Annotated in this window: 54 protein-coding genes, 1 tRNA gene and 1 other RNA gene (2 of these 56 cut by a window edge); 32 read left to right on the plus strand and 24 right to left on the minus strand. The window is 47.7% G+C overall.

Features of this window, described 5'->3' with window-relative positions; translation table 11 throughout:
• From NWE92_07025 to NWE92_07050, 6 genes are all read left to right on the plus strand, one after another.
• Positions 1-933, plus strand: partial view of an arylsulfatase gene (locus NWE92_07025; GenBank protein MCW4029383.1) — the end only. It extends 1,419 nt beyond the left edge of the window; only the last 933 of its 2,352 coding nucleotides appear in the window; its start codon lies beyond the left edge, outside the window; the stop codon is at positions 931-933.
• Between the two features lie 70 nt (positions 934-1,003).
• Positions 1,004-1,384, plus strand: coding sequence for a DUF1622 domain-containing protein (locus tag NWE92_07030; GenBank protein MCW4029384.1), 381 nt, complete (start codon positions 1,004-1,006; stop codon positions 1,382-1,384).
• 95 nt (positions 1,385-1,479) lie between these two features.
• Positions 1,480-1,995 carry a DUF6325 family protein gene (locus tag NWE92_07035; GenBank protein MCW4029385.1) on the plus strand — a complete coding sequence of 172 codons (516 nt, stop codon included), beginning with the start codon at positions 1,480-1,482 and terminating at the stop codon, positions 1,993-1,995.
• Positions 1,996-2,020: 25 nt separating this feature from the next.
• On the plus strand, positions 2,021-2,386 hold the full coding sequence (locus NWE92_07040; GenBank protein ID MCW4029386.1) for an SHOCT domain-containing protein: 366 nt from the start codon (positions 2,021-2,023) through the stop codon (positions 2,384-2,386).
• Positions 2,387-2,541: 155 nt separating this feature from the next.
• Positions 2,542-2,862 carry a PRC-barrel domain-containing protein gene (locus NWE92_07045; GenBank protein MCW4029387.1) on the plus strand — a complete coding sequence of 107 codons (321 nt, stop codon included), beginning with the start codon at positions 2,542-2,544 and terminating at the stop codon, positions 2,860-2,862.
• Between the two features lie 282 nt (positions 2,863-3,144).
• Complete coding sequence (locus NWE92_07050) at positions 3,145-4,020, plus strand: hypothetical protein (GenBank protein MCW4029388.1); 876 nt, start codon at positions 3,145-3,147, stop codon at positions 4,018-4,020.
• A 33-nt stretch (positions 4,021-4,053) separates the two neighbouring features.
• On the opposite strand, the gene NWE92_07055 is transcribed toward NWE92_07050, so the two are convergent.
• The 7 genes from NWE92_07055 to NWE92_07085 form a co-directional block, all read right to left on the minus strand.
• Positions 4,054-4,794 carry an ABC transporter permease subunit gene (locus NWE92_07055; protein ID MCW4029389.1) on the minus strand — a complete coding sequence of 247 codons (741 nt, stop codon included), beginning with the start codon at positions 4,792-4,794 and terminating at the stop codon, positions 4,054-4,056.
• A gap of 5 nt (positions 4,795-4,799) precedes the next feature.
• Positions 4,800-5,711: an ABC transporter ATP-binding protein gene (locus NWE92_07060; protein MCW4029390.1), complete on the minus strand. Its 912-nt coding sequence runs from the start codon at positions 5,709-5,711 to the stop codon at positions 4,800-4,802.
• A gap of 108 nt (positions 5,712-5,819) precedes the next feature.
• Positions 5,820-6,536: a PH domain-containing protein gene (locus tag NWE92_07065; protein MCW4029391.1), complete on the minus strand. Its 717-nt coding sequence runs from the start codon at positions 6,534-6,536 to the stop codon at positions 5,820-5,822.
• Position 6,537: 1 nt separating this feature from the next.
• Complete coding sequence (locus NWE92_07070) at positions 6,538-7,044, minus strand: hypothetical protein (protein ID MCW4029392.1); 507 nt, start codon at positions 7,042-7,044, stop codon at positions 6,538-6,540.
• 201 nt (positions 7,045-7,245) lie between these two features.
• On the minus strand, positions 7,246-7,533 hold the full coding sequence (locus tag NWE92_07075) for a hypothetical protein (GenBank protein ID MCW4029393.1): 288 nt from the start codon (positions 7,531-7,533) through the stop codon (positions 7,246-7,248).
• Between the two features lie 864 nt (positions 7,534-8,397).
• On the minus strand, positions 8,398-8,667 hold the full coding sequence (locus NWE92_07080) for a hypothetical protein (protein ID MCW4029394.1): 270 nt from the start codon (positions 8,665-8,667) through the stop codon (positions 8,398-8,400).
• Positions 8,668-8,704: 37 nt separating this feature from the next.
• A tRNA-Lys gene (locus tag NWE92_07085) sits at positions 8,705-8,782 on the minus strand.
• A 118-nt stretch (positions 8,783-8,900) separates the two neighbouring features.
• Here NWE92_07085 and NWE92_07090 point away from each other — a divergent pair.
• Together NWE92_07090 and tsaA are read left to right on the plus strand one after the other, a co-directional pair.
• Complete coding sequence (locus NWE92_07090) at positions 8,901-9,827, plus strand: DUF362 domain-containing protein (protein MCW4029395.1); 927 nt, start codon at positions 8,901-8,903, stop codon at positions 9,825-9,827.
• A gap of 52 nt (positions 9,828-9,879) precedes the next feature.
• Positions 9,880-10,344 (plus strand): tRNA (N6-threonylcarbamoyladenosine(37)-N6)-methyltransferase TrmO, encoded by a 465-nt coding sequence (gene tsaA, locus NWE92_07095; GenBank protein MCW4029396.1) that lies wholly within the window; start codon positions 9,880-9,882, stop codon positions 10,342-10,344.
• Here the strand turns inward: tsaA and NWE92_07100 are convergent.
• Positions 10,336-10,836 carry a DUF5752 family protein gene (locus tag NWE92_07100; protein MCW4029397.1) on the minus strand — a complete coding sequence of 167 codons (501 nt, stop codon included), beginning with the start codon at positions 10,834-10,836 and terminating at the stop codon, positions 10,336-10,338. The two genes, tsaA and NWE92_07100, sit on opposite strands and share 9 nt — an antisense overlap.
• Positions 10,837-11,027: 191 nt before the next feature.
• Between NWE92_07100 and NWE92_07105 the strand changes: the two genes are divergently transcribed.
• From NWE92_07105 to trpA, 7 genes are all read left to right on the plus strand, one after another.
• On the plus strand, positions 11,028-12,272 hold the full coding sequence (locus NWE92_07105) for a hypothetical protein (GenBank protein MCW4029398.1): 1,245 nt from the start codon (positions 11,028-11,030) through the stop codon (positions 12,270-12,272).
• A gap of 99 nt (positions 12,273-12,371) precedes the next feature.
• Entirely contained in the window at positions 12,372-12,689 is a 318-nt protein-coding gene (locus NWE92_07110; protein MCW4029399.1) for a divalent-cation tolerance protein CutA, read from the plus strand.
• A gap of 142 nt (positions 12,690-12,831) precedes the next feature.
• Positions 12,832-14,760, plus strand: coding sequence for an anthranilate synthase component I (gene trpE / locus NWE92_07115; GenBank protein ID MCW4029400.1), 1,929 nt, complete (start codon positions 12,832-12,834; stop codon positions 14,758-14,760).
• Positions 14,757-15,812, plus strand: a complete 1,056-nt coding sequence (gene trpD / locus NWE92_07120) for an anthranilate phosphoribosyltransferase (protein ID MCW4029401.1) — start codon at positions 14,757-14,759, stop codon at positions 15,810-15,812. The genes trpE and trpD overlap by 4 nt, the downstream gene beginning before the upstream one ends.
• Positions 15,805-16,581 (plus strand): indole-3-glycerol-phosphate synthase, encoded by a 777-nt coding sequence (locus NWE92_07125; GenBank protein ID MCW4029402.1) that lies wholly within the window; start codon positions 15,805-15,807, stop codon positions 16,579-16,581. The genes trpD and NWE92_07125 overlap by 8 nt, the downstream gene beginning before the upstream one ends.
• Positions 16,578-17,774: a tryptophan synthase subunit beta gene (trpB, locus tag NWE92_07130; protein MCW4029403.1), complete on the plus strand. Its 1,197-nt coding sequence runs from the start codon at positions 16,578-16,580 to the stop codon at positions 17,772-17,774. Before NWE92_07125 ends, trpB begins: the two co-directional genes overlap by 4 nt.
• On the plus strand, positions 17,771-18,577 hold the full coding sequence (gene trpA, locus NWE92_07135) for a tryptophan synthase subunit alpha (protein ID MCW4029404.1): 807 nt from the start codon (positions 17,771-17,773) through the stop codon (positions 18,575-18,577). The genes trpB and trpA overlap by 4 nt, the downstream gene beginning before the upstream one ends.
• 76 nt (positions 18,578-18,653) lie before the next feature.
• Here trpA and NWE92_07140 read toward each other — a convergent pair whose 3' ends face one another.
• A complete protein-coding gene (locus NWE92_07140; protein ID MCW4029405.1) occupies positions 18,654-22,559 on the minus strand; it encodes a hypothetical protein in 3,906 nt (1,301 codons plus the stop codon).
• Positions 22,560-22,871: 312 nt separating this feature from the next.
• On the opposite strand from NWE92_07140, the gene NWE92_07145 reads away from it, so the two are divergent.
• The 5 genes from NWE92_07145 (at position 22,872) to ffs (ending at position 27,593) form a co-directional block, all read left to right on the plus strand.
• Positions 22,872-23,132 (plus strand): hypothetical protein, encoded by a 261-nt coding sequence (locus NWE92_07145; protein MCW4029406.1) that lies wholly within the window; start codon positions 22,872-22,874, stop codon positions 23,130-23,132.
• A gap of 179 nt (positions 23,133-23,311) precedes the next feature.
• On the plus strand, positions 23,312-24,394 hold the full coding sequence (locus NWE92_07150; GenBank protein MCW4029407.1) for a radical SAM protein: 1,083 nt from the start codon (positions 23,312-23,314) through the stop codon (positions 24,392-24,394).
• Positions 24,384-25,580 (plus strand): SPASM domain-containing protein, encoded by a 1,197-nt coding sequence (locus NWE92_07155; protein ID MCW4029408.1) that lies wholly within the window; start codon positions 24,384-24,386, stop codon positions 25,578-25,580. The genes NWE92_07150 and NWE92_07155 overlap by 11 nt, the downstream gene beginning before the upstream one ends.
• 3 nt (positions 25,581-25,583) lie before the next feature.
• Positions 25,584-26,834, plus strand: coding sequence for a B12-binding domain-containing radical SAM protein (locus NWE92_07160; GenBank protein ID MCW4029409.1), 1,251 nt, complete (start codon positions 25,584-25,586; stop codon positions 26,832-26,834).
• A gap of 443 nt (positions 26,835-27,277) precedes the next feature.
• An RNA gene (ffs, locus tag NWE92_07165) (signal recognition particle sRNA) lies at positions 27,278-27,593 on the plus strand.
• Positions 27,594-27,873: 280 nt separating this feature from the next.
• Here the strand turns inward: ffs and NWE92_07170 are convergent.
• The gene (locus NWE92_07170) at positions 27,874-30,210 is read right to left on the minus strand and encodes a right-handed parallel beta-helix repeat-containing protein (protein ID MCW4029410.1); all 2,337 of its coding nucleotides are present in this window, start codon (positions 30,208-30,210) and stop codon (positions 27,874-27,876) included.
• Positions 30,211-30,343: 133 nt separating this feature from the next.
• The gene (ftsZ, locus tag NWE92_07175) at positions 30,344-31,375 is read right to left on the minus strand and encodes a cell division protein FtsZ (protein MCW4029411.1); all 1,032 of its coding nucleotides are present in this window, start codon (positions 31,373-31,375) and stop codon (positions 30,344-30,346) included.
• A 210-nt stretch (positions 31,376-31,585) separates the two neighbouring features.
• On the opposite strand from ftsZ, the gene NWE92_07180 reads away from it, so the two are divergent.
• Positions 31,586-31,984 carry a hypothetical protein gene (locus NWE92_07180; protein MCW4029412.1) on the plus strand — a complete coding sequence of 133 codons (399 nt, stop codon included), beginning with the start codon at positions 31,586-31,588 and terminating at the stop codon, positions 31,982-31,984.
• Between the two features lie 155 nt (positions 31,985-32,139).
• The gene (locus NWE92_07185) at positions 32,140-32,484 is read left to right on the plus strand and encodes a hypothetical protein (protein MCW4029413.1); all 345 of its coding nucleotides are present in this window, start codon (positions 32,140-32,142) and stop codon (positions 32,482-32,484) included.
• A 99-nt stretch (positions 32,485-32,583) separates the two neighbouring features.
• Here NWE92_07185 and NWE92_07190 read toward each other — a convergent pair whose 3' ends face one another.
• Positions 32,584-33,792: a cofactor-independent phosphoglycerate mutase gene (locus NWE92_07190; protein ID MCW4029414.1), complete on the minus strand. Its 1,209-nt coding sequence runs from the start codon at positions 33,790-33,792 to the stop codon at positions 32,584-32,586.
• A gap of 408 nt (positions 33,793-34,200) precedes the next feature.
• Here NWE92_07190 and NWE92_07195 point away from each other — a divergent pair, with 408 nt between their 5' ends.
• A complete protein-coding gene (locus NWE92_07195; GenBank protein ID MCW4029415.1) occupies positions 34,201-37,092 on the plus strand; it encodes a DEAD/DEAH box helicase in 2,892 nt (963 codons plus the stop codon).
• Between the two features lie 81 nt (positions 37,093-37,173).
• Positions 37,174-37,893, plus strand: coding sequence for an HAD family hydrolase (locus tag NWE92_07200; protein MCW4029416.1), 720 nt, complete (start codon positions 37,174-37,176; stop codon positions 37,891-37,893).
• Here the strand turns inward: NWE92_07200 and NWE92_07205 are convergent.
• Positions 37,858-38,217, minus strand: a complete 360-nt coding sequence (locus NWE92_07205; protein ID MCW4029417.1) for a winged helix-turn-helix domain-containing protein — start codon at positions 38,215-38,217, stop codon at positions 37,858-37,860. The two genes, NWE92_07200 and NWE92_07205, sit on opposite strands and share 36 nt — an antisense overlap.
• A gap of 106 nt (positions 38,218-38,323) precedes the next feature.
• Between NWE92_07205 and NWE92_07210 the strand changes: the two genes are divergently transcribed.
• Together NWE92_07210 and NWE92_07215 are read left to right on the plus strand one after the other, a co-directional pair.
• Positions 38,324-38,866 (plus strand): metallophosphoesterase, encoded by a 543-nt coding sequence (locus NWE92_07210; protein MCW4029418.1) that lies wholly within the window; start codon positions 38,324-38,326, stop codon positions 38,864-38,866.
• 178 nt (positions 38,867-39,044) lie between these two features.
• A complete protein-coding gene (locus NWE92_07215) occupies positions 39,045-39,794 on the plus strand; it encodes a tetratricopeptide repeat protein (GenBank protein MCW4029419.1) in 750 nt (249 codons plus the stop codon).
• Positions 39,795-39,804: 10 nt separating this feature from the next.
• Here NWE92_07215 and NWE92_07220 read toward each other — a convergent pair whose 3' ends face one another.
• The 5 genes from NWE92_07220 to moaC all read right to left on the minus strand — a co-directional run bounded on the left by NWE92_07220 (position 39,805) and on the right by moaC (position 43,731).
• A complete protein-coding gene (locus tag NWE92_07220; GenBank protein ID MCW4029420.1) occupies positions 39,805-40,101 on the minus strand; it encodes a GYD domain-containing protein in 297 nt (98 codons plus the stop codon).
• 97 nt (positions 40,102-40,198) lie between these two features.
• Entirely contained in the window at positions 40,199-41,632 is a 1,434-nt protein-coding gene (locus NWE92_07225) for a hypothetical protein (protein MCW4029421.1), read from the minus strand.
• Between the two features lie 154 nt (positions 41,633-41,786).
• Positions 41,787-42,716, minus strand: a complete 930-nt coding sequence (gene moaA, locus NWE92_07230) for a GTP 3',8-cyclase MoaA (protein ID MCW4029422.1) — start codon at positions 42,714-42,716, stop codon at positions 41,787-41,789.
• Positions 42,713-43,252, minus strand: coding sequence for a MogA/MoaB family molybdenum cofactor biosynthesis protein (locus tag NWE92_07235; protein ID MCW4029423.1), 540 nt, complete (start codon positions 43,250-43,252; stop codon positions 42,713-42,715). Before NWE92_07235 ends, moaA begins: the two co-directional genes overlap by 4 nt.
• Before the next feature lie 2 nt (positions 43,253-43,254).
• A complete protein-coding gene (gene moaC, locus NWE92_07240; protein MCW4029424.1) occupies positions 43,255-43,731 on the minus strand; it encodes a cyclic pyranopterin monophosphate synthase MoaC in 477 nt (158 codons plus the stop codon).
• 113 nt (positions 43,732-43,844) lie between these two features.
• On the opposite strand from moaC, the gene NWE92_07245 reads away from it, so the two are divergent.
• On the plus strand, positions 43,845-43,973 hold the full coding sequence (locus NWE92_07245) for a hypothetical protein (protein ID MCW4029425.1): 129 nt from the start codon (positions 43,845-43,847) through the stop codon (positions 43,971-43,973).
• A 52-nt stretch (positions 43,974-44,025) separates the two neighbouring features.
• On the opposite strand, the gene NWE92_07250 is transcribed toward NWE92_07245, so the two are convergent.
• From NWE92_07250 to NWE92_07265, 4 genes are all read right to left on the minus strand, one after another.
• Positions 44,026-44,193 (minus strand): hypothetical protein, encoded by a 168-nt coding sequence (locus tag NWE92_07250; protein ID MCW4029426.1) that lies wholly within the window; start codon positions 44,191-44,193, stop codon positions 44,026-44,028.
• A 37-nt stretch (positions 44,194-44,230) separates the two neighbouring features.
• On the minus strand, positions 44,231-48,205 hold the full coding sequence (locus NWE92_07255) for a tail fiber domain-containing protein (GenBank protein ID MCW4029427.1): 3,975 nt from the start codon (positions 48,203-48,205) through the stop codon (positions 44,231-44,233).
• A 544-nt stretch (positions 48,206-48,749) separates the two neighbouring features.
• Positions 48,750-49,013: a metalloregulator ArsR/SmtB family transcription factor gene (locus tag NWE92_07260; GenBank protein ID MCW4029428.1), complete on the minus strand. Its 264-nt coding sequence runs from the start codon at positions 49,011-49,013 to the stop codon at positions 48,750-48,752.
• A gap of 2 nt (positions 49,014-49,015) precedes the next feature.
• Positions 49,016-50,194: an ORC1-type DNA replication protein gene (locus NWE92_07265; protein MCW4029429.1), complete on the minus strand. Its 1,179-nt coding sequence runs from the start codon at positions 50,192-50,194 to the stop codon at positions 49,016-49,018.
• 138 nt (positions 50,195-50,332) lie between these two features.
• On the opposite strand from NWE92_07265, the gene NWE92_07270 reads away from it, so the two are divergent.
• The gene (locus tag NWE92_07270) at positions 50,333-51,811 is read left to right on the plus strand and encodes a terpene cyclase/mutase family protein (GenBank protein ID MCW4029430.1); all 1,479 of its coding nucleotides are present in this window, start codon (positions 50,333-50,335) and stop codon (positions 51,809-51,811) included.
• 127 nt (positions 51,812-51,938) lie between these two features.
• Positions 51,939-52,505 carry an arginine decarboxylase, pyruvoyl-dependent gene (locus NWE92_07275; GenBank protein ID MCW4029431.1) on the plus strand — a complete coding sequence of 189 codons (567 nt, stop codon included), beginning with the start codon at positions 51,939-51,941 and terminating at the stop codon, positions 52,503-52,505.
• Positions 52,506-53,009: 504 nt separating this feature from the next.
• Here NWE92_07275 and nucS read toward each other — a convergent pair.
• The gene (gene nucS / locus NWE92_07280) at positions 53,010-53,807 is read right to left on the minus strand and encodes an endonuclease NucS (protein ID MCW4029432.1); all 798 of its coding nucleotides are present in this window, start codon (positions 53,805-53,807) and stop codon (positions 53,010-53,012) included.
• Positions 53,808-53,858: 51 nt separating this feature from the next.
• Here nucS and NWE92_07285 point away from each other — a divergent pair, with 51 nt between their 5' ends.
• On the plus strand, positions 53,859-54,416 hold the full coding sequence (locus tag NWE92_07285; GenBank protein MCW4029433.1) for a methyltransferase domain-containing protein: 558 nt from the start codon (positions 53,859-53,861) through the stop codon (positions 54,414-54,416).
• On the opposite strand, the gene NWE92_07290 is transcribed toward NWE92_07285, so the two are convergent.
• Positions 54,383-55,678: a winged helix-turn-helix domain-containing protein gene (locus NWE92_07290; GenBank protein MCW4029434.1), complete on the minus strand. Its 1,296-nt coding sequence runs from the start codon at positions 55,676-55,678 to the stop codon at positions 54,383-54,385. The genes NWE92_07285 and NWE92_07290 overlap by 34 nt on opposite strands.
• A gap of 190 nt (positions 55,679-55,868) precedes the next feature.
• Here NWE92_07290 and NWE92_07295 point away from each other — a divergent pair, with 190 nt between their 5' ends.
• Positions 55,869-56,255 (plus strand): hypothetical protein, encoded by a 387-nt coding sequence (locus tag NWE92_07295; GenBank protein ID MCW4029435.1) that lies wholly within the window; start codon positions 55,869-55,871, stop codon positions 56,253-56,255.
• 16 nt (positions 56,256-56,271) lie between these two features.
• Positions 56,272-57,671: the 5' portion of a right-handed parallel beta-helix repeat-containing protein gene (locus NWE92_07300; GenBank protein MCW4029436.1), read on the plus strand. The gene runs 421 nt beyond the window's last position; the window shows 1,400 of its 1,821 coding nt (coding positions 1-1,400); it begins with the start codon at positions 56,272-56,274; the stop codon falls past the right edge of the window.

A 57,671-nucleotide genomic window follows, 5' to 3' on the forward strand; every position in this document is an offset into this window, starting at 1 on the left:
AACGACGCCAACGCAGAAACCAAACATCACACACAGTACTTCGAGATGCTGGGACATCGCTCTATTTATCAAGACGGCTGGCGCGCAGTCTGCCCCTGGCCTGGTCCCTCGTTTGCGGAGGCAGGAAAACCGTTCGGTATGCCTATTTCTGCAGAAGAACTCACCCAGTTGGACGCTAAAAGCTGGGAACTCTATCACATCAGCGAAGACATTGCGGAAAACCACAACATCGCAAACGAAAACCGACCGCTCCTTATCGAAATGATTGCCCAGTGGTATGTTGAAGCAGGTAAATACAACGTTTTGCCGGTCGATGGCAGGGGAACCCAACGTTTCGCTGAACAGCGACCACAGATAAGCACAGAACGCTCGACCTACGTGTACTATGCTGAAACGCAGCCAATCGGCTCGGAGGTGGCGGTTAATGTGCTCAACCGAACTCACAGCATAACGGCAGATGTAGAAATAACCGCTAACGCTACGGGGCTTCTATTGTCACAGGGTGCAAACGACGGCGGTTACGCGTTGTATGTGAGGGAGGGCAAACTAAATTACGCCTACAACTACTTAGGCAAAGCCATATACCACGTTGAATCCGAAAAACAAATCCCGATTGGACGCCACAAACTACGCTTTGCGTTTGAAGTAACAGGAAAGCCTGACCCGTCCGCAGGAAAAGGCGCCCCTGGGCAAGGAAAATTCTACATAGACAGCGAACTTGTTGGGCAAGGTGAGATACCTGTAACTATCCCCATCATAATGGGTTTGAGCGGCAAATTCACCGTCGGAGAAGCCCCCAGTGCACCCGTAACCCCCGATTACAGTGGAGCCTTCAAGTTTACTGGAAAAATCTACAGCATAACCGTGGATGTAAGCGGTGAAAGCGTCGAGGACGCTAATGCGAAGATGCGTCACGTCATGGCTCGACAATAACACGATTACTAAGACGGCAAGTTAGAGACCTACCGCAGACCCAGTGAAAAATACGTCTGGTTTTGGTATTTTGAGTGTCGAAGAGGTATTTTCAAACGTCGCTTCTGGAATTAAACTAATTGCTGAGATGTCTAGTGTTGCCCTAATTGCTGTAGGGTTAGTGGTTGCACTATATTTTTTGGTCAGAGCCCTGATTACGAAAGAAAAAAGGCAGTACATTAGACTTAGGTTGTCTTTGGGGCGATTTCTTGTTGTTGCCCTAGAGCTTCAATTAGCCGCTGACATCATTGAGACCGCTATTTTACCCAGCTGGGAACATATTGGTCAACTTGCAGCGATTGCCTTGATTAGAACGTTTCTAAATCACTTCCTTAACAAAGAAATCGAGGCAGAAGAAAAAGAGAAACGGGAAACCGAAATGACCCAAACCCAGAAGAACATGAAAATGTAGGAAAAATGGCGATGTGGGCACAGCTGCGCAGTCACAGACATTTAATATGCACTTCCCCAACAGTCACATGTTAAAAAATCAAGAAGTGAATAAAAATGGTTATGTCCAGTGAAACAGTCTTGTATGGTCCGATGCAAATTTTCGTTATTGGCTTTCCGGGCAACCAATTTAGCGGCGAGATTCTTCCAGCGTTAAACGAAGCAAGAGACAAGAACCTCATTCGCATGATTGACTATCTTTTCATCAGCAAAGATGAACAAGGCAACATTTCAACCCTTGCAGGCACAGATTTAGGCAGAAAAGAAATCAGGCAATTAGACTCTGTAATTGGTGCGTTGTTAGGTTTTGGGGCAGGCGGCAAAGAAGGCGCAAAGAAAGGAATGGAAGCAGGGTTGAAGTTTAGCGAAAACGACAGGGGTCTCTCAGAAAGTGAAATTAGGGAAATCGCAGAGAACATCCCTGACAACAGTTCAGCGTTAATGATGATTGTTGAGCATCTGTGGGCAAAGAAGGTCAAAGAAGCTTTAGTAAACTCCAACGGCGTCATGCTTGCTCAGGGTATGTTGACTCCCGAGTTAGTTGTCAGAATAGGCGAAGCACTCAAAGCTTAAACAGGAAATCAAGTTCTAAATTTTTTTGTTAGCCTTTGGCGTATTTTCTCTTTTTTTAGTTAACGGTTTTAACCTTCAAGAGGTGAAAAATTTGAGTTTTGGACCCTTAGGTCGTGGCGGAGCAAGAAGAAGAACCCGACGCAGAATGAATAGACGAACCGCTTTGATGATGATGTCTATGCAGCAGAAGCAGCAGATTCAGAAGCAAACGGGCAAGAACCCTGAGCAGATGAGTGAGGATGAGTTGAATGCTGCAATGGAGAAAACTGGCGTTGAGCCCAAGAGTGATACCGATATTGAACAGCTCGAGAAGTTGGCTGATTTGAAGGATAGAGGTATCATTAACGAGCAGGAGTTTGAGGCTAAGAAGAGCCAGATCCTCAAAATGTAGCTACCTATAGAAGTGTATGCATAGCAAAGTGCGCTAAGATGCAAGAGTTTACCGCTTTATTGTCTAATATTCAATTTTTTTAGTGCTAAATATTACTACAGAAAATTTATTACCTTGAACGAGAATTATTTTTTGATAATTTTCGGGGAATTTTTTTGGTTAGTGCAGATGAACTTTCTGGAAAAAAAATCGTCAGCCTAAAAGGAGACGAAATCGGCGAAGTTAGGGATGTAGAGGTTGATCCGCTAAAATGGCAAGTAACTCACCTCCAAATGAAACTAAGTAGCAGAGCAGCAGTTTCGCTGGGTTTCAAAAAAACCATCGGCAGTTACACTGTATGCATGCCAATTGAGTTAGTTTCATCCATCGGCGACGTGGTAACTATAAACAAAACCTTGCTCGACATCGCTGCAACCACAGATATAAAAGAATGCCCAACAAAAAGTGTACGACGACGCATAAACGTAAGCCTCTAAACCGATCGGATAACCCAAAAATCAGTCTAAACCCATCAGTCTACTCCCGACCCCTCAGGGAGGGCAAAGAACCGTCGATCCACTTCTTCTATGCCATGGCTAAACCTACAGGCTTAAAATGTAACCTTAGCGGCGCTTACATATTTTTAAAGCCTCTATCTCAACGCATTTTTTCAAAACAAAATAAGCCATGCTACAGACCAGCCGCTGATATAATAAAAAAATCGATGAGACAGCCGAATCTTATTTAGAGGAGAAACAAAAATACACGTGCGGTTCAGCATGTCTAAAAGCAGCGCCTTACAGGAAAAAGCCATCGCATATGACAAAAACGGTTTCATCAAACGTGAAGTCGACAACGCCGTAGTAACCCTAAAAGAGTTTAGACAAAAATACCCCTTCGCGGAAAACCGCGCCTCCATCGAGTGGCTTGACCCTGACAAACTCTTCAAACTTAACCCTGACGAAGTAGGTGAATTCTTCCGTTTCTTAGAAGCCTATTTTAAACCGCTGGGCTATGCAGTGCCCAACAGCACTAACGTCTACCGCAATGCAAGGCTCCAAATTAGCGACCTACGCAACCTTCTCCGCGTCGCGGTGGACGAAAGAAAAACCTTAGCGCAAAAAGTTGATGCGCCCTGGGAACGAATCGGCGGACTGGGGCAGGATAAACAGCTTGCGAAAAAAATCATATTTTGCTTCAACTACGAAAACGGCAACGTCTTGCCCATATTTAGCAACCACCATCTGAGGCATTTTGTAAACCGCGTCTCCGATGCTCCCAATGGTCAGACGAAGTATTTTTCACTGGGCCAAGAATATGAACACTTCACTGCTGAGCTGTTAACCGCCAAAAACAGTGTTTCACTAACGCGGGGGTGGGGTGTTTCATATTTTGCTCGCTTTCTGTACAACACTTTTCCGCCGCCGGACAGTGAACCCGTCGGAGTCAACGCCCATGAAGGCAGACGAGCGGGTATGGCAGTCACTAACGAACAACTGGACATGCAGGGTTTCATGAAGCTGCTCGGCGAATTACAAAAAAGACAAAAAATCACGGGGGAACAGTTCCGTGAGCACCGTGCGGTATGGATGCTGCAGCCCAGCGACCGCGACGCCCTCATTGTTCGTCTTAAGAAACTCTTAGAAGACGCCTAACCTTCTTTTGGCAAAAAGATAATGGAGGTAGGGTTATCTCCATTTTGTCAAGATTTCTTCTCGCTGGAAGGTAGCTTTGCTTAGGAAGAAGAGGAGCACGTCAACTACCAAGATTGCGGTTGAGATGAGCAGCAGGTTGGTTGTGTTTAGGTTTATGATGCCGGTTTCGCCTGCAACGTAGATGATTACGAATGGAAAGGCTAGGACGCCTCCGTATTGGTTTGCGGCTCGGACGTCGTTGATTTTGGCTGAAATTAGGACGGCAACTTCCACGCTGACGAGGCACACCAGAGGCACCACCGCAAAGAGGGTTACTGCCATACTGATGTTTGGGAAGTAGAGGTAGCCTAAGGTGGGGGCTGTTGTGACATCAATTAGTGTTGCGAAGATGGCTGCGCCTCCGTAGGTTGCAAGTAGGGCTGGAAGGAAGGCAGCGATGCTTTTTCCAAGCAAGATTTCGCTATCGGATATTGGGGTTGCCAGTAGGGGTTCGAGGCTTTTTTCGACTTTTTCGCCGATGATGCTGTAGGATGCGATGCCGCCCGAGATGAATATCACGCCTATTATGAAGAAGAACATGAAAGAGTTGATTACGCCTGGAAGCGCAAAGTCTGGAATGCCCCCCGAGATGGTTTGCCCCAGCACGCCTAGGAACAGAGGAAATCCTATGCCTACCAAGACGGGAAATAGGATGGTTGAATAGAGGAGGCTCTTTTTCTTTGAGTATGCCCCTAACTCTTTGCTTGCGATCGTCCAAACATTTTGAAAGTCCATGTTTTTCAACTCCGAACTAATTTTAGGTAAACATCCTCTAAGGTCGGGGTGGTTTGTGTGACGGATTGGATGCGACCGCCTGCTTTGCTGATTGCATCCAAAATCTCTGGGTTTTCCTTTTCGGGGAGGCTGACAGAGACGATTAGTTTGTTGCCGGATATCTCAATTTTCCACTGCCCCCGCTTGACTGCAGCGACAATAGTTTCGTTGATGTTTTCAAGCCCGATAACGGTTTTTGTGCCCCAAAGCGACATTCGCAGATCTTCAGGAGTGCCCTCAGAGAGCAGATTGGTTTTGAGCACACCGACGCGGTCACAGATGCGTTGGGCTTCATCAAGCAGATGAGTGTTTATGAATATGGTGCGTTTTTCTTTTTTGAGTTCTAAGATGAATTCGCGGACGGTTTTTGCTGCTTCGGGGTCGAGGTTGGCGGTGGGTTCGTCGAGGAAGATTACTTGGGGGTCATGGATGAGGGCGCGGGCGATGGCGAGTTTTTGCTTCATGCCTTTGCTGAAGCTGCCTGCGGGTCGGTCTTTTTTCTCCCAGAGTCCAAGCATTGTTAGGTAGCGTTGGATGCGTTCTTGGCGTTGGGTTTCGGGTAGTTTGTAGATTTTTCCGTAGAAGTCGAGGTTTTTGTAGGCGCTTAAGTCTTCGTATAGGCCGACGTTTTCGGGTAGGAGGCCTGTGATTTTTCTGATTTTTTGTGTGTCTGCTTTGTTTCCTATTTCGTAGTCGCCTATTCGGGCGTTGCCGCTGGTTTTGCTTATGAGGCAGCAGAGCATGCGTATTGTGGTTGTTTTGCCTGCGCCGTTGGGGCCTAGGAAGCCGAAGACTTCGCCTTCTTTTATTTTTAGGGTGAGGTTGTTTACGGCGGTGGTGGTTTCGAATGTTTTTGTTAGGTTTTCTGTTTCTATCACACACACTTCCTCCAAACATTTACCAAAATACAGTAAACATTTACTAGCTTAAATGCTTTGTGATAAAACAAAAAAATAGATAAAACAAAAACAACAAAAAAATAGAAACTACAACTTCTGACGAAGCAAATCCCGAATCTCCCGAAGAGTCACCAAAATATCATCATCCAACCCCTCCAACTTCGGAACAGGCTCCTCAGTAGGATAAACAACCTCCGTACCCGTAACATAAGGCTCCCTAAACTTCCTAAGCTCCCTCAAAATGAAATCCCGCACCTCTTCATAGAAAACAATGCCATTGAGGTTCTCCTCAGGACCCTTCTGCGCACCCGAGTACCCGGCAGTTTCAATATGAACTGACCCGATCCTGAAGAGCCTATCGAAGGGACCTGCTTGGCTGGAGATGTTGGTTATGGTTCGGAAGGGGACATGTCGTCGAGTAACGGTGAAGATGCCTCGTTTGGAGTAGATTTCGGGCATGGTGTCGCCGGATTCTGCTTTCACGGAATACTCGATGCTTTTAACGTAATAGGGTAGCAAGATTAGAGTTGGAATAAACCACGCAAGATTAGTTATCAGATTCCAGAGGTTAACAGGAGCCCAGTAGTCATTGATTAACTGCATCATGCTGGGGCTGGCAGGGTCTAAGGCAGCCATCGCAGCAACGAAGATGAAAGACAGAAGCACCACTACGAAAGAGAACAGGAAAACTATGACGCTTTTAATTATCAGCTTGTAGAGTAAGGCTTTTGAGGGTTTGAAGAGGGTTCCGCTTGTGATGGATTTAGTAGGTGGTCTAATGATTGTTTCAACGTTTTTTCCCAAACTATTCACCTCCCTTCCGCTTGTATCGGGGCGTCTCTTTAGCTGCAAGTTTGTTGAAAATGGCGATTGATTGTTTGGTCATGCATAGCTGCTTTTCGTCAGGCCTCAGGGTGAGGTCGTACTCTTGGATTATGGTGTCGAGGGTTTCTTGGCAGTCTTTTTCTTTGGGGCATTGTGGGCAGAGTTTTCCGCCGTAGGAGTCGTGGGCGTACCAGATTATGATTCCGAGTTTTTCGGTGTAGACTATGTAGACTTGGCTGCTGGTTTGGTAGTCGAAGCCTATTAGGAGTCCTTTGTAGTCGAGTAGGGTTTCGATGTCGAGGCGGTGGCTGTTGGCGTGTTCTTTGAGGGTTTTGGCGATTTTTTCTCGGGCGCGGTTTAGGACGCGGGATACGTAGGCGGGGGTCCATTGTTGGGTTTGGTGTTCTTCGGCGATTGTGCTTGTGTTTTTGCCTTTTTGGAATTCTTGCCACACTATTGATTCGTCGGTTGAGAGTAGTGTTGCCATTTCGCACACTTCAATTATTTACCAAAATATAGTAAAGATTTCGCTTTAAAGCTTTCGGAGTCACCGCAGCAAGCAACAGTTACTGATATATTGAGACTTAACATAACAGTTAATACAACGGAAAACAATACATTACATATCCTCAACCAAACAAGAGGCAGGAGGGTAAACAACGAACAGATTCATAAAATACAACAAATACTACCGCCTAGCCATAATCTGCTCAGTCATCGCCTTAGCCCCAATCATCTGGGCAATCATCGCCACAACCGCCTTTGCCGGATCAACCATAGCCACAATCAGCTTATTCTTCGTTCCAACCGCCATAGCCATAGCAGTCATCTTAGCGTTAAACTTCTGGTACGAAGGAGAAGACCGCCGAATAGGACTACGTAGAGCATAAAATAAATCGTTATGTGCTTCTTTTTGCAGCCAAAAGTTGTTGCGAAGATAGTCAAGAATCCTTGACGAAAAAGCACATAAACACATCACAGGCTATAGCACTTTGATAAGCATGAAGCGGGTACTTGTTGTTCAGCTTATTGCTTTGTTACTTTTACTAACAATAGCTGCGTCTTCAGCCCAAATCGCCGTCACAGCATCGTCGCCATCGTGGTCTAAAGAAAACAAGGCATTAGAGGCTAAAGCACTCCAATTTCTCAAGGACGTTGCAAACATTAACGTCTCAAGCTACCATAAATTTGTGCGAGTAAGCAATGAGGCACCCGTACCTCTACCGATGACGGGAAAAATGTTTCACTTTAACCTAACAACACGCGGCAGTCAAGTGGATGCAAGGGTATTTTTTAGAGGGGGCACACTTTTTTTGAGCGCAATCTATCCTGTAAAAGGGTCCATAATCCAATATGAACCGACACCTCAAGACAGCTCAGCGATTGTTAAAAAAACCTTAACACGATTACAGGAGTTTTCAGACAAGGATTATCTGTCAACTTTTCAAAGCATGCTTAGCCAAACAGCAACAATAGAACCTTCAGAGGTATCGAACGCTAATTGGACTCAAAAAATAGCGATGGAACACGATTCGATGGGTAATATTACTACAATAGCGTGGGAACCTTATGCAAATGGGCTCAGCTACCCCCAAAATCAACTCTATCTTGAATTTACGGAGGGGCAACTTACGCATTATGGCGATTTCTTGGGAGTTTATAAATTCGGTAACTTGGAGCTTAAAGTCTCAGAGGCACAGGCAATTCAAATAGCCTTTGAACGTACACGTAACTATTCCTATACTGACAAGGGAGTGACCGCGTCTAACTTTACTGTGCTATTACAATATGCCAAGGCAACTGCATACTTATCAGCCAGAGAAAACAACACACTCTACCCCTACTGGAATATCATGCTGCCCCTAGATAGAATGTATCCGGGCGGAGTAACTTTTTTCCATGTTTTAATGTGGGCGGACACTGGCGAGATAATGTTTTTCTCGCCTATGGGCTTTTTTGGCGAAACTGACGATGGCACTGTTCCTTCTGCGTCACCGCAGCAGACACCCACAGCCGACGCAGCCACACCCATTGCAGGTAGAGACGTAGGGAACCGCACGTTAATGACAACTGGCTTGATGATTTTCTCCGCAATACTAGCTGTAACCATAGTTGCGGGTTTGGTTTTCTATAAGCAGCGTAAAGGTTGGCGGGCCCGACGGGAATTGAACCCGCGACCTAAGGATTAAGAGTCCTCCGCTCTAGCCTGACTGAGCCACGGGCCCACATAGTGTGCTTTTAAAAAGGGTTCCATTGAGAAATATAGAGCTTACGGTAGTGTTGTTGCAGCCTGATGCAGCCAAACCATATAACCGCCCCCGCCTAAGGTGTTTTGGCGTTTTTATGGCTAATTTGTTAGGCGAAGTCTACATCACAAAAACCACCAACCGCGCCAAAGGCGTAGCAGCCCTCACAGGCAAGTTTGATTTAGCGGATTATCGAGGCAAAAAAGTCGCCCTAAAAGCCAACTTCAACAGCGCCGACCCCTTTCCCGCCTCAACCCACCTTGACACCCTCCGCACCCTCATCAACATCCTCAAAGCCGCTGGCGCAGAATCAATCACGCTGGCAGAACGCAGCGGCATGGGCAACACCCGAAACGTACTCGAACACATGGGCATCTTGGCGTTAGCCTCTGAGTTGGGCTTTGAAGTGGTTGTTTTAGATGAGTTGGAACGTGACGGCTGGATAAAATATGAACGAGACGACACCCATTGGCTTCGAGGCTTCTACCTTGCCCGAGTCTTTCATGATGCCGACAAAATCGTGCAAACCTGTTGCCTTAAAACTCACCGTTTCGGCGGCAACTTCACGCTCTCCTTGAAGAATTCGGTGGGGATGGTGGCTAAGAGGGTGCCGGGCGGCTTGTTTGATTACATGTGGGAGCTACATGGGTCGCCGTTTCAGCGGCAAATGATTACTGAAATCAACAACTACTACACCCTCGACTTCGCAATCATGGACGGCATTAAAGCCTTCATATCAGGCGGACCCGAAAGCGGCGGTCTTGTGGAGCCTGGCGTCATGTTGGCGAGTCGCGACAGGGTAGCGCTGGATGCTGTGGGGGTTGCGTTGCTCAAACTCTATGGTGCCAAAGGCAAAATAGGCGACGAAGGTGTGTTTGAGCAGGACCAGCTAAAGCGAGCCGCACAGTTGGGGTTTGGCGTGCAATCAGCCCAGCAAATCCATCTAACAGCGCTAAACGCTGAGGCAAAACCCGATGTTGAGCGCATCGAAGCCGTTTTGAAGGGTCAAGTTGCCATGCATTGAACAGCTCAGCGAAGGCTTATTAGCGTAGAATTTTACTCGAAGGTGGAAGCCTATGAATCCAGCTGAAAAAATTGTTTTTGAACCCATCGGCTACGTGAAAACCGCGGCAGTCGGCGACGAAGTCAAAGACCGAACAAACCGTGCCCAAATCATCCTCAAATCCGAATATGTCGAGGCTCTATCAGGCATAACTGAGTTCTCGCACATTTACGTCCTCTTCTTTCTAAACCAAGTCACACCCCAACAGCGCAAAACCCAAAAGGTCTATCCACGCGGCCGACGTGACATGCCCCTGACGGGCATCTTTGCAACCCGCACCATGATGCGCCCCAACCCCATCGGCATAACTGTTGTCGAACTCCAAAAAGTGGAAGGCACAACTTTGACGGTTAAGGGCTTAGACGCTTATGATGGCACGCCTGTTCTAGACATTAAGCCCTATGACACTTGGGACGATCTGCAAAATGTCCGTGTTGCGGGGTGGTGGAAAAAACTCGCAGAAGAAAACCTAAAGTAACTCTGCCACGCCGTAACGGTCGTCGAGTGCTTTAAGGAGGGCTCTTCTTAGGTCTTCGCCATGCAACTCGGAGGCTTTAAATCCGCCGACTTCAGCCGCCAACTCAGAGTCATCAAGAACCTGAGCCAACCAGTTCTCGAAATCGCCGCGGTAGAGGTGGAATTCTAATGAGTCTGAGGTGACCTGTCGCAGTAACCTGTAGAACTCCTCGAGCGATTGCGCGCTAAAACCGAGGGGTTTGTCAATGTCAACGTAGAATTGAAAAGCTTTCTCAGGGGGGATGTTGATGGCGAGTTTGAGGGCGTTTTTGCCTTTTTCTGTTAAGCCGTATCCTGCGCCGACTTTTCGTAGGAAGCCTTTGTGGGCAAGTTCCTGCACTTCGCTGATGGCTTGGTTGGGTTCTAGGTTTACGGCTTGTGCGAACATGTTTATGTCCATACGGTTGGTGGCTTCATTCATGGTTTTTAGAATTCGGATTTGTTCGTCGTTCAAGAAAAACGCCTCAATCAGGTAATTGAATAGTGCAGCGAAATTTAAATGTGTTAAGAAACCAACGCGGCAAAAATAATAGGTCATCTTTTAATGGATGCTTAAAACCTAAGATAGCGTTTGTAAAAAAATGCGACACACTTTTCCGCTATTATCCGTTAAAATTTTATATTTAATTAATTAAACGAATGTATATGCGTCAGAAAGTTAGCTCTGCTTTGTTTTGTGGATTTTGTATCCTTATGCTTTTTTTCGCTGATGCTAGCTCAACCATTGTGCCATCAGAGGATAGTTGGACTCAAAAAACATCTATGCCTCAGGGCGGAGCCGTTTATGGAGCTGTAGTTATTAAAGAGAAAATTTATGCATTTGGCGGTTATTTCTATCGAGACTACAAATATTTTGGTGACCCTAATTCAACTGCTGACCCAGCTTTTAGTACTTGTGGGGAATATGACCCAACAACAGATAAGTGGACCGTTAAATCTGCTATGCCTACAAAACGTATCAACTTTGCAGCAGTTGCATATCAGAATAGAGTTTACATTATAGGCGGTCAAACATTCGGATTATCGACCGCTTTAGACACTGTTGAAATTTATGATCCTGCCACGGATAAGTGGTCTGAAGCGGCGCCTCTAAACTCACCTCTCACAAATGTGCAAGCCTTTGTTGTTGACGATAAAATCTTTCTTCTGGGTGGGACTAGCGCGAGTTTGCAGATTTATGATCCGCAATTAGATTCTTGGTCTATAGGTGCCAGCAGTCCAGTTACGGTTAGTAAATTTGCTTCGGTAGCATTAGATGGCAAATTGTATGTTATTGGTGGGACAGAGCAATATTCTGAACCAAGCGGGCATGGTGGACGTCGGGTATATGATCGAGCGGTTAATGCTACTCAGATTTATGATCCAACAACGGGTAACTGGACGCTTGGGCCTCCTCTGCCTCGACCTGTTTTTACCGCTGTTGCTGGTGCAACAACTGGGCAGATGGCGCCTAAAGGGATCTATGTTTTGGATACGAATGGTCCTTATTTTATCCAAGTTTTGGATTTTAAAAGCCAGAGTTGGACCAATGGCACGTCCATGCCCACAAGCCCTTTAACGGCTGTCGTTGTTGTGTTTAACGATAGGCTGTATGTTATTGGAGGAATTTACAAAGAATTATATGTGACAAACCCTCTTGCTGATCCGATGGATAATCCGCCGCCTCCCTTCCTAGCGGTTAATTATGAGTATGTTCCTTTTGGGTTTGGTAACTTTAATCCAATCCCTACCCTAACGCCCGTTCCTCCGACTGTTACGCCTACGCCCACCCCTAACACTTTGAGTACAATTTCAATAATCGCCATAGGTGCCGTTGTCGCCCTAATTATCGTTATAGTTACCGTTTTGATTATCAAAAGAGGAAACATTCGAATGCATGCATATCGGTAAATGGATTTAAAATAGAGTTGGCGCTGCGCTCCTCTCGAAACACTGTTTTCGTCGGCAAGTATTTTACCCTGCTAAACCTAAAACATAGTGGGATGCTTGATGACTGATTTTATTGTTGTTTTAGTTACAGCCAAGGATAAGGTGGAGGCGGAGAAGATTGGGATGGCGCTGCTTTTGGAGAAGTTGGTTGCCTGTGTGAATATTGTTGGGTCGGTGTCTTCTTGGTTTCATTGGAAGGGCAACGTTGACTATGCTGAGGAGTGTCTTTTGATTTTGAAGACGCGGCGAGATTTGTTTGATAGGGTGTCGGAGCGTGTGGGAGCGTTGCATAGTTATGAGGTTCCTGAGGTTTTGGCGTTGCCGGTTGTGGGGGTTTCGGCTACTTATTTGACGTGGTTGGAGGAAACCCTAAAGTAACAGGTACATTTATGTACAGACAAGCCTTAAATAGCGCACTGTTGTATGGTTGTGAACTAATGGAGTATGACACAAATGGGGAATCGTCTTTGGCAACCCAACCAACCAAAACAAACCAACTAACACCCTAAACATCAAAAAAATAACCCTAACCCAAACTCCACTCGAAGTTTTCACCAAACTACAAAACCACTACCAAACAGCCTACCTCCTAGAATCCATCGAAGGCCCCCAAAAACTAGCCCAATACAGCTTCATCGGATTCTGCCCCAAAACCACCCTACAAATCACCAACGGAACCGCAAAAACCACCAACAACCAAACAGGACAAACCACCACCCAACCCACCCATGACCCCTTCAGCCTAATCCAAAAACTCATCCAAACCGACACGCCCCAAAGCAACGAATACCGCTTCATCGGAGGCGCAGTCGGCTACCTCTCCTACGACACCGTGCGCTACTGCGAAAAACTACCCCAAAAATGCAACGATGACCGTTTCCCAGACGTAGAAATGGGCGTCTTCGACGACGGCTTGATTTTTAATCACATCGAGGGACAAGTGTTCTATTATTACCGCGGCGAAAACCGCATCGAAGAACTTGAGGAACTACTCAAACAATCCACAGAAACCCCGATGTTGAGTTATTCGCAGCCCAAAGTGGAAACGGACAAGCAGCAGTATGAAGCCGCAGTGGAGAAAGCCAAAGAATACGTCACGGCAGGCGACATCTTCCAAGTCGTGCTCTCTAAACGTTACCAATTCCACTTCAAAGGCAGCCTCATCCCCTTCTACGAGGCGCTCCGAAGCATCAATCCCTCACCGTACATGTATTATCTCAAATTCGGCGACCACCAAATCGTCGGCTCCAGCCCCGAAATGCTGGTCCGCATCGACAACCGCATGGTCGAAACCTTCCCCATAGCAGGCACCAAACCCATCGCGCCGAACCGCGCGGAAAACAAGCGCCTCGCCACCGAACTCCTCGCCGACCCCAAAGAACGCGCCGAACATGTGATGCTGGTGGATTTAGCCCGAAACGACCTAGGGCGCATCTCAAAATATGGCTCAGTGTCCGTGCCCGAGTTCATGCAGGTCCACCAGTACAGCCATGTGCAGCATATTGTCTCGCAGGTTGTGGGTGAACTAAAAGATGAACTGCAAAGCTACGATGCAGTCCGCGCGGTCTTCCCCGCAGGCACCGTGTCGGGGGCACCTAAAGTGCGGGCTATGGAAATCATCGACGAACTTGAAGGCTGCAGACGAGGACCCTACGCGGGAGCTGTGGGTTACTTCTCCTATAACGGCAACGCAGACTTCGCCATCGCAATACGCACCCTATTCGCAGACAAGAACCAAGCCTATCTTCAGGCGGGGGCAGGCATCGTTGCCGACTCTGTGCCTGAGAGGGAATGGTTTGAAACTGACCATAAAGCTAAGGCGTTGATACGCGCATTAGAATTGGCTGCGGGCAAAAAACCCCTCAGAGTCTTAGTCATCGACAACTATGACTCGTTTGTCTACAACCTCGTTCAATACATCGGCGAGTTAGGCGCACAAACCGTAGTTTATCGCAACGACCAAATCACGCTTGAAGAAGTCGCCAAACTCAAACCTGACCGCATAGTCATCTCACCCGGTCCCGGAAGCCCTGATGACGAAAAATACTTTGGCGTCTGCACCCAAATCCTGCAGCAACTCAGCCCCAACATACCTACCTTGGGCGTCTGCTTGGGGCATCAGGGCATCATCAACGCTTACGGCGGCAAAATCATCCATGCCAAGAAGCTGATGCATGGCAAAACCTGCACCATCAAACACAGCCAAAAAGACCTCTTCAGCGGCGTCCGCAACCCATTCAACGCTACCCGTTACCATTCACTGGCTGGCGAACGCGTCTCCATCCCAGCTTGCCTTGAAATCACAGCCGAAGCCATAGACGACGGCGAAATCATGGGCATCAAACACCTCAAATACCCAATCTATGGCGTACAATTCCATCCTGAATCCATACTTTGCGAAGACGGCAAAATCATCATCAAAAACTTCCTCGAGGTCAAAACGCCATGATACGTGAAGGTATCCAAAAACTCATCGAATCCACCGATTTAACCCATGACGAAGCCGCACAAATCATGGGCGAAGTCATGTCGGGTAAAGCCACCAACGCGCAAACCGCCGCGTTTTTAACCGCGCTTAGATTGAAAGGCGAAGCAGTTGAGGAGCTGATTTCATTTGCGTCGGTTATGCGCAGCAACTGCCGCCAAATCCACCCCCACGTAAAAGGTCGCCTCGTCGACACATGCGGGACAGGCGGAGACAAAATTAAAACCTTCAACGTCAGCACTGCCGCTGCCTTTGTAATAGCAGGCGCAGGCGTACCAGTAGCAAAGCACGGAAACCGCAGCGTAACCAGCAAGAGCGGAAGCGCGGACGTGCTTGAACAGTTGGGATTGAACCTTAATTTGGATCCCGACACCGTAGAAACCATCATCGAGCGAGTGGGCATCGGCTTCATGTTTGCCCCAGCCTTCCACCCCGCCATGAAATACGCAGCTGAACCTCGCCGCGAAATCGGCATCCGCACCGTCTTCAACATCTTAGGTCCACTCACCAATCCCGCAAACGCGTCCGCCCAACTGTTAGGTGTCTATGATGCAAAGCTCGCGGCGCCGTTGGCTCTGGCATTAGGCGAATTGGGCTGCCAGGAGGCGATGGTGGTGCATGGACTCGACGGCTTAGACGAAATCTCAACCGTTGGCAGAACCCTGATTGCTCATCTAAAACACGCCAAAGTAACCATCAAAGAGCTAACACCTGATAGTCTCGGGTTAAAAACCGCTCAACCTTCGGAGTTGCTGACATCGACCCCTGAGGAGAGCGCGAAAACCATTGTTCGAATCCTCTGCGGCAACTTAGACGACGCAAAAGCTGACATCGTCCTGCTGAATGCAGCTGCAGGGATTATGGTGGGTGGAAAAGCGGGTTCCTTTGCTGAGGGGCTTGAGTTAGCCCGAAAATCGGTTATGTCGGGTTGTGCTCGTAGGAAGCTTAAAGCCTTGATTGGGGCTTCTAATGGCAGTTTGGAAAAACTTGTGGAGTTAGAGTCTAAAATTGCTTAATTTTCTTGATACCCTCGCCTTGAACGCCAAAGGAACCATCGCATCAGGATACTACCAAACACCCCAATCTGCTAAACAGGTGCAGGTTAGCCTAAAACAAACTATCATCAAAAGCAGAGGTCGCGCCGTGATTACGGAGATAAAAACTGCTTCGCCCTCGCTGGGAACAATCAGAGAACAAATAGACCCCAAAGAAGTAGCAAAAGCCATGGAACGCGGCGGCGCAACCGGACTCTCCGTATTAACCGAACCCAAACACTTCAACGGCTCACTGGACACGTTGATTCAAGCCCGAGAAGCCACCAAACTGCCCATCCTCATGAAAGACATAATCCTAAGCCCCCGCCAAATAGAGAAAGCCGCAGAAATCGGCGCCAACGCCATCCTCCTAATCCAAGGCCTCTTCGAGCGAGGCTACGGCGAAATGGGACTAAACGGACTCATAACCTTCGCGCATGCCCGCGGGATAGAAGTCCTGCTTGAAACACACACAGAACAAGAATTTGCAGCTGCAATAAAAACCGATGCGGACCTCGTGGGCGTCAACAACCGCAACCTTGACACCTTAAAAATCGATTTAGAAACCACCAAAACCATCCTCCAAAAACAGGACAGGCGGGGCAAAATTGTCATCAGCGAAAGCGGCATCAAGACGCCTCAGGATGTGGCGTTTCTTCGGGGCTGCGGCGCAGATGGGTTCCTCATTGGCTCCAGCATCATGTTAACACAGGATATCGAATTAAAAGTCAAGGAGTTCACTCAAGCATGAATCTAAGCAACTACCCTGTAAACGGAAAATACGGCAAATATGGCGGACGCTTCGTCCCAGAAATCCTTATGGAAGCCATCAACGAACTTGACGAGGCATACGCAGCAGCTAAAGCAGACCCCAACTTCCAAAAAGAATTAGACTACTATCTCGCCGAATTCGTCGGACGCCCAACGCCGTTATACTACGCCAAAAACCTCTCTGAAAAGATAGGCGGCGCAAAGATTTACCTAAAACGCGAAGACCTCGCCCATGGCGGCGCCCACAAAATCAACAACACCCTCGGTCAAGCATTACTTGCCAAACGAATGGGTAAAACCCGCGTTATCGCCGAAACAGGCGCAGGACAGCATGGAGTTGCAACTGCCATCGCATGCGCCGCTTTGGGTCTTAAAGGCGTCGTCTATATGGGTACCGAGGATTGCGAACGTCAACGTCTTAACGTGTTTCGCATGAGACTGCTCAACACCGAAGTTTACCCCGTTGATTCAGGCTCAAAGACCCTTAAGGATTCGATTAATGAGGCGTTTCGTGACTGGGTAACCAACCTCGAATCCACCTACTACCTCATCGGCTCCACAATGGGACCTCACCCGTACCCGATGATTGTTCGGGACTTCCAAAGCGTGATCGGCAAAGAAATCAAGCAACAATTCAAAGCCAAAACAGGCGGCTTACCTGACGCCTTAGTAGCTTGCGTGGGCGGCGGAAGCAACGCCATGGGCACCTTCTACCCCTTTGAAGACGATACAAGCGTGGCTCTCTACGGAGTAGAAGCGGCAGGCGAAGGCATCCAAACCGGCAAACACTCAGCCACCCTCGCGGCAGGCTCCGAAGGCATATTCCACGGCATGTACACCTACGTGCTCCAAGATGAGAATGGGCAAATAGCGGAGACTCACAGCGTATCGGCAGGCTTAGACTACCCCGGTGTCGGACCTGAACACAGCTTCCTTAAAACCATAAAACGGGCACAGTACGTTTACGCCAACGATAAAGAAGCAGTCGACGCGTTTCTCTTGCTCTGTAAAGAAGAAGGCATCCTCCCAGCCTTGGAATCCTCACATGCAGTTGCGCACGCCATCAAACTCGCACCCACCCTCAAGAAGTCCCAGTCAATAGTCGTCACCCTTAGCGGACGCGGCGACAAAGACGTAGAAACCATAGCCAAATACACAGGTGCAAAAATATGAACACCATCCAATCAGTCTTCCAAAAGCAGAAGCAGCAGGGAAACGGCTGCCTAATCGGCTACATAACCGCCGGCGACCCAACCCCACAGCGCACTCCCGAAATCGCTGATGCGCTCATCCGAGGCGGCGTAGACATCCTTGAATTGGGATTGCCCTTTTCGGATCCCATCGCGGATGGCCCCACAATCCAAAACGCAAGCCTCCGGGCAATCAAAGCGGGAACCACACCAAAACGGGTAATAGAAATTGCCCGCGAAATCAAGAGCCAACACGACATTCCACTGGTAATCATGACCTATTACAATCCCGTCTTCAAATTCGGCGTAAACAAATTTCTCGCAGAAGCTAAAGCAGCAGGCGTTGATGGCTTCATTGTGCCAGATTTGCCAGTTGAAGAAGCAGATGAGTTTAGAGAGGCAGCCCAAACCGCAAAGGTAAACACGATTTTCCTTGCGTCCCCCGCCACGTCGAAGGAACGTCTTGCTAAAATCGTCGATGCATCCTCAGGTTTTCTCTATCTCGTCTCACGCTTCGGAGTCACAGGCGCCCAAACAGCCGTTGCAGACACAACAGTGGAACTTATCCAAAAAGTCCAGCCCTATACGGAAGGCAAAGTGGCTTTGGCAGTGGGCTTTGGCATCTCGAAACCCGAACACGTCAAACGCGTCATAGAGGCAGGCGCAGACGCAGCCATCGTCGGCAGCGCATTCATCAACATCATAGCCAAACAAGAAAAATCGATGCTAAAAGACCTTGAAGCGGCAGCTCAAAACCTAAAAACTGCAACCGCCAAAAAAATCTAATTTTGTTTGGGATTTTTTTTAAAAAAAAAGAAAAGAGAAAGTTGTTTCTCGTTCTGTTTGCAAATAGTTTTCCTTACTAAGTGATTAAAGCCGTTAGTCCACTGTTGAGGTTGAAGGGGAAGGGTCGGGTGTTGGCCACGTTTGTCCATAGATAGCTGTATACTGCGCCGCTTGTGTAGCGTGTGAATGGATTGCCAAAAAAGTTGTTGAAGAAGGAAAACAGTAGGTTACTCATGGTTCGGCTACCATAATTCGTGGTCCTGGAGGGGGGTGCTCCGTAATAGTAGGCAACGTCGCTGTCGGAATAGGTTAATGTGTTATAGGTTCCTGAGGCTGTAACGTTGTTGAAGTTCTGTCCCGAAGTTACTTGAACGGGCCCAATTATTATTGTGCAGCTTTTGCCAGGTTCAAGCGTGCTTGGGATGGATGAGCCTTTTAGCAGGTTTGCGTATTGGGAATCTTGCAGCGTTATGTCACTGAGTGGAACGTTTCCTGTGTTTTTGATGACTATTTTGAAGTAAACATTGCTGTAGGCGGGAACCACTAGACCGGGCGCAGAGTTAGCGTCAACCCATTTGAAGCCATTGGTGGACACGTATTTGGTTACGTCTATGCATGGTTTAGGCGGGGGAGTTCCGTAGTAGTTGGCTTTGTCTGTAGCCGTGTATATTTTGTTGTTGTATTTTCCTGTGGCGGTGGCGGTGTTGGTGTGTTGGCATAATTGCGCTGTTACTGGACCCAGATAGTAGGTGAAGGTTTCATTGGGCGCTAAAGTGGATGGCAAGCTGATAGGGGATAGGCTGTAGGTGTTGTCTTTTAGTGTAATGCTTGATAGGGCTACGTTGCCTGTGTTGGTTATTTCAAATTTAAAGTAGATATTTGAACCTGCAGCCACTATAAGTCCAGGCGGTGTGTTAGCGTCAACCCACGTGACATTATCACACGAAACCCACTTGATTAAACGGATTGAGGGACAGGGTTTGACGATGGCGTTGTAGTTTGCATTGTTAGTGTCGCTGTAGGTTGTGTTGTTGTATTTTCCTGTGGCTGTGGCTGTGTTTGTGTGCTGTCCTTGTTGTGCTTGAACGGGTCCATAGTAGCAAACAAAAGATGCATTAGGCGCCAGACTTGAGGGCACGCTTACGCCGCTTAAATCGTAGACGTTATCGGTCAAGGTTATGTTGGTTAACTCTACATTGCCGATGTTTGTTACGTTGAAACGGTAGTACAGATTTGAACCGGGTAAAACGGAGATGCCGGGTGGCGAGTCAGCGTCTACCCAGGTGCTGTTATCGGTTGAAATCTGTTTTATCACTTTGATTGCTGGGTTAGGGGGTTGGAGTCCATTGTATGCAGCGCTCTCAGTAGCGTTGTATATGGTCTGGTTGTATGTGCCTGTTGCTGTTGCGACGTTTGTATGTGTACCCAGTTGGGCCGTAACTGGTCCAAAGTAATAAGTGTAAGTTTGGCTAGGCGACAACGTTGAGGGCAGAGATGGAGATATGCTGTATGTGTCGTCAGTTAAGGTTAAACTAGACAAATCAACGTTACCCGTGTTATTTACTATGTAGCGGAAGTAAACGTTTGAGCCAGCTAGAACGTCAATGGTTGTATCGGACCAAGTGCTGTTATCAGATGAGACCTGTTTAATTACATCGATTGCTGGCTTTGGCACAACAGTAGCATTATAGTTCGCGTCATTTGAGTCGATGTAGGTAGTATTGTAATATTGACCTGTAGCGGTGGCGGTGTTTTTGTGTTGACCCAGCAAAGCGGAGGTTGGACCATAATAATAGGTGTATATCTCATTAGCCGCTAAGAACATCGGGGGAGAAGCACCAAGGCTGTATACATTATCGGTTAGGGTGATGTTGAATAATTCAACGTTCCCTGTGTTGTTTACCACATATCTGTAGTAAACATTTGAGCCGACATAGACCTCAAGCCCTGGCGGAGTGTCAGCGTCTATCCATGTGCTGTTGTCTGATGATATCTGTTTTATAACTTTGATTTGGGGGTTTGAACCGAAATAGTTGGCGTTGTGATAATCGCTGTATGTGGTGTTGTCGAATGTGCCTGTAGCGGTAACTGTGTTGGTGTGTTGGTTGTCCTGTGTGGTAACGGGTCCTAAATAGTAAATGAACACTTCATTTGGCGCCAAAGAGGCGGGCAAAGATAGATTCGTTAGAGGATAGAGGTTATCGGTTAAGGTTATGTTTGTGAGTTCAACGTTGCCTGTGTTTGTTATTGTGAATCTAAAGTAGACGTTGGAGCCCGTTGGGACGTTGATGCCGGGTGGCGTGTTTGTGTTAAGCCAAGTAGAGTTGTCTGTTGAGATTTCTTTGATGACTTGAATGGCGGGTGTTGCGCCGAAGTAGTTGGCGGTGTCTGTAGCGTTGTAGTAGATGCCACTTGGGCATCGACCAGACGCTGTTGCGGTGTTGGTTTGTTGCCCAATTAAGGCAGTAACTGGGCCATAATAGTAACTAAATGATTCACCCACTGCAAGGGAGGAGGGGAGTACTGCGCTTAGGGTGTAGACATTATCGACTAGGGAGAGATGGGTTAATTCTACGTTTCCAGTGTTATTGATGACATATTGGAAGTAGACGTTGGAACCTGCAAGTACCAAAAGACCAGGCGGCGAATTAGCTTCCACCCACGTAGCATTATCTGCAGAGACTAGTTTGACTAAGGATAAGGAGGGTTCGCAGCCGTAGTAGTTGGCGTCGTCACTTTCAGTGTAGTTGACATTGTTGTATTGGCTATTTATGGTGGCTGTGTTGGTGTGTTGACCAGCTAAAGCGGTTATGGGTCCCAGATAAACGGTGAAAGAAGCATTGGGCGCAAGCGTAGTTGGAATCGGAGCAGGTAAGCTGTAGGTGTTGTCTGTGAGGGTTATATTGGAGAGTTCAACGTTACCAATGTTGGTTACCTCAAATTTGTAGTAAACGTTGTCCCCGGCTGGCAAAGTTAGCCCCGGTGGAGTGTTGGCGTCAATCCAAGTGGCATTATCAGAAGAAATGAACTTTATCAAGTCTATCACAGGATTTGGCAGCACCGTTCCGTTGTAGTTTGCGTCGTCGGTGTCGCTATATTTGGTGTTGTTGAACGTGCCCGTAGCATTTGCCGTGTTCGTGTGAACGCCTATTTGAGCGGTTACTGGACCATAGTAGTATAGGTATGAAGCGTTAGGAGCAAGGGTTGATGGTAGAGTTGGGCTGATGGGATAGAGGCTGTCGGTTAAGGTTACGTTTGAGAGGGTTGCGTTGCCGGTGTTGGTGACGTTAAATCGGTAGTAGACGTTTGAGCCCGCGTTAACGGTTATTCCAGGCGGCGTATTGGCGTCAATCCATGTGGCGTTGTCGGTTGAGATCATTTTGGTTACTGCAATCGAGGGATTAGCTGTGCACACGATGACTAAGGAAATGCCATTTAGTGGAAATCCTGGAGTCGCAGAAGTCGCTAATGTGCTGCCTTCGAGGACTCTTATGTGAATTATTATGGTATAGGTGCCGGGTGTTATACTGAAAGCCGCTTCGTATCCTTGTGCGTGAGTGCTGTTGCCATCGTAGCCTTGACCTACCCAAACAAAGGCAGGAAGGGAAGTTCCGTTGCCTGCATTGCCGGTGTATACTTTGTTGGAGACTGAACCGATGGCGCCCCAAGCATCATTTGGGCTAACTATTGCAGGGATTCCTGGTGCAGTCATTACTAGAACATACATTGTGTTTGTGCTGCAATCATAACGCAAAGATGCATTTGATAGTACGGGAAAAGAAGGGTTGCCTGCACGGTACATGTAGGAAAAGAAGTCGCCGCCGACGTTTAGGTTCCATTGTGTTGGGTCGCCGTTCATTTGGGCTGGAGCATAGGTGGGTTGGGGTGGATTTGCAGCGGCAGCAGGTTGGAGGAGTATCATTGAGGAAGCAAGGGTAGCAACTAAAAGCAGAACAGTCAATTGACGAGTGACTTTGGGCATTAAAGGGCAAAGTCTCAAAGCAATTAACTCCTTAAAAGCCAAAGAACCAGAACTTTGGTATGTGATAAAAATATTTGTGGTAACACTGTGGCAGATACAAGCGCCCTAACCGCAAGTTTTCAAGTCAAAAGGTGGAGTCAGCTGATAAAAGAGCCAAGTTTATTCTGCAACAAGGGGCTACCCCGTTTACTGGCAAAGCTTAAGGTGGTATGTCTTTTTTTGACCCCGCAGATTGGTAAGAAACGCCGGAGAAAGCGCTGAGTGGGTAGTTTTAAATAGATATTCAACCCAAATTGGAATCGGAGAATCATTGTGTCTACAACAAAAGAAAAAAACCGTGCACTTGTCTACAAGGCTCTTACCGACCCCGCTTTCCGCAAGCAACTTTCTACTCAACCAGCAAAAGCATTAGGCGTATCAACATTGTCCCCCGAAAAAGAAGTTATGATTAAAAAAGCATTGTCTGCGATCAACGAACTAGAGAGCAAGATTGGCTCAATCGCTGACGAGCTTCTATGTGCAAACGGCGGACCATGTGGAATAGCCAAATTGGACGTAGCAAAACGCCGATGAGGCTAAACGCTATTTTCCACTTTTTTTATTTAAACAGCAAACAGTACAGGTTTGACTCCGACTCACTTGAAGTGATTCAAGTTGAAGAAAATACTCAAAATGAGACAGGCAAAGATAAGTTATCTAAACCGAAGCCCTCGAAGAGAAAGACCACAAGAAATAGTGATCATGTCGAAGTCTTGGTTAATGCAACTCAAAAATGCAACCTAAACTGCAGTTACTGCTTTGTTGACAAAGGAAGATTCAGTTATAACGACCAAAGATGCGAAGCGCTATCTCCGCAGACGGCAAAGCACCTGGTTGAGGAGTTGCCGAGAAAGCTTCCGTGGGCTAAGCATTTTTGCATCCACTTCTATGGCGGGGAACCAATGCTTAACCTCAAAGCAATAGACCAAGCCATAGACGCTGCGTCGCAAAGTGGGGTTGAGTTCTCTTTTGCGGTAACGACAAATGGCACCGTAGCAACCAAAAAAGCGATGACTACGCTAAAACGGGGAAACTTCAATGTGGTTTTAAGCATCGATGGTCCAAGCCACATTCATAACGAGTGCAGAAAAACAAAACATGGTGAACCCACCCATGCAAAGGTTCTGGAGTTTCTCCAGAAAGCAAAGTCAGAGGGTCTCCACGTGAGGGGTTCAAGTGTGGTCCGAAGAGGCTGGTCACTTAAAGAAGCCTGTGCCTACCTTGACACACTCCCAGTGGATGCGGTGAAAGCTCAAGCTGTTCGATTGCCACCCGAAAACCCTCTGAGTTTAGGCGAATCCGAAAGGTCTGACTATTTTAGCCATTTACAGCAGATAGGTCAAGAAGCAATTGACAGCATAAAAAATGGCAAGGTTCCAAGAGACGACCGATTCAACCACAGAGTTCTGCAACTCCTCTGCAAAATGAGCCGTGATTCGTTTTGTGGGGCGGGCACCCGAACATTTGGGATGTCTTCAGACGGCACAATGCTGCCCTGCGTCTTGCTGGCCGGCAAACAAGAGACCGCGCTGGGCAACATAGGTGACGGCGGAGAATGGGCAAAAAATGGGGTGACTTGGGCTAAAAAGCATAAGCCAAGGCGTGAATGTTTTGAATGCTGGGCTTTGCCCCTATGTGGCGGAGGTTGCCCTGCTATGCTTTCGGTGTGTGGAGATGACGAGTGTGAACTTGTCAGGATGAACTGCGAAGTTGCCCTTCAGATATACGCTGCTTTCTTGGATCATCCTCAGGATTTGCTTGTTCTTTCGGAGGTTTTGGAAAACAATGACAGTTGAATTAACTGCTCTCGGACGTAAACTGGCTTTTGACCCAAACGTTGTTACGCCTCCGACAATTAATGAGGGGCTGTTTCCTAAACCGTGTAGTTTGGCGTTAGATATCTCGGGTTCATGCAATTTGAGATGTGTTTACTGCGCCGAGAATGCCACAATGCCCCACCGAGAACCAATGCAGGCTAAAACACTTAACCAAAGCATTGATTGCCTCTTTAAGTGGTCAGGCAAAGGCGGCGTATCAATTCATTTAGGCAGCGGTGAACCCCTCCTTAATCCCCCGTTAGTCAAAGAAATCGATAAAAAAGCCCACCTGCGAGCAAAACAAAGCAACAGGGAATTATCTCTGCACCTCACCACCAACGGGACTTTGCTAAATGAAGAGATTGAGCGGTGGCTAGTCAAAAGAGGCTGGAGCGTCAAAATAAGCTTAGACGGAGACCAAGCTATCCATGATCGCTTCCGCGTAGACAACGTCGGCACAGGCACCTTTAACAGGGTTAACCCCTCCGTTTGCCGATTAGCAAAAAAGATACCCCAACAGTTTAGCACTACATCCGTGCTCTGTCACGGTACAGATCCCAAAGATGTTTTCTACGCTATTGCCACAATGGGTGTTAGAAACATAGAGATGGTACCCATAGCGACAACGCAGTCATCGAAGTATGCTTTGCGTCAAGAGGATTTAGAGGCATACCGCGACTACATTTTTGACTACGTTCAACGGCTTGCTAAAGGCGAGAAAGTCCCAGTGAACATACGCTTCCACAAAAGGCTACTCAAAGTGTTAGGATACGGCAACACTCGAGTTCCATGCGGGGCTGGAAGAAACTTTTTCGCCGTTGGACCAGACGGACACATTTACCCCTGTTTTAGGTTTGTCGGATTACCAAAATATGCATTAGGAGACCTATCGGGCTTAAGCATAGAGAAAGCCAAAGAGTTCACGGCTTGGGCGGGACGACCCTACGAGCAGAGAAGCCAATGCCAAAGCTGCTGGGCTTCCTCACTTTGTGGTGGACCATGTTATGCAGTTGCAGAACTTTTCGGAAACGGCGAAGCCTTGCCATCCTACTGTGAAATAGTAAAAATGGAGGCAGAAGCTGCGCTATGGCTTGCCGACTACCTTCGGGCGAACAACATTGAAAGACTAGTCGAATTAATGGATTACCAAGTTGATGAGGAGTAACGTTTGCGGGTAACCCTTGTTAAGCCACCCGAACAGGCAAGGCTCAATTTTGGAACATTCAGTCTAGCAGTTCTCGCCTCAGCCGTAACAGACATCGCCGACGTCAACATATTGGACGCCACATACCTCTCAATGCAGGACTCGGTAGCTGCAATTTTGAATCAAAAACCCGATGTCGTGGGCATCACAACGATGAGCCTACAATCTGTCGATAAAGTCGCCCTTCTCGTACAAAGCATTCGACAGAAAGGGTTCATGGGCAAAATAGTGGCGGGTGGACACGGAGCCTCAATGCTGCCGCTTCCAGTTCTGCAAAGCGGAGCCGACGTTGTGGTTTATGGAGAAGGCGAGGAGACGTTTAGAGAACTGTTACAGAATGGGTTTTCAGAGCAGATTCAGGGAATCTATTTCTTAAAAGACGGAACCTTACAGAAGACCCCGCCCAGAAACCTCGTCGATATTGAGAAGCTAAAGGCACCCGCGAGAAATCTCTGTCCTAAAGTTGACGATGACATTTTTCTTTTGGAGACAAGCCGAGGCTGCCCGCATTCATGTTCCTTTTGTGAAACAAGCCGTTTCTTCTTTTGCACTTGGCGGGGAAAATCGCCCCACAAAGTTGTTGAAGAAATCAAAGGAATAGTTAACGACGGCGCGGTTGCTATCCAGATTGCAGATGACAATTTCACAGCTAACCCCAAACGAGTAATCGAAATATGCCGCCTACTAAAAGACCAGCCTTTGCCGCTGTTTTTTATGTTTTCTGCACGTACTGACGACCTGCTAAAGGAACCTGCGTTAATTGGAGCTCTTGCAGAAGGAAATTTTCTGCGCGCCACCATAGGCGTGGAGACGCTTGTGCCACAAATCGCCAAGTCAATTGGGAAACCAATCGATTTTAGTCAGCATAAACAGGCTTTTAACAAACTACGGAAAGCAGGCATCTTTTCGGTTGCATCATTTATTGTCGGGTTGCCCGCTGAGACTGAAGCAATGAGGGCGCAGTATGTTGAGTGGGCGGTTGAGCTTGCGGATTCTGCGGTGTTTTTGCCCTTTCAGCCATTTCCTGGAACTCCCATGGAGGCTAAGGTAAGTGAACCTGAAGATTGGTGTGTTAGATGCGCGGAGGAGTTAACGTTAGCGTTTAGGAGGCATCCCGTGGCGTTGGAGCGGCTGGGTTTGGCGGCACAAGAAAGTACGGTGCGAGGAATGCTTGCTAGGGTTACTTTGAAAAATTGGGCGTCAGGCGGCGCCTGAAGTTGAGATTTGACGAAAGCCGTGAAGCAACAACAAAAATCTAGCCCTCAGATATCATGAACCTCTATTTTGCAGAAAATTCTACAACCAACCTGCACTCAACTAAACGCAGCCACAAAAAACAGCCGCTACATCGACCGCTCAAAGATGATGCGCAAGTGAACCTCTGCCTTTATCTTATATTAAAAAAATTGATTTACTGGGTACCTTAGCTGTCGTCGTCCCAGCATTCGAGGCACATGCCATCGCAGTTTTCGTAGTCCTGTTTTGTTATTTCTCGACCGCACGCTTTGCAGCGGGGTTTCTTGTTTGCGCTCATATTAATCTGCTTGCAGTTTCCACTTAATAGAACTTATCATCCAAAACCCAAGAAGAATACTTCACGAATCTTAAGTCAGCGGCGTGCGAAAGTTTTAAAGTCTGATACCTCTCTTTATCTGCGGCGATGGATCTTAGGCGGTGGGTTAGGGGTCCATTATCACCGTAAATCCCCTCTATGACGGGCTGACATCTGCGGATGAGGCGTCAAAGGCCGCTTGGGGTTTCATTTCCGAACCAGTGACTATCCGTCCTTTGGGGCTGGCGGTCGATGGGTGGCTTCCGTAGGGGAGCTATTTCATCGTTTAGCAGGCGAACCCGGCTAGGCTCGGGAGAGAGCAACCTAAGTTTGGACGTTATGCGCTCAAGGGGGTGCGGGTATGAGTGTAGGGTTTGAGGTTCCCATGCGGAGTCTAGGCGTCAAACCGCAGCGGTCCATCGCTACTTCAACTTTTATGTCAAAAAGAAGCCTAAGGGCGAGTAACGACTTGTTGTGCTGATGCTGGGTATGCGGTTCACCAAGCTATTTGTAGTCTATTTGGTTGCTAATATTCAAGGTATGCAGAAACGATAGAGGAGGGGGCTATCCCTAAGGGGGTAGGTCACTATTGGCTGAAAACAATCTCATTAGCATGTTGGAGACCAGTAAATATCCCCGCTTTAAACAGAGATGGGGTAGATCTTCAACCTGACCCTACACAAGAAAAAACCAAAGAAAGGGCTATTTGCGGCGATATTTTGTCAGCCAGAAAATTGCTGCGAACACCATAGCAATTACAATTATGATGAGTACATACCATAGTATTTCGGGCAATTGCGATGGTCCCTCAGAAATGTCAGGGGTTGCAGTTGGAGTTGTTTTAGGTGTGGGAGTTGGGGTAGGTGTGGGCTGGATTATTTCAGCGATGGTGATAGAGTTGCTGGTTCCTTTGTGCCCGTTGCCGTCGTCGACTGTTATTGTGAATGTGCCCTCCTCGGGTATGGAGACTGTTCCGAGCCAGGTGCCCCATGAGAAGGTTCCTGAAGTGGCGGGTGTAATTGAGCTACTGTTTACGCTGATAGTGACTTTTCCTGAAAAGGCTGCGATGTTTCCTGCTACGTCGAGGGCGGTGATTCGAATGTTAAAGGGTTCACCGGGAGCTGCTGAGGGGGGTACGTAAACCATGAAGCGAACAGTTGACCCCGGCATGACCGTTAAGAAGGTTGCAGTTGTTACATCCTGATAGGAGGCCCCAACAACATATACTCCGACAGGAAGGAAACCAAAGATGGCGTTTCCGCTAACGAGTATGTCATTGAGACTGTGTTGGGCGTCAACTTCCCATGAGTTGCCATACTGGTCATAAGCAGTTGTCGTGTAGGTTATGGAACTGCCAACTGTCATGGTTGCCGCTTGAGGACTAATCACTAGATGGTCTATGAATTCTATGAAGCTGCTGCTGTAGGGCAGATAATCGTAGATTGTTTGGTTACCTAAGAAGTCAAAGGGTTCATCAAGAAAACCATCTGTGTTTGCATCGACGCCTATTTGGCTTGGTCCAGTACCGTTCGGATGCGCCCAATAGTTGCCTCCAATCATGCGTCCCCCATCATTAATAATTCTGTGACCAACTTGCAGCGTGGTGTTTAGGTGGAAAACTTCTGAAACCGCAGAAGGTCCAGTTAAGTTGATGCTTTGGGGATTAACGTACGCGGTATCATTGACTAGGTTGTTGTAGAAGTTGAATTGCTGAGTGGAATGTTCTGATAATTCATCACCCATGCAGAACGTATAGGAATTGTTTTGAAGATTATTGTTAAACACATTAGTAGTGCTAACATCGTCAGTACTGGTTGACCAAAACAATGTTTCATTATTGTTTTCAAAGAGGTTGTCCGATACCGTACAGTTAGAATCTAAAATAGCTAACGCTGAAGCGTACAATGGGGCAGTATTTTCTTCGTCAAAGCCGTTATTACTGAAAAGGTTGCTGTTAATTGTGGTGTTGGTTTCATATTCTAAAAACGTGCCAAACCAAGTGTTGTTGCTTATAATGCAGTCTTCTAAGGTAAGTTGGTTGTCACCTTCAGCAAGTAAACCGACCAAACCGTTAGCTAAGAGTCCTTGTTTCATGGTGGCGTTACATGACAGAACTAACGCGTTGTAAGCGTAATTTTGGTTGAAACTAAAATCTTGAAGCGTAAAATTGTTGCCAAATGACACGAAACCTTGCTGGCATCTAGTGATGCTAACATTAGAGGCTGAGAAATCGTCACAGAACAGTGCTTCAACCCCTGCATTTCCATTAGTGATGGAGCTATCAGTGAAGGTACAGTTGCTCAGGCCAATAAAGAAACCCATCGCGGTATTGTTGAATTCGCAGTTTTGGACGTTAATTTGCCCAGAAGATATTACCCCCAGACCATATTGACTATCATGTATGGTGCAGTCGGTGACATTGAAGTTGCGGCAGTCTTGCGCCATGAAACTTTGTGAGTTGTTGTTTAGGTAAAGGTGGCTTAGGGTAAAATTGGCGCTATCAATAGTTTCAATGCCTACAGTGTTATTCTTGACATGACAACCTAAAACCGAAAAGTTCCCTGCGTACAATGCTACTAAACCATAGCTATTGTTACTTAATCGTGAATCCTGCAATGCAAAATCACTGGCACTAAAAGCAAAAATGCCAGCCCCAGTGTTATTAGTAAACATACAGTTCTGCGCAGTAAAGGTTACCTCCTCAGCAAAAACCCCATAGAACGAAGAGGTCTCGTTAATGTTATCTAAAAGGACGTTACGACTTCCAGAAACGATAAAAACCGCACAATCCTCATCTGCTTGAGTTAATTCTATGAGGAAGTTTTGCCCATCAACAACTACATCGCTAGCGTTAATAGTCAAAGCAATGCCTGAGCCACTCCAAGCACCCATGATACGATAACTACCAGCCTCCGAAATCACATAGGGAAGGGTTATGTCTGTCCACACATCAGCCTTCACAGTCACAAACAAACCCAACATCGATGCTAAAGTTAAGAGCATAACAAGGGTGCAAACTAGGGGTTTTTTATTATTCATGAAAGACACCATCCAAGATTAACGCTATAACTGACCCCTTGTTTAGTGTCTAAACTATTTAAATCCAGAGTATTAATAATACAGATTACTATTGCCAAAAGATTTTACAAAAAAATAGAAAAAGAAGAAAGATTTAGCGGAACTTCAAGATTCCGAGGTGCTTTTCGTTCTTTTTCAAGAACGCGCTCTCAACACCAGTGACAACCGCCATGACGGAAACGGCACCCTTCAAGTCGTTGTCGACTCTTGCGCCCCAAATGATTTTTACTTTGGGTGGAAGGCTGCGTTTCATGATTTCGGCTGCGCGGTTAACTTCACTAAGTGTTAAATCTTCGCCGCCAGAGACATGAATGAGTAAGCCTTGGGCTTTGGTGACGTCTTCGATGTCTAGTAGGCGTCCGTTGAGTGCTTTTTCTACGGCTGCTTCAACGCGTCCTTCGCCGGTACCTTCGCCGATGCCGATGGATGCTAAGCCTGCGCCGCTCATGATTGCTTTGAGGTCTGCATAATCCATGTTGATGAGGCTGGCGGTGGTTATTGTTTCAGTTACGCCTTTGACAAATTTGCCGACAGTGGTGTTTGCAACGCCGAGTGCTTCCCGGAAGGGCAGGTTGCCTGCGACTTTGACGAGTCGGTTGTTGTCGATAACGACTACGGTGTCACACACAGCCTTGAGGCGGTTTAAGCCTTTTTTGGCTGCAGCCATACGGGCGGTTTCAACTTCGAAAGGCAAGGTAACCACACCGACAAGTAAAGGCGAGAGTGGGCTGCCTGCGAATTTTCTTCGTAGGTGGTCAGCTAAGCCGATTATGGAGCCGGTGCCAGTGCCTCCGCCTAATCCAGCAACTAGAAAGATAATGTTGGATTTGCTGAGTTCGTAGATGACTTCGTTGGCGCTTTCGTATAGGGCTTTTTCGCCGACGTCAGGATATCCGCCACTGCCGAGGCCGCGGGTGAGTTTTTCACCGATTAAGATGCGTTTGTCGGCTTTGGATATTTTTAGGTGAGTTGCGTCGGTGTTTACGGCGACGAGTTTGCCGCCGGTGATTCCTTTTTCTTTAACCCAGGTAATCACGTTGCAACCTGCGCCGCCGAGTCCAACGGCGACTACGGTTGGTACTGCCATTCTGGCAAATTTTTCTATTTTTTCTTCTTGTGTCTCCACGAATGGAGCTTCTTGATATGGATATTGTTCTTCGTTTTGGATATTTAATCCCCCGTCATTTATCGTTGCAAGTTCGCTTTATTAAGTATTCTGTATTAATATTCAATACGCATTCCTGTTGAACTTGACTACAAAAACACAAAAACACGTTGCTAGTTTCGTAATATACCTTAAATAGAATCATCGCAACTCTCAAGCGAGGCGAAACGTGTGAAAAAGCTCACTCTAATGAAAAAATTCATGCAGAACTACGTCGGCAAAGGCATCCGGCTCTTTATTCAAGAGGAGGAAGCCAAATTTCAGGTCCACACTATCGAGATTATGCAGAAGGTTGATGAAACTTGCCCTGTAAAGGGCCTCAAAATCGGCGAGTACTTTTTGCATCTTGTCGCTATAGACCCTAAGGGTAGTGAAGCGTCAATTGTTTGCAATTGGAATGATGATTTGCTAAAAAGCCTCATGGCGAATTATAAGGAAGCAAAAGACGCTCAATATTCGCAGGTAACTATGTTTCATGACCCCCTCTCAGATGACCCAAACAAGTGGATGCTAACCTGGGGAAACGAACTATTAGAGCCAAAACCTGACCCTATACCCTACATCAGCTAATCTCGCCCCTGCCCACCCATTTTTTGGGCTTTTAATTTTTGTTTTTGTTGTTTCTTTTGTCAGGCACGTTGGGGAAGAATTTTGGACAAGGTTAATATGACGCCGCTGTGAAGAGTGCAGATAACAAGAGCGCAACCGCAGTTAATTAAACTCGGTTGAAAGTTAAGGGAAGGTGGGGAAACATTAACCTAAAACTTTACGCAATAAAAAATCTAAACCAGCAACCTTGTAACCGCATCCAACTTGTCGTCGTCGACCTTGACAAAAGCAAACGTTACCCCCTAAACTTCGTCTGTGTCCTGCCCCGATACTTCCGCATCCTAGAAAAACGCAGCAGCAAATTCGCCAAACTCTTCGGAGACAAAAGCTTCACCACCGCTAAACGGCTCCTCGAAGATGCCTCAACCCAAGAAGCTGACCCCGAAATCCAAACCGTCATCAAACAACGCATAAAAGACATTGACCAAAAAGAATACGCCGAACCCAAACCGGCGCAATAACAACAAGCCAATTACCTTCTCGGGCTTTTTTAAGCAAATTTTAGTTCATTTTTAATGAACAAACGTAATAAAAATGGAAAAGCAGCGTAGACTTAGTAGTTATTTGATGGAAAGCAGAAGAGGCAACAGATACTGCTTTGTAACCAATCCGTATCCGCCTTTTGCCGCGGAAGCCTCATCGAATTTTTCGACACCGTCGGGCTGCATGGAGGGAGCTGCGATTGCGAAGGGCACGGGGTCGCGTGAGTGGGTGCCGAGTGCTATGGGGGTGGGGTGGTCGGGTAAAATGGCGACTGCATAGGGCTCTTTCATGCCCCCAAGGATTCTGCCAAGCATACGTTTGTCGAGGTCTTCAATTGTTTTGACTTTTAGCTTGACGTCCTGCACGTGACCTGCCTCGTCGGGGGCTTCCACATGTACAAACACCAAATCGTTAGTCTCAAACGCTTTAAGCGCGGCGTCAGCTTTACCCTCATAATTGGTATTGTAGAGACCAGTGGCGCCTTCCACATTGATTATTTCCATACCCGCATAACAACCAAGACCCTTCACCAAATCCACAGCAGAAATCACCGCGGACTTCACGCCGAACTTTTCTTTAAGCGTGGGCATGCTGGGTTTTTTGCCGCCGCCCCAAGGCCAAATCAGATTGCCCGGGTTTTTGCCAGCCTTTTGCCGAGCAATGTTGACGGGGTGGTTGGGGAGTATGTTTCTTGACTTTGCGATTAGGTCGCGGAGGAATTGGGCGTCTTTTTCTGCTTGGGCGGTTTGGGCTTTGGGCAGTACCTCTTTGACAGCTGTGCCTTTTACGTCGTGGGGTGGGGTGCATTGGATTTGTTCAGGGTATTGGAAGTTGCGTAGGATGAGGTAATGTCGGTAGTCTAGCCCGGGGTAGAATTCGATTTTGCCGGGTTGGTCGAAGGCTTTTTGGCATGCTGCGATGAGTTCTGTGGCTTCGGGGGTGGTTATGTGTCCTGCGGAGTAGTCGGCGATGGCGCCGTCGCGTTCGGTGATGATGTTGCAGCGATAGGCGGTGTCGTTTGGTCCAAGTTTTATGCCTCTGGAGGGGGCTTCGAGGGGTCCTCTTCCTGGGCAGTAAATGCGTGGGTCATATCCTAGCACGGAGCATATGGCTACGTCGGAGCCGGCTGTGCATTCTGGGGGGACGTTGCAGATTTGGCCGCTTCTGCCACGCTGGGCGATGGCGTCCATGTTGGGTTTGTAGGCTACTTCAAGGGGCGTTTTGCCGCCTAATTCAGGTATGGGATAATCAGCCATTCCGTCTCCGATAACCAGTAGATACTTCATGAAGTATGGCTCCTGCCGTTGCTTTCAACAATGCGTAACCCGTATTTATCTACTTAGCCATCCAAAACCCGACGTTAACTTGGAAAATTCTGGGATTCTGCCTCCAACACCTCAAAGACCACCCAGCCACACCCTTATTCAACAGGGGATTTCTACTGGTTTTCAACATACTTTTGGGCTATTTCTGAGCCAATAGGACCTACCCCTCTTAGGTTTCTGCATAGAACCTCTAATAGGCACCAAATATGCCCGCCTACCCCTCCCCCTCTATCGATTTCTGCATAGCTTGGATATTAGCATCCAAATAGGTCAGATTCCTTGTTTAACTCAAAAACGCAAATATCAGGATGTTCAGGACAGGGGTTAGCTAAAGAGTTAAAACATGCTCTAAACGCATAGGTTAACCAGATGCAGCCACAAACCGCCCCATCCGTTTTCAAGTTACTTGCCCCGCAGGTTCAAGCCGTCATCGCTGAGCAGGGCTTTACAGACCCCACGCTGCCCCAGACGCTTGCGTTTCCCGCGGTGTTGGCTGGCGAAAACGTGCTTTTGATTGCACCCACGGGCACAGGCAAAACCGAAGCCGTGCTGCTACCAATCCTATCCAAGCTAGTCGAGCAGAAAACCGCCGAGCAACAGGGCATCCGACTTCTCTACATCACGCCGCTACGAGCGCTGAACCGTGACATGCTCAAGCGTTTGCTCTATTGGGGTGAACGGTTGGGCTTGTCGGTGGAGGTGCGGCATGGTGACACGGAACTAAAGACGCGTCGGATGCAAGCTAAAAAGCCCCCCACAGTTCTTGTGACGACGCCTGAGACGTTGCAGGCGATTTTGCCGGGAACTCAGATGCGGCGACACCTCAAACACGTCCAGACCGTAGTGGTGGATGAGGTGCATGATTTGGCTGCCAGCAAACGCGGCGCCCAACTCTCACTGGGGCTGGAGCGGCTCCGACTGGTGACAAAGAAAGATTTTCAGCGTATCGGCTTATCCGCAACCATCGGCAACCCCCAAGAAGTCGCAAGCTACCTTGCGGGCAACCGCAGAAAAATCCACATCATCGAGGCGTCGCTGGAGAAAAGCTACCGCTACAACGTCGAGCACCCCAGCCCCAGCCAAGTTGATTATGATGTGGCGGGAAAACTCGACACTTCGCCTGAGGCTGCTGCACGCATCCGCCGCATCCTTGAGCTTGTAGATTCACATAGGTCAACGTTGATTTTTGTGAACAGTCGCACCGTCGCCGAAGTTTTGGGGCATAAGCTGGCATTGCTGGGGCGAGAGGATGTTGCGGTGCATCATGGCTCCATCTCAAAGGAGGAACGCATCGCCATCGAGGACGCATTCAAGGCGGGGCAGCTTAGAGCCATTATTTGTACGAGTACGTTGGAGTTGGGGATTGATGTGGGGCAGGTGGATTTGGTGGTGCAGTACATGTCGCCGCGGCAGGTTACCAGCCTTGTGCAACGGGTTGGGCGTAGCGGTCACAGTTTGGGCAGGGCATCTGAGGGCACCATAATCACCGCGTATCCTGATGATGCGTTGGAGGCTTTGGCGGCGATAAGAAACGCTAAGGCGGGGCGTATTGAGGCGGTTCCGATGCATACTGCTGCGTTGGATGCGTTGGGGCATCAAATCGCGGGGGTTCTGATGGATAACCAAACAGTCACCGTTGAAGATTTGACGCGGCTAATCCACCGCGCCTACCTCTACCGCCACCTCCCAAAAACGGAGCTGCAAGACCTGCTACGCTTTTTAGACAGCCTCAACCAAATAAGACTCAACGAAGACGAAACCACCGTGACTAAAACCCGAAAAACCCGCCCCTACTACTACGAAAACCTATCCATGATACCCGACGAACGTCGCTACCCCGTCATCAACGTCATTTCTGACCGCAAAATCGGCAGCCTCGGGGATGAATTCATGGCGCTCCACGCCCGAGTCGGCTTAAGCTTCATCATGAGGGGCAAAGTGTGGCGGATTGTACAGATTGAGGACGAGGCGGGTACGGTGCATGTGGTGCCCTCTGAGGATCCGATGGCGTCTGTGCCCGGCTGGGACGGAGAAATCCTCCCTGTGCCCTACGAGTTAGCGCAGCAGTCAGGTGTGAACCGCCGACGAATCGCCGAGGTTCTTCGCGAAACAGGTGACGCAACGGTGGCGGCTGAGGTGTTGGCGAAGGAGTTAGGCAGTGACCAAGCCAGCATGCAAACCGCCATCACTGAAATCGAAGAGCACATAAAAGTAGGCGCACCCCTGCCCACCGAAAACCACATCGTGCTAGAAGTTTATGACCGCTATCTTGTGGTGCATGCGTGTTTTGGCGAGTTGGTTAATAAGACGTTGGGTGGAGTCTTTGACAGCGTGCTCTCGGAGCGGGAAATTATCAGTGGTTGGTGGGCGGATGGGTATCGCATCCTTATTGAGGCGCCTCGCAAACTTAACAAACTCGAACTCGCCGACTTGCCAAAGACCCTTTTTGGGTTAAGCGATGACGCGGTGGATGACGCGTTCAAACGATATTTGGACTCAAAGTTTCCTTTTGGTTACAAAATGAAGTTTGTGGCGGAACGCTTCGGCGTGTTGCCCCGGGGTAAAACGATGAGTTACCAGCGGCAAGCCGAACTCAAAGCCCGCTTCGACAACACTCCGATCTATCGCGAAACCATCCGCGAAGCCCTTATGGAAAAAGTCGACTTACCTCACGCCAAACAAATCATGCATGAAGTAGCGGAAGGTAAAATCAAAGTCTCCACCTACATCAGCTACGAGAAGCCCACGCCTCTTGCCTACCACATCCTCTCACAATTCGGCGACGTAACCGAACTCATGGCACCTGAACGTGTGTTGGTGGGCAACATCGACCAACTCAAAATGGCCATCGACGCCCGCGATGTGACGCTTTTGTGTATGAAGTGCGGTGAATGGAAAACCGTTCAGAAAATCCGAGACCTACCTGAACAGCCCACTTGTGGAAACTGCGGCTCGGGACTTTTGGCGCCCCTTTATCGGCATCAAAATCATGTTCAACTCCAAGAAGCCTTGGCTCGGCGGCGAAGCGGCGGGGAGTTGTCGCCTGAGGAACTCAAGGAGCTTAGTGTGGCGCGGCGTAAGGCTGATTTGATTTTAAGCTATGGGAAGCAGGCGGTTAGGGCGTTGCAGGTGAAGGGTGTGGGGCCTGAGACGGCGTCACGTATTTTGGGCAAAATGCATCCCGACGAAGACGACTTCTACATGGATTTGTTAAAGGCGAAGATTCAGTTTCTGCGGACCCGCGAATACTGGGACAAATAGTCTATTGTTGCTTATTGGAGTCGTCGGGTTTTGTGCGATAAGGATTTTAAGGCTAGCTAAGCTTTACTGTTGAGAACGCAGATGCCTACGAAAGCTATTTTGTTTGACATGTTCGACACACTCGTGATTATCAACAAGAATCACGATTTCTACAGCCCAGCCGTAAAAAGAATGTACAACTACCTAAACCAAAACGGCATAGACGTGCCCTTTGAGAAATTCAACGACACCTACACTCAGGAACGGGACCGCATCTACGCCCAAGCCGACGCCAACTGGGAAGAACCCCACTTCAACGTCCGCGTTGTGGAGACCCTCAAAGCCTTAGGCTACAACTACCCCCTCTCAAGTCCCGTAGTGTCGACAGCGACCAGCGAGTTCTGCGAGGAATTCATGAAAGTAGTCCAAGTGGACCCCGACGCTCAAGCGCTACTCAGCCAATTAGAAGGCAAATACCTCTTAGGCGTCGTATCTAACTTTGCTATCCCCGAATGCGTCCTAAAACTGCTCCGAATCCACGGCCTCGACGAGTACTTTGATGTTGTAACAGTTTCGGCTGCGGTGAATAAGCGCAAGCCTAGCCCCGAAATTTTTGAACTCACTCTCAATATGTTAAAAGTAAAGGCTTCAGATGCTGTTTTTGTAGGCGACACTATAGACGCTGATGTTGAAGGACCAAAAGCTGTGGGCATGAAGTCGGTGTATATTGAACGGCGGCCTCAAACGCCTTCAGAAAAGTTTTGTCCCGACCAAACAATCCAGCGCCTAAGCGAGTTGCCCTTGGCGCTCACACGCTGCTAAGATTGACTCCTCAAGCGGCGAGGCAGATTTTTTTGTTTTGCCCGAGTTTTTGAGCATCAGGATTAGTTTTCGGTGGCATCGAAGAAAATCCATGCCTTTTGCTGTTATGAGGTATATGTCTTTTTTGTCTTGGCTGGTTTGAATTATCAAGTTGTGCTCTAGCAAGTAAGTGACGTAGGCGTTTAGTTGAGTGAAACTTAGGCTTGCTCTATACATTATCTGTGTCTTTAGGACGCCTTCTTGGGTTATGTCCAGTATGTCCGCAATTATTCGTAAATGGTCGCGTCTTTTCTGTTTAGAATACAGCATCTTTTGAGTCAACACACAACTTTTTAGTCTTATTTCTCCTTATAAGTTTTTTATTTAAACATATATAGATTCGGAAAAAAGCGAAAAATCCACAAAAAACACCACGATTCCGCACAAGCCGTTGAGCACAGAAAACCTTTACTGCCACAAAACCCAACCACAAACCATGTTAATCGGCGCAATTTCTGACACCCACGACAACCTTCCCCTCATCGAAAAAGCAATACAAACCCTAAACCAACAAAACGTCGAACTCGTTCTCCACGCAGGCGACTACGTGGCGGGCTTTGTTGTCCCTAAACTTGCCCAGCTAAAATGCCCCTTAATCGGCGTGTTTGGCAACAACGACGGCGACCATGAACTTTTAAAAAAACGGTTCAGTCAAACCAGCAACTGCACTCTTCACGACCGCTTCGCCGCCGTAACCTGTGGAGACTACAGGGTTGCTTTGCTACATGGCGATGACACCGAACTATTCGATTCGTTAGTGGACAGCGGCTACTTCAACGCCATCGTCCATGGACACTCACACATGAAAGGTATCCAAACCAAAGGCAAAACCCTGCTCGTCAACCCCGGCGAAGTCTGCGGCTACCTCACAGGAAAAGGAACCCTCGCCATCATAGACACTGCCAGAAACGAGGCAAAAATACTCGAACTCTAAGACGCTATTTAAACCAAAACCCTACATTCCATAATAGCTAAGCGTTGCTTAGGGGGTAACACGGGGGCTTCTTTGTCAATCTCTATTCAAAATCAACCGCTCGCCTGAGACGGTTTTGCATTTTTTGAGGCGATTACATATAAATCCCTTCACGTGCCCGTGGTTAATCCTGATAATTATGGAAAATAATTCTACAGCCTTCACCAATGCAGCGCTTAAACTCAAAGAAGCCGTAAAATACGAGAGCATGGGCAAATACGAAAGCGCAATTATGGCGCTCGACGAAGCACTCGCAATTCAACCCGATAACTCAGATGCATGGCTAATCAAGGGCGTTCTTTTAGGCAAACAGGGTCGATGCAGCGAAGCCCAAAAATGCTATGACAAAATCCTCGAGTACAATCCCCAATCTGCAGATGCTTGGCGCCTCAAAGCAGCTACCTACAGTTCCCTAGACCAACATGAGAAAGCGATTGAATGCTTCCTCTGTGCCATAAAAATCAAACCCGACAGCTTAGAGTTTCGGCTAGCCCTTGCAGCGACACTTCAAAAACTCAAACGCTACGAAGAGGCAGAGGCGTGCTTTGCTCAAACAAAACAGTACTGGCCAAACGATGCGCGAGTGGACTACTACACGGGCGTCATGTGGGGCAACCGCGCTGACTACCAAAAAGGACTCGCCTGCTTCGAGGCTGCCTTGCAGCTAAAACCTGACTTTTTGGATGCAATGCTCGCAAAAGGCATCATGCTGGGTAAACTGGGCAGAAAAGAGGAAGCTCAAGCAGTAGCCAACCAAATCCTCGAAATTAAAGGCGCCAACGCCAAAGATAAGCCGCAAACCGCTTCTGTTCAGTCAGAAAACGAATCCATACGCAGCGATTTTAAGGTAGCTCAAGAGAAATTCAAGAACCGCTTTAACCAAAGTTAACCAATTAAACCTACGGATGAGGAGCGGCGGCTAGGATTTTTGCTCCTTCTTCTTCGGTCCAAGCCTTGAGGGTATGTGAGCGGACGTTTCCCATGCTGCCCAAACACGCCAATATAGCAACCATGTCCTCATCGCTTAGGCCCTCCACAATCATCGCAAAATCGTATACGCCCATGGTGTAGAAGAGTTGCATTTTGCCGCCTGCTTTCTCAATCATGGAGTGGGTAGTTTTGATTCGTTGGGGAGCTTCGGAGACTTTTTTGATGCCTTGCTCAGTCCAATTACCTAACACAACAAAATTCGCCAAAAATCACCAACCTCTAGAATCAACAGCAAAAATAAAACCTTTTGCAGCAGCACACATTGCCCCATCAAGGCTAAGGGGCTCAAAAGGGCATTAGCGATTATGCATTGGTTGGCTTTTGTCGCCTCTCACGGTTTAGAGCCAATAACCCCCCTATAATTATCCCAATAACCACCACTGCTACCGCTACTCCAAGAAGTATCTGTATTAGGTTGATTTGTACGGGTGAACTATTAGGCGTCGCCGTTACGTTTGGTAGAGCGTTTAAAGAGAAAACAATCGATACTTGGTGGCTACTGAAATGTGTCGTGAACCAAACGTAGTAGCAATTTGCGTTTTGGCTGTAGCCCTGGTTTTGGGCTGGTTGACCATCAATCAGAACTTCAATTGAAGATGCATTCGGCACTGCAATTTTCGGAACCGTAATGTTGCCAAAGCCTGTGTTTCCAGCCTGCCCACTTAATACAAACGACAACTGGGCAGCTTGTGCGGATTCGCTTGTTAGGATAATGTCTGAAAACTGGGCAGGAGTCACATTTCCAGCTAACGACATTCTCACTATTGACCCGCTAGAGTTTGTTTCAATTCTGGGCGGCGGGGTCAATACGGGTCTTGGAGTCGGTCTGGGCGACGGCGTTGGCGTGGCTGATGGCGGCATGGCAACGGGAGCGGTTGGGGGTGGACTGGGCGTTTCGGTCAGGTACACTGTTTGTATGGGGCTCCACTCGCTTTTCCCCAAATTTGTGTCGGCTTGTATTTGAAACTTGAGGGAGGTGGCATTTCGCAAATGTGATGGCAGCAGATCGTAAAGCGGAAACGTCAAAATCGTGTAGGTTGTGTTTGACTGGCGTTTGCAAGTACTGTCTGTATAATAATCACAGGTATAGTCCGGTTCGGCCATGCGTAAAAGATAATATATCGAGGTGAGTGAGCCGGTTAGGGGCTGGTTTGTAATTTTGAATTCTATGGTGCTGTTATCGACCTGTTGGGTCTCACCGGTTGTATAATTAACGATATCATAGGAGGCGCGCTTAAAGGTAGCCGTGAACTCTGGCCATATCGGCCAAATTGGGGGCGGGGGGTTTGTGTGTGCAGGGTTTTGTGTTGGATTTGCAATTGGATAATCGACTGGCTCAGCTTGAATGAATAGCGTCATCTCACTTCTTGAGGGTGCATATACTTGGCCATTCTCGAATGATTGCCCAGGAAATTCTACGAAAAAAGTACGGTTGCCTGCTGGGTAAAACGCGTAAAAAAGGGTGGCGCCTCCTGTGGCATTGGTTGAGACAGGATAATTCCATCCGAGGTTCGTTCCAGCCGAAAGGTTGACAAACCGGTCATTGGAGGTGGGGGGAGCAGGAGTAACTTGGAATTCAAAGGCCACCCACTGGCCGACTCCAACAGGGTTAGGCTTGAGCGCTATCGAGATCGAAGTTGGAACTACCGTTTGTCCACTGTCAGGCGCAGAAACTAGAGGGAAACTTGAAGCCAACACGACTAAAAGGATTAAAGCCAAACAAACGCTGTTTTTCAATAGATTTCCCGCAACTAAACTTGAATCGATTCGGTTAAAAAGTTTTTTCGTAAAAGTTCCTTGACTAAGATAGTCGATTTTTCTTGACTTAAAGTTAATTGCCTATACTTTGAACAAAATGCAAAAGCTTTCTATTTATCGGGTTCTTGATAGGCTAATCTCTGTTGTAGGGTTCCCGCAACGAATTAGCTTTCACAAATAGCCCTCTGAGTTCCTCGTCGCTTGCTCCCTGTCGGAGAGGTGTTAAAATGTCGGTGAGGTTGTCGTTGCGCATCAGGCAGGGTTTGAGTTTGCCGTCACTGGTTACACGTATCCGTGTGCAGTGCATACAAAAGTCGGTGTTTTCGATGGGATGCACCACTTCCACAGTGGCGTTTGGTAGGTGATAGATGAGGCGGTTATGCATAAAGGGACGCTTCTCCACCGACACAGCTTTCTCCAAAAGCATGGCTTCCTGCTCGTCTAAGCTGCGGTGATGCACCTCATAGTAATGGTCACCGACGTTCACTGGATCCAACTCTATGAGCTGCAAAATCGCGCCTGTGCGTCCCGCATACTCAATCATATCCGAAACGTCCCCCACGTTGACGCCTTTTAGCAGAACCATATTGAGCTTCACAGGGTTAAAACCAGCCTCCAACGCAGCCGATACCCCCTTTAAGGCGTCAGGCAAGTTTCCGCCAGTTAACCTGTTATAGGTGTCAGGGTTTAGTGATGCCAAACTGATGTTAACGCGACGCAACCCACAATCATGCAGCCTCTTTGCCACATCCGCCAACAACAACCCATTCGTAGTCAACGACAAATCACGCAGACCCGGCAAAGCCGAAATTCCCGCCACAATCTCAGGCAAGTCCTCGCGCATAAGCGGTTCCCCACCCGTCAACTTCACCCGCGAAATCCCCAAACCCACCGCAACACGGGCAATCCGAACAATCTCCTCAACCGACATCCTCTCCGCAGACCGATTCGCAAGCTCCACTTCGCCTTCACGGTGGCAGTAGGTGCAGTGGAGGTTGCAGCGTTGCGTAACGGATATGCGGATGTTTAGGAGCGGTCTGCCGCAGTTGTCATTTAGGGTCAATGTTGTTCACGTGCATGTTTAACGATGTGAGATGCCTCAGGCAAAATCAGAGTTTCCAACGCGGTTTGCACTGCATCAGGCGAACCTGGAATACAGAAAAACGCGCGTCCCTTCGCAACCCCCGCGGTAGCCCGAGACAAAACCGCCGGCGAACCCACCTTATCATAGCTGATGCGACGGAAAAACTCGCCAAACCCGGGCAGAGTCTTCTCAAAGAAGGGCGTTACGGTTTCGATGGTAATGTCTGTTGGTGTTATGCCTGTTCCGCCCGAAAAAATGGCAACATCAAGATTTTCTACGCCCAACGCATACATGGCGGCGTCTTGAAGCGCGGTTTCGTCGTCGGGTATGATTTTTTTGAAAACCACTTTCTGCCCAGCCTTTTGGAGCAACTCTACGATTTTGTCGCCGCCCACGTCACTGACCTTTTTTTCGCCCGAGGCAAGCTGCTGGGCGCGGCTGGTGCTGCAGATAAATACCCCGAAGGTTAGGGTTTTGGGTGCATGTGATTTGTGTTGTTTGCTACTTTCGCTCATGGTTATGCCTGCTTAAACTTTTTCACAACATGAATCTGTGTAATTGCCGTGGAAGGATACTGCCCGCCAGCGTCTTTCTCGTACTGCTTAGTCATGTCCCAAACAGTGAGAAGAGCCACGGAAACCGCGGTGAGGGCTTCCATTTCTACGCCTGTCTGCGCACGGGTCTTCACGGTGGCTGTGGCTTCAACCGTGGTTTTGTCCAAAACCTTCACCGAAACCTCCACGTTGGTTAGGGGGAGGGGATGGCATAGGGGGATGAGGTCGCTGGTTTTTTTCGCTGCCAGGACGCCTGCGATTTTGGCGGTGTAGAGGGGGTCACCTTTGGCGATTTTGCCTGCCTCGATTAGGGTGATGGTTTGGGTTTTGAGGCGTATGGTGCCGGCTGCGGTGGCTTCGCGGTTGACCTCGGCTTTACTGGAAACATCAATCATAGCCAACAGTTTTCCTTCCTTAGCGTTATTCCCTGTCGATAACATTGTAAAGGGTCTCTTTTATGCATTAAGCGCCACTCAATGTTTTTGCCATGAAGCAACCACATAGCTTTATTTGTGCAGAAGCGGCGTATCAGCGGCGGTCTGGAGGTGAAACCGTGAGTAAAAACAGCCCCCAAAAAACCAAAAAACCCATAACCGTCCAAGAAGCCGGGCACCTCGGCGGACAGCGAGTCAAACAACTTATCGCCCAAGGCAAGGCGCACGAAAAACAAACCCAAACCTAAAAACCAAAAAAATGTTTTAAAAAAAAGAAAAAGAAAGAGCAGCTACTGCTGCTTAGTTCGGTTTAGCTTTTAGCTCAGCGTTTTCCTTTTTGAGCGCCGCATTCTCCTCCAACATAGCTTTCATGACGACGTTGAGTTGTGTCATCATGTCGTTGATGCGGAGGTTGAGCATGCCGATTTGCTGCATGATGGGTGAGGCTTCTGGTGTGGATTGTGTCAAGTGATTCACCTCCCTATGTTGCGTTTGAATGTGTTGGTTAGGCTGCAGTTTGGGTCAGTTTGAGTTGGTTTTCTAGTGCTTCGACGCGGCTGCGGAGTTTTTTGATTTCAACCAGCAAAGGCACGCCAAGCCATTCGTAGTGCACGCCTTCGGGCGTACCTTCCTTATCTTTGAAGACGAGTTGTGGGCATTGTTGGTTGACTTCTTCGGCTATGAGGCCTAATTGTGTACCTTCGGTTTTCGCGCGTTCTTGGTCTTTCCAGTCAAAACTCACCGGTCTGAGGTTGTATACCCATGAGCAGTCAGTGACATTACAGATGTTGTCTTTGAATCGAATGGATGAGGTGTTGTATCCAATCTGTCCATTTGAATTTCTGTAGAGGGGACCATATTGTGTGGTGTTTGCCCAAGATGATGCCACGATGAGGCCGTCAACTACCCAGTTGGATCCAACTCTCATGTATGAGCCATCTTTGTATATGTAAGGTCCACCAGAACCGAATTGTATGCCGGCTTGGCTTCTGTCTCCGGCTCCTTGTAAAGATAATCTGTTTGCGTTGTTTATGTCCACTATGTAGATGTCGTCGCCGACTTGGAATGCGTCTCCGTTGCTTCCACCGCCATGGATCACGCTGTCACTGTCTACTCTACCCGAAATGTTGATAGATGAACCGTAGGGCTTCAAAGTGTCAATAATGTAGATTCCGTCACCCGATGCACTATTTAGGTGATCAGTGAATACAGTGCTTGCGTCTAAAGTTGCTAGTCCGCCGGCGGAATTTTGGACTTGCAAAACGCCTGCCGCGCTACAAACAACTCGCACAGAACCAGCAGTCCAACCACCTGGGGGTGAAGTCAAAGATGTGGGTGAATCAAGTTCGATCCATTTTGCGAAATCCTGACCTGACCCCTTAACATGGAACACATTATCAGTGTAAATGTACCCGCCTGCCGACGCGAGTTTTAGGTTTGTTGTGCCGCCAGCCGCAGTAATGTATGTGTAATCACTTGCAGGGTCATAGGCAAATGCTCCCTTAGTGTTGCCGCCATATGCAACATTGATTGCCGCACTGTTATTTGTGCTGTTGAGGTTAAGGTACGCTGCTCCAGAATGCGAAATATTGGTGTCAGAGGATACGTTTAATGTTCCGCTCGAACCAGAAAGGCTACCGCCAGTTTTTAAATTGCCATCAATTGTTACAGCGTCGGGTGTACGCCATTCGTTTGCCGCGTTTCTGTACCATTGTACATCGGTACCTGCAAGTATTCCAGCATCTGAGCCAGTTTTAGGAAGCTGGAGTTGCCCAGTAGTTGTTATAACCATCCATGTCGATGTGGCGTCTATGTTTGTGAATTTAATTGGAGCCGCGGAACCAGTTGTACTTTCAAGTCCACTCTCTATGTAGTTAGTACCGTCTGGAAAGGGGATAAACCGCAGTTGTGAAGTAGTAGCTGTAGTATTCATCAAAAGTAGCATAGGACTATATTTGCTCATGGTTATGTTGTTGGTTACTGTGCCGCCGTTCCATGTAGGTACTGACCATGTTCCGTCTCCCCGGAGGAAAGTGCTTGAAGATGGCGTGCCACTACCAAGGCTGGATAGGTAGTTAGTGAATGGTGTGTTGTTGAAATCGATGTGATATCCAGCTGCAACAGCAATTTTAAGGTTAACATTAGAAGTTAGGTAAGTGAGGCTGTTTGTGTGGTCATAACCGAATGTGCCCCGAGTCGATGGTGTGGGATCACCGTAAGCCAAGTTAATAACGGGACTACCGGTAGTGCTTTTCACGTTAAAAAACACATTATTAGCATGCACAACATTTGTGTCAGTCGCTATGTTTAGAGCGCCGCCATAACCGTAAAGTCCACCACCAAGGGTTAAATCACTATCAATCGTTACAGAGTCGGGTGTGCGCCAAACATTTGCGGCATTTCTGTACCATTGGCAGTCGGTTCCAACTAACAAACCTGCATTGGAACCCAACGTTGGTATCTGCACTTGACCTGCCGTTGTTATGACCATCCACGTTTGTTGTGCATACATATTTGTGAAGAGTAGAGGAGCCGAAGAACCAGTTGAACCATTGATAGCGCTTTCAATATAATTGGTGCCCTCTGGATGAGCCACAAACCGTAGACGCGCCAGAGAAGGGCTGTCCAAATTAAGAGCAGCACCACTTTTGCTTACAGTAATATCACCCGTTACTGTACCGCCATTCCATGCGGGTGCTTTCCATTGTGGTAGAAGCGTAGAGGAATCTATAGTTAAAACCTCTCCAGCAGAACCACTATCATTTGTTGAGTCGTAGAGTTTTTGTCCTACTGCCTGAGGGGCTCCGCCGTAGAGCCGTAGGGAATCAAACAGGTAAATTCCCTCACCTTGAGAGGATATCAGATGATCTGTGTGGAGCTGACTGGTGTATAGGTCACCAAGAACCCAGTGTTCAGTCGCTTCATTGTAGTACTGCGAGGCTAACGCTGGAAGATATTCGCCAACACTATTCTGAGCCTGAGCCAACCGTAATGCTACCTCGGAGGTGTTTCCCCATTGGATGACTGGGTGGTTTTCGTTTATGTCAAGAAATATGCCCGAGTACCCGGAGGCTCCATGAACATTCAAGTTACCTAAATCCAAATGAGCAGGTGATGCACTACCCCAAATAGACTGCTGCAAGTAAAGCGTACTATGTGGATTATTGGTTATCGTCACAACATCTGAAGGTGTATAACCTTTCCCGCCAAAACCTTCAACAACATGAATTTCTCTTATTTTGCCGTTAACGACAACTTGAAATTGTGCTCCGCGACCACTCGAATCTTCGATTCTAATCTCAGCGCCCGTAAATATTGAGTCGTAATAGTCTCCTTGCTGCGTAATGCTAATCCCCGTTATTTTTCCATAGTTATCTACGGAACTTACCTCTGCAGATGCTAAATTAGTTCCTTGAGTAGGAGCGCTAATTGTTATGGGATCTCCTTGCGAATAACCACTGCCTGGATCGAGTATCAGTATATTCGTGATTGGTCCATTTATAACGGGATAAAGCCGTGCTCCAGCGCCATTGGTCGGTTTTTGTATATCCACATCAGCGAAATGATAACCGCTTCCCTGATTATCGACCGGTACCGGATCTTGTATCACTCCATCAACCACGTTTATATATGCGTGCGCTCCTGATCCGCCACTAATCGTATCAGTCAAATTTAACTGCGGATGATCCGACGGACTGGTGAAACCATGGCCAATCTGTACTGCTCCACCGCCAGTACCCTTCGCGGGATCAGTCATTGAACCGAAAAACCCAAAGCAGCCAACGTCATATCTGAACAAAGACCTTCGGCTTATATCCAGCATGCCTTTGCCAGTTATATTGCCATTAACTGTCATGTTTCCTTCAACGACTTGGTCACCTCCAATAACTTGGGTTCCTTCAACATCTTGTTGTCGGTCGCTTGAAACCACCAACGAATCAATACAAATAGGGTTGTTTTCTCCATTAATAATACCGACATCAATTATATCGGTGGCAGAAGTCATTGTTTCAGTGGTTGATGAATAAATTAAAGTGCCATCCACCCACAAACTAGCCACTCCGTCATTGCCGCTGCCCACTTGTCTTTGAATTTCCACGCGATACCACGTTTCGGCTGAAAGGGAGACTGGATCGGATACCTGATTTCCACTAGGCGTACATAACACCCAGCGGTAATTTGACCCATCGTTATATATTCTTGCGGCTACACCGTCATTGAAACCTGAAGCAGACAATCTAAGAAAAGTAATGTAATTCCCTGATGTCGGTAAATTTTCCATGTAAAGGTAGCAAAGTGCAAAAGTGTTACCTAATCTGTTCAGCCCAGTTTTCAAAGTGGAGCCATAAGCATTTGAATTTGCTCTCATGCCGTAAGCGCCTTGTTTTACTGGCGAAGAAACAGTGGAGACGTTGGCGCCATGACCCGACCAAGCACCGAAATCATTGCTTTCGAAGTCATCACTAAAAAGCACTGTCATCTATACCTGCCCTCCAAAATGGCTGGTTTTTGGTTTTCAACCTTTAAGAAATTTATAATTTTGAGGTTCACAATCATAGTTTTTCACTGATTACATCAAGGTTGCTTTGTTGATAGGTTGTTTTGTGCTGTGTGTGGTTCCTTGGGTGGGCTATCCTGAGTCCATCCTGTGGGGTGAAGGGGAAAATTGCTGGTCGGTTGCTTATTTTGGGTTATAATAGTTTATCAGTGAATCAAAATTTTTGTTTGTCCTCTGATTGTGGTGTTGGTCTTGTGGAGAAAAAACCAGTCTATACATACGCCCACACTCACACCGCGACGGCTTCAACATATCCCCATGTTAGGCGTGTGGTAAAATTCGATTATGCCACACCCAAACAGACCCCAAAACACAAAGCAAACCCAAAAAACAACCCAAACCAACAACCACCATGTGGCAACCATAAAACCGCCACACCCACACAAAGAGACAAAAAATTGGTTTTGACAAGGAGGGTGTAAACAATTTTTAGAGAATCGCAGAAAAAACCTGTGCCTTCGACGGGTTATGGTTTTTCCCATGCTTCAATCAGTTCAGCAATCGCCTTTGCTTTTGGTGAGTCCTGATTTAGCCGATAGAGCCGTACGCGTCCGTAGGTGCGTTCTTGGAGGAGTCCTTCGGTTTGGAGGAGTTTTAGGTGGTTGGCGGTTGCGGTGTAGTTCATGTTTATACGCCGCGCAATGTCAGACACGTTTAGTTGGCCGAGTTGGTTGATGAGTTTGAGGATTTTTAGCCGCGGCTTCGACGCCAAAACATCTTCAAGCTCCATATTTATCGCTCCGCTTGGAGGCTTGCAGCCATCTCCTTCTCCAGTTCGCCTGCGGGAACTGTGGGCAACGACACCCGCGTGGATCTACCCCGCGTTTCAAGCGTCGCCACCTCCGTCTTGAGAACCCCCAAAGACGCAAGGTACTGGATATATTTCCAGAGTTGGGTGTGGCTATTGGGTTCCACTTCGTATTCTTCGCAGACTACCCCATATGCCTGTTCAGCTTCCGCGAGTGAGACGTAGGCGGAGTCGTTTTCTTTAAAGTACCGTGCAATAGCCAACAGGAGCAGCTTCTCATGGAAGCCCAGTGAAGCCAGTTCGCTGCGGCGCATGCTGGGGATGATGTTGGAGACTGCCATGCGGACGCATTCAGCCGCCACATAGGAGGCATCTTGGGCATCGGCGTATTTTCCTGCGCGCCACAACAACTCAATCCCAAACCGAGCGTTGCCCGTCTCTGAATACGCTAGTTCCGCCACTAAATCCACCACATCCTCAGGCACTGCGCCCCGCTCAAACGCTAAGCCCACACGCTTCGTGAGGATGTCGATGAGTTCGGGTTTGCCGTAGCGTTCCAGTTGGATGATGCTGCGTTGCAGGGTGCTGCGCGCGCTTTCATCGAGTGGCGCGATTGCTTTTAGGTCGCGCATTATGAATATGAAGGAGAGGCGTTGGGGGCTGCCTTGGCGCATCTCATGGATACGGGTCAATTTGTAGACGGCATCAGAGCCTTCCTTTTCTATGAGGCTGTCAAACTCGTCAAGGGACAGGATTAGGTGGGTTTCTTCCTCGTCTAATACCTGCATTAGCGTGGCGAGGATTTCTTCTGCGCCGTAGCCTCGGGCGGGAAAGTTGGGACGAAACGCCAAGACCGCGCGGTGCAGGATGGGTTGGAGGCTGCCTCGGAATTCGCGGCAGTTGACATGGACGTAGCGGAATTTGATGCCGCGTTTGTTCGCTTCAGAGGTCAGGTGGGCGCCGAAGTGCTGGGATAGCGCGGTTTTGCCAGTGCCGACGTCGCCGGTTATGATGACGCGTTGGGCCATGCGGTCGGCGCAGCGTAGGATGAAGCTAAAGAATTCAAAGAGGAGCCGTTGTTGGGTTTCACGGTGCGGCAGCTGCGGGGGGATGTAGTTTATGTCTAGTTTGGATTCGTCTTTGAATACGCTGTTTGCCGACACTTTTGACGCCTAGGTAGCTATTGTTTTTTGGATAATTTATGTTTTCCAAACAGAAGTTGGAATCTATAAAGCTTTATAACTAGTTCGGCTGATTGAAGGCTAAGCTTCATGAATTGCAAGACTTGAGTCGTGAGAATAGTGGTATATTCAGAGTGGGTAAAACGCAAACAAACCGAAGTCCTAAGCTGGCAAATAAACAAACCCAACGACGATGACGACGGCGGATTCCAAGCAGAAAAACCCAACGACATCGGCGGAGTCTGGACCACCGCAGAAGTCCTCTTCACAATACTCAAATACAAAACACTACCCCCCTCAGACAGCCGAATCCAACGCGCCAAAAACTGGCTAATCCGCCACCGAAACCTCGGCGGCGACTACGGCGACGGCTGGCCCCTCATCAACCGCGGCAACAGCTTCGTAGACACCACTTCCCGCGCAATCCTTGCCCTCTCATTCTTCCCCGACGACCCCGAAGCCGTAGATGCCATAAAAAAAGCCAAAGACTGGCTAATAGAGAACCAAAATGAAGACGGCGGCTGGAGCATATGGAAATACGAAGACAGCCTCGTCTCCGCCACCAGTTGGGCGCTTCTTGCGCTTCGCCAAATTGTAGATTTGTTCCCCGAGGACGAAAACGCAAAGTGCGCTACTCTAAAAGGAGCCACTTGGCTAAAGCTTGCCCAAGCCAAAAATGGCCTATGGGGTTTCACGCCTAATGGGCATTTGCCAGTTGCGCAAACCAACAACGCCACCACCCGCATGGCTGTTTACACCCTCTTCAGTTTAGGCGAGGATTTAGAGGAGTATCTGCCTGCTCTGAAGTCGTTTTTGGCGGAATTTGAGGCTGAAGGCAGATGGCGCACCATAAACGAAACGTATACGCTCAAATACTTTGGCGAAGGGCTGGATCAGCGGCTGTCATGGTTTAATGCGCCGTTTATGGTTATGATGCTTGTCACGTATGCGCGGTGCGTGCCCGGCTGCATTGAGATAAAGCCAATAATTGATGGGGTTGAGTCTCTCAAAAAATTTGACGCCGCCTATGAGGGCAAAGATGTTACGGACATATCTATAGGCGGCAACTTAGACATTCGTCCTTGGGCGTCTGTGCAGTACCTGCGTGGACTGCTCGAAGCGGAGTCTTACCTACAGGAACACCTCGACGAGTACGTCGCAGTGATGGGCAAAAAAGTTGAGGTTATCGAGAAAGCAGGCATGCTAAAATCAATGCCTATCCTTATGCCGCTTAGGCGTACAAGTAGCGTGTATGCGAGCGGTAGGTTTCTTATGATGATGATACCCGCGTTAGGTCTGGGCTTAATCGGTACCGCCTATTTTGCTGAGTTGTTTGGTTTTGAGGAGGCAGTGATTGTTAGCCTTTTTGCGGTGTATATGGTTACGTTTGGGGCGCTGGTTATTGGTTACCATCAGAAGGTTGTGTCAAAATCTAAATTCTGCTTTATGTATTTCCCGATTTGGGCGCTTGCTGTAACGGGCACCGTGCTGTTCATCATAGGCGAAGAGATTGAAGCGCTTGTGGTGTTGTTACTTATAGGGTTCCCAGAGTTACTTTCGCTGGTTATGAATAAAATTGGCAAAGAAGAACACAAATAACCAGCCAACTTGCCTTTTTTCCATGATTTTTCGATGCGTCGATTCTCATTGGATTCAGCACGCCAAATTTGCTTTCTAAACACAAGACTAATTAAGTAATAGTGCAATCCATATTTTCCGACACTCCATGATACCAAAATATTTCTTTTTCACGAAGGGAGTTGGCAAACATAAAGAGCAACTCCAATCATTTGAGTTAGCCCTCCGTGATGCAGGAATCCAAATGTGCAACCTCGTCAGCGTATCTAGCATCGTGCCACCCGGATGTGAACTAGTAACCCGGGAAAAAGGTCTCAAAATGATACACCCTGGCGAAATCACCTTTGTCGTCATCGCCCGCAACGCAACCAACGAACCTCATCGCCTCGTCGCATCCAGCATCGGCGTCGCTATACCCAGTGAGAAAAACCAATACGGCTACCTCTCTGAGCATCACAGCTTTGGACAAACTGACGAAGCCGCAGGCGACTACGCCGAAGACCTTGCAGCCACCATGCTTGCCACCACCATGGGCATACAATTTGACCCCGAAACTGCCTGGGATGAACGCAAAAAAATCTTCAAAACCACAGGGCTCATCATAAAAACCGCCAACACTACCCAATCTGCTGCAGGCGACAAAAACGGTCTCTGGACCACAACCATCTCAGCCGCAGTACTAGTACCTCCTGAGAACGGCAACGGCAAAGAATAAAAAAGAAACAAGCAAGTTTCTTTCGCACTTGCCCGCTTTTTATTGTTTAGATTTTAGCTCTGCATTAACGCCGCATCCGTCTCCAGAATGGCATTTTGCCTTGTAAAAAGCTCATCGTAACCTAATACTAAGCGATTTTTTGATAACAAATAGGCATTCTTGTTTTGCTGGGTGTTATTGCTGTTCTGCTGGTTAGGGTAGTCTTCTATCTGCGAAAAAGAAGCATAAAATAGCCACTCTATTGTTGTCCAAAGTTAATGCTTCAGGAATCGCGTTCAATGAATCTGTTTGGCGTCTATTTGGATGCTAATATTCAATCAATGCTGAAACGATAGAGGGGGAGGGGCTAAGCGGGCATATTTGGTGCCTATTAGAGGTTCTATGCAGAAACCTAAGAGGGGTAGGTCCTATTGGCAGAAAACAAGCCCAAAAGCATGTTGAAAACCAGTAGAAAGCCCCGCCAAAAAAGGGAGGGGTACCATCTGAGATATCTGGTCACTGTCGTTATGCATCAAAGAAGTGTTCCAGCTTGGAGTTTCCTGCTTTCTTGAGCACCTGCGCACAGTCTTTGGGGTCTAGCGCCTTAAACTCAAGCCCCATAGTCGCCAGTAGCACTTGCACGTCTTTACCTAAACTCGGCGCGACCAGTACAGCTCGGACTTCGCGGTTAATTTTGGCTTTGATGGGTTCGATGTATTTGGCGAGTTGCAGGACGGCTTCTTTGCTGGCGGTTCGGCGTTTGACTTCGATTATGACGAGGCGACCGTTTTTGTCTTCGCCATAGATGTCTACAAAGCCAGGTTCGACATGTTTTTCCCAGCTAATGGGTTTGAAGCCTTCTTCAAAGAGTTCAGGTTTTAGGAGAATTGCGCGGTGCATGTCATCTTCTGTTGCGTGCAAGAGGAATTCTCCTGCGTCATTGAGAGCCATCGCGGAGACCAAGAAAATCTCGGAGAAGGTTACGCGTACGGTTTCGCGGGGTTTTTGGCGTACGCCATGGATTTCTAAGCCTTCCTCTTTAATTTGAACATGAAAAGCGCCCCCCGCAGGTTGCCAGTTAACAGGCTCATAACCCACAGGACGATGCACAAGCAGTGAACCGTCGGATTTGATGATGAGGAGACGTTCGCCGGGTTGTAGGGTGGAGCTTGCTCTGCCCGAATAGTGCACATGACAGTCGCCTGCTATTACAAGGGTTCTTCTTTGTGCGAAGGCTTTCTCGATAAGAACTGCGGCTTCCGCTAGGTTGGGGTGGGTTAAGACTGCGAGTTTGTTGGGTTGCGCCATTAAATGTTCAGCCAACCTATTTAGGTAAGGCAAAGGTACATAAGAATTCTTGAAGGAACCGCCGCTATGGATTGGAAAAGCAAACGCTCAATCATGCACCGCTATGACGTAACCGCAGACATGTATGATGAACGCTACAGTGAAGAACAAAACCGAAAATACAAAAAAGCCCTCGAAACCGTCACGGTCGCTGACAAGGCGGTTTTGGATGTGGGTTGCGGTTCAGGCATGTTTTTTGACCAAATTGCCTCAGAAGCCAGACTCGTGGTGGGGGTAGATGTCTCTCACGGACTACTTCTGAAAGCAAAACAACAAGCGGCAAAGTATGAAAACGTGGCTTTATTGCAGGCTGACGCAGACCACTTGCCATTTCGAGACGGCGTATTTGGGGCGGCGTTTGCGTTTACCGTGCTGCAGAATATGCCTAAACCCCAAGAGACCCTCAAAGAGTTGAAGCGAGTGGTTGGATGCGGCGGTCAAGTGGTGGCGACGGGGCTTAAGAAGGCGCTACCGCTCGAGCGATTTATGGATATTTTAGAGGACAGCGGATTGGAATGGGCAAGTTTCGTGGATGAAGATTCCATTAACTGTTATGTTGCCACTTCGGCTCCGCTTAACATTTGAACATCCACCACGTCACCAGTATCAGCGAAGAGTCCGATTGTGACTTCGTTTATGCCGCCAGCGTATACTTTGTCGAGGCGAAGGATAATGTACCAGTAGGGAACCAACGCGACGCTGTTACTGCCCCGAGGATGAGGCACAAACTGAACCGAAACAGGTTGGTCTTGAATGCCAAAACCTGTGACTTTTTCGCCGTTAAAGTCCCAGCTAAGGGTTTTTGCATAGGTTTTTGCGATGGTTACAGCTTCTTCTTGGTTGATGTTGACGTTGGTGTTGGCTACCGTGAAGAGGAAGTAGCCGTCGGTTAATTCGGTTAAGATGTTGTTCTGGAAGGTCATGCGGAGGCTTTTTGCGTTGAAGTCCACTCCATTCTCGGTGTAGAGCCAGAGGAACTCGACGGATGGTCCAGTTACGGTGATTTGAAGTTTTATGTTTCCCGTAGTGACTTCTAGATTTTGGGTTCGGTTAACGGTAGCTAGTAGGTCACTCATTTCTTGCAGATAGGTGTCTCCGGAGATGGTTTTGTAGCGGTTAAGGATGTATTTTGCGTTTTGCAAGACATCGTTGGGTTGGGGATTAGAGAATATGGGTGAGCTTTCAATCATGGTTAATTCGTAGCGTGAAAGATGGTTAGCTCGGAAACGCAGATCCACGTCAAGGTTGCTGAAGTCGTTTGAGAGTGCATACTTGAGATTTTCTTCTGTAGCTCTAAAGTCATTACGGTACTCTAAATTGTTGCTAAGCATAGTGATTTCGTATTTGTTGGTGTCGATTTGGGTTATGTCACGGATGACTTCGGCAGCGCGGTTTGTATCCATGCCCCACGAGAGCAGTTGCTCATTTTCGGCTGCTATCGTTGAATATTTTGCTGAGAGGTCATTTATTGAGTAAAATAGCACTCCAGAAACTGAGGCTAAAAGGATAACTGCGATGGCTAAACCAGTGAAGAGAGTTTTCCATTTAAACGGCAACTTTAACGCATTGGCCGGTTCGGCTTTGGGGGCTTCCTCAACACCCTTCATGGCGCTCACAGTTGCTAACCCGAAGGTGGAGAGTTTGTATTTGCCGTTTTCCATTTTAAAAATAAGTTCGCCTAAGCTTTCAAGGTGATAAGTCAAATGAGAACTTGAAACTTCAAGTTGCTCCACCATCTCCATAAAAGTCATGGGTTTGTCGGCGAGCATACGGAGAATTTTGCGGCGAACAGGATGCTTAAGGGACGTAAACATTATTGAGTAGATTTCTTCTTCAGTGCTGGCCATGCGAATGAACCTAAGAGGTATTGTTTAAGACAGTGTATAAAACTTACCAAATATCCGTTCTTCAGACGCGTTTTGGCGTATTATTCAAAGTTTCAGAGCGTTAAAATTTGGTTTTAGTATATAAATGGGGTTTCTTGGTGGTTAGTCAAGAAAGTTTGACTAAACATGAACGTCGCTTAGTCAAGGATTATTGACGAAAAAGCTTTTAGCATTTTTAGAAGGTAGGAGACTTGACGGATGCGGCATGAACAAGTGGATAACGGAAGTGACGGCTTTAGCCTGTATGGTTCTGTTTGTTACTGCTTTATGTGCCGCTGCACACCCCTTCAAAGCCGCCGTTTCCCCAGATGACTTTACTACCGTTCAAGTCGCAACGGAAAAGACTGAACCCACGCCTCAGCCTTCAGCACCCGTAAACGCTGACATCCCCCAAACCACGCCGTCCCCAACCGAAACGCCTACATCCACCGCAACCCCGAATAGTTCATTTCCTATGGGGCAATTCATAGCGATCATTGCTTCGGTGTCGGTGGCAACTATTGGGTTATTTTTGTATTTTCGCAAACCCAAAAAATAAAAAAGTGCATAAGACAATGAAGAAAAAAATCTTGGCACTAATCATCGTAGCAGTGCTAGTCTCCTCTGTGAGTTTGCAATTCGTCGAAATTAACGATGCAGACCCATATATTGCGCCCGAAGAAGCACCTGCGGGTTTCAGAATCCAAAAGGATGGCGCCTGCGACATTCCAGGCGTTGAGCGCCAAGGAGTCGTTTACACTTTAACATGCGATATTTTTGATACCGTTGTGATAGAACGCGACGGGATAACGCTAGAGGGCAATGGTCACACCATCAGAGGAAATGGTGGCTCGATTGGGGTCTGGTTACAGGACAAAAGCAATGTGACGATACAAAACCTCAACATTGTAAACTTTACTCATGGAATAAGGTTTAGCCATTATGCACCTTATTGGCGGTCAGGACAAAATCCTAATTTCACCATCTCTTGCAGTGTCGAAAGTTGCAATATCACTGGAAACGATTATGGGATTTCATTATATTTTGCTAGCAACTGCAGTGTTTTAGGAAACTACATAGCGAATAGCACCTACGGAGTAGACTTGTCGGGCTCCAATAATGTCTTTAGACTAAACCGTATAGAAGAGAACAAATACAATTTCGTGGAATCAGCAGAGTACATCAATGACGTAGATTCGTCGAATAAAATCAACAGTAAGCCTGTTTACTATTGGATTAATCAGCACAACCAGATCGTGCCCGATGACGCTGGGATGGTGGTTCTCAAAAACTGTAGCGAAATCAGGGTTCAAAACTTAAGTTTTAGCAACAGCAGATGCGGCATATCGTTATACAATACTAACAATTCAGTACTTATAGGGAACAAGCTCGCCCAAAACTACAAAGGACTTGAATTATGGCGTTCCCACAACAACAGCATAATATACAATCATATAACAAACGCCACCTTTGATGGAATCGAAATCTATCACTCTGAGAACACTACAATAGCACATAACCTCATTGCCAACAACGAAAACGGCATTTATCACCGGGCAGAAGCAAAAAACGAAGTGATATCTGATAATTTGATTATCAACAACAAACACTCAGGTATACTGGGGGGCTCAGATTACTCCAAAATAACTCATAATTTTGTTGTTGACAACGGCGGCGGCATAACAGTTGGGTCAGCCTGCCAAGTGACAAGAAACAACATTACCCGAAACAGCGCGTCGGGGATAATTTTTAGGTCGAACAACCTAATAACTGATAACTACATTTCCAAAAACCAAATCGGACTTATGACAAACAACGGTCAAGGAAACATAATCACACAAAACAGCATAATCGAGAACGATGACTGGGGCAGCAGATTTCAAGGTGAAACTGAAAACAACCTGATTTACTATAACAACTTCATACTGAATAATGGCAGTGAACTTCAGGCATCAATCAAGGGCTATTGGGTTTT

This window comes from Candidatus Bathyarchaeota archaeon (assembly GCA_026014745.1).
Classification (GTDB): Archaea; Thermoproteota; Bathyarchaeia; order Bathyarchaeales; family Bathycorpusculaceae; genus Bathycorpusculum.

Coding starts and splice junctions, on each gene's coding strand:
- tsaA (MCW4029396.1), top strand. CDS start 9,880: ATGAATCCAGCTGAAAAAATTGTTTTTGAACCCATCGGCTACGTGAAA.
- NWE92_07070 (MCW4029392.1), bottom strand. CDS start 7,044: ATGGCAACACTACTCTCAACCGACGAATCAATAGTGTGGCAAGAATTC.
- NWE92_07275 (MCW4029431.1), top strand. CDS start 51,939: ATGATACCAAAATATTTCTTTTTCACGAAGGGAGTTGGCAAACATAAA.
- NWE92_07200 (MCW4029416.1), top strand. CDS start 37,174: ATGCCTACGAAAGCTATTTTGTTTGACATGTTCGACACACTCGTGATT.
- NWE92_07155 (MCW4029408.1), top strand. CDS start 24,384: ATGACAGTTGAATTAACTGCTCTCGGACGTAAACTGGCTTTTGACCCA.
- trpB (MCW4029403.1), top strand. CDS start 16,578: ATGAATCTAAGCAACTACCCTGTAAACGGAAAATACGGCAAATATGGC.
- NWE92_07035 (MCW4029385.1), top strand. CDS start 1,480: ATGGTTATGTCCAGTGAAACAGTCTTGTATGGTCCGATGCAAATTTTC.
- NWE92_07285 (MCW4029433.1), top strand. CDS start 53,859: ATGGATTGGAAAAGCAAACGCTCAATCATGCACCGCTATGACGTAACC.
- NWE92_07140 (MCW4029405.1), bottom strand. CDS start 22,559: ATGCCCAAAGTCACTCGTCAATTGACTGTTCTGCTTTTAGTTGCTACC.
- NWE92_07090 (MCW4029395.1), top strand. CDS start 8,901: ATGGCTAATTTGTTAGGCGAAGTCTACATCACAAAAACCACCAACCGC.
- NWE92_07105 (MCW4029398.1), top strand. CDS start 11,028: ATGCGTCAGAAAGTTAGCTCTGCTTTGTTTTGTGGATTTTGTATCCTT.
- trpA (MCW4029404.1), top strand. CDS start 17,771: ATGAACACCATCCAATCAGTCTTCCAAAAGCAGAAGCAGCAGGGAAAC.
- NWE92_07235 (MCW4029423.1), bottom strand. CDS start 43,252: ATGAGCGAAAGTAGCAAACAACACAAATCACATGCACCCAAAACCCTA.
- NWE92_07080 (MCW4029394.1), bottom strand. CDS start 8,667: ATGGTTACAGCTAGTATTGCGGAGAAAATCATCAAGCCAGTTGTCATT.
- NWE92_07075 (MCW4029393.1), bottom strand. CDS start 7,533: ATGTGTTTATGTGCTTTTTCGTCAAGGATTCTTGACTATCTTCGCAAC.
- NWE92_07195 (MCW4029415.1), top strand. CDS start 34,201: ATGCAGCCACAAACCGCCCCATCCGTTTTCAAGTTACTTGCCCCGCAG.
- moaC (MCW4029424.1), bottom strand. CDS start 43,731: ATGTTATCGACAGGGAATAACGCTAAGGAAGGAAAACTGTTGGCTATG.
- NWE92_07290 (MCW4029434.1), bottom strand. CDS start 55,678: ATGGCCAGCACTGAAGAAGAAATCTACTCAATAATGTTTACGTCCCTT.
- NWE92_07260 (MCW4029428.1), bottom strand. CDS start 49,013: ATGGAGCTTGAAGATGTTTTGGCGTCGAAGCCGCGGCTAAAAATCCTC.
- NWE92_07055 (MCW4029389.1), bottom strand. CDS start 4,794: ATGGACTTTCAAAATGTTTGGACGATCGCAAGCAAAGAGTTAGGGGCA.
- NWE92_07190 (MCW4029414.1), bottom strand. CDS start 33,792: ATGAAGTATCTACTGGTTATCGGAGACGGAATGGCTGATTATCCCATA.
- trpD (MCW4029401.1), top strand. CDS start 14,757: ATGATACGTGAAGGTATCCAAAAACTCATCGAATCCACCGATTTAACC.
- NWE92_07255 (MCW4029427.1), bottom strand. CDS start 48,205: ATGACAGTGCTTTTTAGTGATGACTTCGAAAGCAATGATTTCGGTGCT.
- NWE92_07215 (MCW4029419.1), top strand. CDS start 39,045: ATGGAAAATAATTCTACAGCCTTCACCAATGCAGCGCTTAAACTCAAA.
- NWE92_07050 (MCW4029388.1), top strand. CDS start 3,145: ATGTCTAAAAGCAGCGCCTTACAGGAAAAAGCCATCGCATATGACAAA.
- NWE92_07170 (MCW4029410.1), bottom strand. CDS start 30,210: ATGAATAATAAAAAACCCCTAGTTTGCACCCTTGTTATGCTCTTAACT.
- NWE92_07110 (MCW4029399.1), top strand. CDS start 12,372: ATGACTGATTTTATTGTTGTTTTAGTTACAGCCAAGGATAAGGTGGAG.